This is a genomic window from Polyangium sp. 6x1, from assembly GCF_029946515.1.
In the GTDB taxonomy this organism is placed as follows: Bacteria; Myxococcota_A; Polyangia; order Polyangiales; family Polyangiaceae; genus Polyangium.
The window spans coordinates 115344-171742 of the sequence record NZ_JARZHH010000010.1; the positions used below are offsets into that span (position 1 = coordinate 115344).

50 protein-coding genes (2 of these 50 cut by a window edge) are annotated in these 56399 nt (G+C 69.8%); 30 read left to right on the forward strand and 20 right to left on the reverse strand.

Annotation, left to right across the window (positions count from 1 at the left end):
• The 4 genes from QHF85_RS12885 to QHF85_RS12900 form a co-directional block, all read right to left on the reverse strand.
• On the reverse strand, positions 1-270 hold the 5' portion of the coding sequence (locus QHF85_RS12885) for a serine/threonine-protein kinase (RefSeq protein WP_281327445.1). It extends 1719 nt beyond the left edge of the window; the window shows 270 of its 1989 coding nt (coding positions 1-270); it begins with the start codon at positions 268-270; its stop codon lies beyond the left edge, outside the window.
• 37 nt (positions 271-307) lie between these two features.
• Positions 308-1228, reverse strand: coding sequence for a hypothetical protein (locus tag QHF85_RS12890; protein ID WP_281327446.1), 921 nt, complete (start codon positions 1226-1228; stop codon positions 308-310).
• 96 nt (positions 1229-1324) lie between these two features.
• A complete protein-coding gene (locus tag QHF85_RS12895; RefSeq protein ID WP_281327447.1) occupies positions 1325-2089 on the reverse strand; it encodes a hypothetical protein in 765 nt (254 codons plus the stop codon).
• A 22-nt stretch (positions 2090-2111) separates the two neighbouring features.
• Positions 2112-2417: a YfhL family 4Fe-4S dicluster ferredoxin gene (locus QHF85_RS12900; RefSeq protein WP_281327448.1), complete on the reverse strand. Its 306-nt coding sequence runs from the start codon at positions 2415-2417 to the stop codon at positions 2112-2114.
• A gap of 317 nt (positions 2418-2734) precedes the next feature.
• Between QHF85_RS12900 and QHF85_RS12905 the strand changes: the two genes are divergently transcribed.
• From QHF85_RS12905 to lpdA, 8 genes are all read left to right on the forward strand, one after another.
• The gene (locus QHF85_RS12905; protein ID WP_281327449.1) at positions 2735-3385 is read left to right on the forward strand and encodes a hypothetical protein; all 651 of its coding nucleotides are present in this window, start codon (positions 2735-2737) and stop codon (positions 3383-3385) included.
• A 60-nt stretch (positions 3386-3445) separates the two neighbouring features.
• Positions 3446-4477, forward strand: coding sequence for a HEAT repeat domain-containing protein (locus tag QHF85_RS12910; protein WP_281327450.1), 1032 nt, complete (start codon positions 3446-3448; stop codon positions 4475-4477).
• Positions 4474-5505, forward strand: a complete 1032-nt coding sequence (locus QHF85_RS12915) for a tocopherol cyclase family protein (RefSeq protein WP_281327451.1) — start codon at positions 4474-4476, stop codon at positions 5503-5505. Before QHF85_RS12910 ends, QHF85_RS12915 begins: the two co-directional genes overlap by 4 nt.
• Positions 5502-6116, forward strand: coding sequence for a DUF4149 domain-containing protein (locus QHF85_RS12920; protein WP_281327452.1), 615 nt, complete (start codon positions 5502-5504; stop codon positions 6114-6116). Before QHF85_RS12915 ends, QHF85_RS12920 begins: the two co-directional genes overlap by 4 nt.
• A gap of 135 nt (positions 6117-6251) precedes the next feature.
• A complete protein-coding gene (locus QHF85_RS12925; RefSeq protein WP_281327453.1) occupies positions 6252-7451 on the forward strand; it encodes a hypothetical protein in 1200 nt (399 codons plus the stop codon).
• 103 nt (positions 7452-7554) lie between these two features.
• Positions 7555-8349: a hypothetical protein gene (locus QHF85_RS12930; RefSeq protein WP_281327454.1), complete on the forward strand. Its 795-nt coding sequence runs from the start codon at positions 7555-7557 to the stop codon at positions 8347-8349.
• Between the two features lie 51 nt (positions 8350-8400).
• Positions 8401-9570, forward strand: coding sequence for a thiamine pyrophosphate-dependent dehydrogenase E1 component subunit alpha (locus QHF85_RS12935; protein WP_281327455.1), 1170 nt, complete (start codon positions 8401-8403; stop codon positions 9568-9570).
• A gap of 161 nt (positions 9571-9731) precedes the next feature.
• Positions 9732-11141, forward strand: a complete 1410-nt coding sequence (lpdA, locus tag QHF85_RS12940; RefSeq protein ID WP_281327456.1) for a dihydrolipoyl dehydrogenase — start codon at positions 9732-9734, stop codon at positions 11139-11141.
• Between the two features lie 60 nt (positions 11142-11201).
• Here lpdA and QHF85_RS12945 read toward each other — a convergent pair whose 3' ends face one another.
• Positions 11202-12182: a hypothetical protein gene (locus tag QHF85_RS12945; protein WP_281327457.1), complete on the reverse strand. Its 981-nt coding sequence runs from the start codon at positions 12180-12182 to the stop codon at positions 11202-11204.
• 82 nt (positions 12183-12264) lie between these two features.
• Between QHF85_RS12945 and QHF85_RS12950 the strand changes: the two genes are divergently transcribed.
• Positions 12265-13752 carry a vWA domain-containing protein gene (locus tag QHF85_RS12950; protein WP_281327458.1) on the forward strand — a complete coding sequence of 496 codons (1488 nt, stop codon included), beginning with the start codon at positions 12265-12267 and terminating at the stop codon, positions 13750-13752.
• A 26-nt stretch (positions 13753-13778) separates the two neighbouring features.
• Here the strand turns inward: QHF85_RS12950 and QHF85_RS12955 are convergent, their stop codons facing one another.
• Complete coding sequence (locus tag QHF85_RS12955; protein ID WP_281327459.1) at positions 13779-14228, reverse strand: hypothetical protein; 450 nt, start codon at positions 14226-14228, stop codon at positions 13779-13781.
• Between the two features lie 86 nt (positions 14229-14314).
• Between QHF85_RS12955 and QHF85_RS12960 the strand changes: the two genes are divergently transcribed.
• Positions 14315-15775: a cellulase family glycosylhydrolase gene (locus QHF85_RS12960; protein ID WP_281327460.1), complete on the forward strand. Its 1461-nt coding sequence runs from the start codon at positions 14315-14317 to the stop codon at positions 15773-15775.
• Between the two features lie 92 nt (positions 15776-15867).
• Here QHF85_RS12960 and QHF85_RS12965 read toward each other — a convergent pair whose 3' ends face one another.
• A complete protein-coding gene (locus QHF85_RS12965) occupies positions 15868-18018 on the reverse strand; it encodes a S9 family peptidase (protein ID WP_281327461.1) in 2151 nt (716 codons plus the stop codon).
• A 229-nt stretch (positions 18019-18247) separates the two neighbouring features.
• On the opposite strand from QHF85_RS12965, the gene QHF85_RS12970 reads away from it, so the two are divergent.
• On the forward strand, positions 18248-19795 hold the full coding sequence (locus QHF85_RS12970) for a deoxyribodipyrimidine photolyase (protein WP_281327462.1): 1548 nt from the start codon (positions 18248-18250) through the stop codon (positions 19793-19795).
• Between the two features lie 86 nt (positions 19796-19881).
• Here the strand turns inward: QHF85_RS12970 and QHF85_RS12975 are convergent, their stop codons facing one another.
• The gene (locus tag QHF85_RS12975) at positions 19882-20211 is read right to left on the reverse strand and encodes a KGG domain-containing protein (protein WP_211365420.1); all 330 of its coding nucleotides are present in this window, start codon (positions 20209-20211) and stop codon (positions 19882-19884) included.
• 57 nt (positions 20212-20268) lie between these two features.
• Positions 20269-20496, reverse strand: coding sequence for a KGG domain-containing protein (locus QHF85_RS12980; RefSeq protein WP_281327463.1), 228 nt, complete (start codon positions 20494-20496; stop codon positions 20269-20271).
• Between the two features lie 198 nt (positions 20497-20694).
• Between QHF85_RS12980 and QHF85_RS12985 the strand changes: the two genes are divergently transcribed.
• Together QHF85_RS12985 and QHF85_RS12990 are read left to right on the forward strand one after the other, a co-directional pair.
• A complete protein-coding gene (locus QHF85_RS12985) occupies positions 20695-21411 on the forward strand; it encodes a molybdopterin-dependent oxidoreductase (RefSeq protein WP_281327464.1) in 717 nt (238 codons plus the stop codon).
• The gene (locus QHF85_RS12990) at positions 21404-21991 is read left to right on the forward strand and encodes a PepSY-associated TM helix domain-containing protein (RefSeq protein WP_281327465.1); all 588 of its coding nucleotides are present in this window, start codon (positions 21404-21406) and stop codon (positions 21989-21991) included. The genes QHF85_RS12985 and QHF85_RS12990 overlap by 8 nt, the downstream gene beginning before the upstream one ends.
• Before the next feature lie 15 nt (positions 21992-22006).
• Here QHF85_RS12990 and QHF85_RS12995 read toward each other — a convergent pair whose 3' ends face one another.
• From QHF85_RS12995 to QHF85_RS13005, 3 genes are read right to left on the reverse strand one after another with little or no spacing between them, the layout of a single operon-like run.
• A complete protein-coding gene (locus QHF85_RS12995) occupies positions 22007-22501 on the reverse strand; it encodes a cupin domain-containing protein (RefSeq protein WP_281327466.1) in 495 nt (164 codons plus the stop codon).
• Positions 22498-23304, reverse strand: a complete 807-nt coding sequence (locus QHF85_RS13000) for a patatin-like phospholipase family protein (RefSeq protein WP_281327467.1) — start codon at positions 23302-23304, stop codon at positions 22498-22500. Before QHF85_RS13000 ends, QHF85_RS12995 begins: the two co-directional genes overlap by 4 nt.
• A gap of 26 nt (positions 23305-23330) precedes the next feature.
• Positions 23331-24980 (reverse strand): sigma-54 dependent transcriptional regulator, encoded by a 1650-nt coding sequence (locus QHF85_RS13005; RefSeq protein ID WP_281327468.1) that lies wholly within the window; start codon positions 24978-24980, stop codon positions 23331-23333.
• Positions 24981-25216: 236 nt separating this feature from the next.
• Here QHF85_RS13005 and QHF85_RS13010 point away from each other — a divergent pair, with 236 nt between their 5' ends.
• A complete protein-coding gene (locus QHF85_RS13010; RefSeq protein ID WP_281327469.1) occupies positions 25217-26560 on the forward strand; it encodes an alkaline phosphatase family protein in 1344 nt (447 codons plus the stop codon).
• A 13-nt stretch (positions 26561-26573) separates the two neighbouring features.
• Here the strand turns inward: QHF85_RS13010 and QHF85_RS13015 are convergent, their stop codons facing one another.
• A complete protein-coding gene (locus QHF85_RS13015; RefSeq protein ID WP_281327470.1) occupies positions 26574-28577 on the reverse strand; it encodes a VWA domain-containing protein in 2004 nt (667 codons plus the stop codon).
• 129 nt (positions 28578-28706) lie between these two features.
• On the opposite strand from QHF85_RS13015, the gene QHF85_RS13020 reads away from it, so the two are divergent.
• From QHF85_RS13020 to QHF85_RS13045, 6 genes are all read left to right on the forward strand, one after another.
• Positions 28707-31148, forward strand: coding sequence for an MMPL family transporter (locus tag QHF85_RS13020; RefSeq protein ID WP_281327471.1), 2442 nt, complete (start codon positions 28707-28709; stop codon positions 31146-31148).
• Between the two features lie 45 nt (positions 31149-31193).
• Positions 31194-31952 carry a hypothetical protein gene (locus QHF85_RS13025; RefSeq protein ID WP_281327472.1) on the forward strand — a complete coding sequence of 253 codons (759 nt, stop codon included), beginning with the start codon at positions 31194-31196 and terminating at the stop codon, positions 31950-31952.
• A gap of 139 nt (positions 31953-32091) precedes the next feature.
• Positions 32092-33510, forward strand: a complete 1419-nt coding sequence (locus QHF85_RS13030; protein WP_281327473.1) for a hypothetical protein — start codon at positions 32092-32094, stop codon at positions 33508-33510.
• Complete coding sequence (locus QHF85_RS13035) at positions 33507-34874, forward strand: hypothetical protein (protein ID WP_281327474.1); 1368 nt, start codon at positions 33507-33509, stop codon at positions 34872-34874. Before QHF85_RS13030 ends, QHF85_RS13035 begins: the two co-directional genes overlap by 4 nt.
• A gap of 218 nt (positions 34875-35092) precedes the next feature.
• On the forward strand, positions 35093-35743 hold the full coding sequence (locus QHF85_RS13040; RefSeq protein WP_281327475.1) for a DNA-3-methyladenine glycosylase: 651 nt from the start codon (positions 35093-35095) through the stop codon (positions 35741-35743).
• A gap of 14 nt (positions 35744-35757) precedes the next feature.
• Positions 35758-36195 carry a hypothetical protein gene (locus QHF85_RS13045; RefSeq protein ID WP_281327476.1) on the forward strand — a complete coding sequence of 146 codons (438 nt, stop codon included), beginning with the start codon at positions 35758-35760 and terminating at the stop codon, positions 36193-36195.
• Between the two features lies 1 nt (position 36196).
• Here QHF85_RS13045 and QHF85_RS13050 read toward each other — a convergent pair whose 3' ends face one another.
• From QHF85_RS13050 to QHF85_RS13075, 6 genes are all read right to left on the reverse strand, one after another.
• Positions 36197-38023: an EAL domain-containing protein gene (locus QHF85_RS13050; RefSeq protein ID WP_281327477.1), complete on the reverse strand. Its 1827-nt coding sequence runs from the start codon at positions 38021-38023 to the stop codon at positions 36197-36199.
• An 83-nt stretch (positions 38024-38106) separates the two neighbouring features.
• Positions 38107-40098, reverse strand: a complete 1992-nt coding sequence (locus tag QHF85_RS13055) for a serine/threonine-protein kinase (protein ID WP_281327478.1) — start codon at positions 40096-40098, stop codon at positions 38107-38109.
• Positions 40099-40140: 42 nt separating this feature from the next.
• Entirely contained in the window at positions 40141-40536 is a 396-nt protein-coding gene (locus tag QHF85_RS13060; protein WP_281327479.1) for an MAPEG family protein, read from the reverse strand.
• A 109-nt stretch (positions 40537-40645) separates the two neighbouring features.
• Complete coding sequence (locus QHF85_RS13065; RefSeq protein ID WP_281327480.1) at positions 40646-42727, reverse strand: hypothetical protein; 2082 nt, start codon at positions 42725-42727, stop codon at positions 40646-40648.
• A 171-nt stretch (positions 42728-42898) separates the two neighbouring features.
• Entirely contained in the window at positions 42899-44041 is a 1143-nt protein-coding gene (locus QHF85_RS13070; RefSeq protein WP_281327481.1) for a hypothetical protein, read from the reverse strand.
• A 76-nt stretch (positions 44042-44117) separates the two neighbouring features.
• Positions 44118-44465, reverse strand: a complete 348-nt coding sequence (locus QHF85_RS13075; protein WP_281327482.1) for a hypothetical protein — start codon at positions 44463-44465, stop codon at positions 44118-44120.
• Between the two features lie 119 nt (positions 44466-44584).
• On the opposite strand from QHF85_RS13075, the gene QHF85_RS13080 reads away from it, so the two are divergent.
• Positions 44585-45799 (forward strand): MFS transporter, encoded by a 1215-nt coding sequence (locus QHF85_RS13080; protein ID WP_281327483.1) that lies wholly within the window; start codon positions 44585-44587, stop codon positions 45797-45799.
• A gap of 103 nt (positions 45800-45902) precedes the next feature.
• Positions 45903-47735, forward strand: a complete 1833-nt coding sequence (gene glmS / locus QHF85_RS13085) for a glutamine--fructose-6-phosphate transaminase (isomerizing) (protein WP_348652734.1) — start codon at positions 45903-45905, stop codon at positions 47733-47735.
• Positions 47736-47795: 60 nt separating this feature from the next.
• Here glmS and QHF85_RS13090 read toward each other — a convergent pair whose 3' ends face one another.
• Positions 47796-48203 (reverse strand): DUF2795 domain-containing protein, encoded by a 408-nt coding sequence (locus tag QHF85_RS13090; RefSeq protein ID WP_281327485.1) that lies wholly within the window; start codon positions 48201-48203, stop codon positions 47796-47798.
• A 211-nt stretch (positions 48204-48414) separates the two neighbouring features.
• On the opposite strand from QHF85_RS13090, the gene QHF85_RS13095 reads away from it, so the two are divergent.
• The 8 genes from QHF85_RS13095 to QHF85_RS13130 form a co-directional block, all read left to right on the forward strand.
• Positions 48415-48654, forward strand: coding sequence for a hypothetical protein (locus tag QHF85_RS13095; protein WP_281327486.1), 240 nt, complete (start codon positions 48415-48417; stop codon positions 48652-48654).
• 261 nt (positions 48655-48915) lie between these two features.
• A complete protein-coding gene (locus QHF85_RS13100) occupies positions 48916-50169 on the forward strand; it encodes a serine hydrolase domain-containing protein (protein WP_281327487.1) in 1254 nt (417 codons plus the stop codon).
• Between the two features lie 43 nt (positions 50170-50212).
• Entirely contained in the window at positions 50213-51127 is a 915-nt protein-coding gene (locus QHF85_RS13105) for a hypothetical protein (RefSeq protein ID WP_281327488.1), read from the forward strand.
• A gap of 96 nt (positions 51128-51223) precedes the next feature.
• Positions 51224-52405: an acyl-CoA dehydrogenase family protein gene (locus tag QHF85_RS13110; protein WP_281327489.1), complete on the forward strand. Its 1182-nt coding sequence runs from the start codon at positions 51224-51226 to the stop codon at positions 52403-52405.
• Between the two features lie 12 nt (positions 52406-52417).
• Positions 52418-53557 (forward strand): acyl-CoA dehydrogenase family protein, encoded by a 1140-nt coding sequence (locus QHF85_RS13115; protein WP_281327490.1) that lies wholly within the window; start codon positions 52418-52420, stop codon positions 53555-53557.
• Positions 53558-53820: 263 nt separating this feature from the next.
• Positions 53821-54831, forward strand: a complete 1011-nt coding sequence (locus QHF85_RS13120) for an STAS domain-containing protein (protein ID WP_281327521.1) — start codon at positions 53821-53823, stop codon at positions 54829-54831.
• A 25-nt stretch (positions 54832-54856) separates the two neighbouring features.
• On the forward strand, positions 54857-56071 hold the full coding sequence (locus QHF85_RS13125) for an acyl-CoA dehydrogenase family protein (protein WP_281327491.1): 1215 nt from the start codon (positions 54857-54859) through the stop codon (positions 56069-56071).
• An 11-nt stretch (positions 56072-56082) separates the two neighbouring features.
• Positions 56083-56399, forward strand: the start of a protein-coding gene (locus QHF85_RS13130; protein ID WP_281327492.1) for an acyl-CoA dehydrogenase family protein. The gene runs 829 nt beyond the window's last position; only the first 317 of its 1146 coding nucleotides appear in the window; it begins with the start codon at positions 56083-56085; its stop codon lies off the right edge, out of view.

Consider the following 56399-nt stretch of genomic DNA (forward strand, 5'->3'; position numbering starts at 1 on the left):
CCCGGCGTACCTGCCGAACCCGCGCGATCCGAGGTCCGACGCCGCCGCGAGCGCCACCTCCTTCGGCAGACGCTCCGCGATCCGCGCGATCGCCTCCCGCGCCGTCGCCTCATCGCCCCCGAGCGCGGAGAGCCGCGCCGCCCGCCGCGCGTCCCCTGCGAGCAACGCCTCCCGCGCCGCCCCCACGAAATCACACGCCTCTTCCAGCCTTCGCGAGGCCTCCGCGTGCGTCCGGGAACGCTCTGCCGTCTCGCGCTCGTCGGGGTTCATCGCTCGGTCCCCGCTGGTTTGGCCAGACGAACGTTCGTCAGGGCGACGAAGGCGCGATCGTCGCGCGACCGACGACGGACAGGTCGAACCGCAGCTCACCCGCGTCGATCCCCGCGGCCGCGAAGCCACCCTGGCGCATGCGGTGCACCGAGAGCGCGACCGTCGCGGGGAGCGCGCCCCAGGTCTTCTTGTCGAGCACCGACTGCGGGATCACGCCTTCGCCCGAATCGTTGTAGGCGCAACGAATGCCCGCGCCGCTCGACGCCGTGAGATCCACGTACACGAGGTCGCCCACCGCGGGCGCTTCGCTCGTGTTCCACCGCAAGATCGCCGCCGTCCCTTCCTCGAAGACCACGCCCTCCGCGAGCGCGGTTTCACCGAGACGAACCCGCTCCGGCGCGCTCGGCGCGTCACCCTCGATCGCGAACGGATTCAGCGTCGCCGAGCCCGTGCTCTCGAGCACGTACCGCGCGGGCGCCGGCAGATCGCTCTGCGCATCACGCGACGTGTAAAACACGCCCGAGACGAACGCTCCGAGGTCCGGGAATGCCCGCGTCGCCAGCGGCATGCGCGTCGTGCCGGTTTGGATCGACAGATCGCCGACGTCGAGCAGCTCGATCGTGCCGAGCGCGGAGAGCGCATCGGAGTCCTCGGCCGCGGCGAACGACGTGAGCGCGATACACTCGCCCGCGCCCGGCAGCTCCAGCCACGATCCACCGATCACACGCTCGGCCACCTCGGGATCCGCGCCGGAAGCGAGGCGCATGAACTTCGCCGACACGTTCGTCTGGACGAACTCGCCCTCGGCGACGCTACGTTCGACGAGGACGATTGCCTCGGTCGTGGATCCGGTCGCGCTCGTGATGTCGTCGGCCTCGGCCACGGGGGCCGAGCAACCGCCCACGACAACGCCGAGAGAGGCGAGGAGCGCGGGCAGCGGGACGTTCGAGGAGCGCATGATCCCCAGTCTATGGCGGGTCCACGGCGTGGGCAAGCGCCTCGCCCGAGGTCGCTCCCCTGGCCCTGATTCTCGGCCGAATTTCGCGCGAAATGCTCAGAAGCCGACGATCAGCGCGCCCGCCGGGGTGAGCGAGAACTGATCGAACGAGACGTCCGTGGCGCCCAGGCTGCCCGAGACCGTGTGCCAGTCGCCCCCGACCTCGAGGGCCACGTGCACATGACGGAACCCGAGCCGGAGGCCCGCCACCATGCCGACCCGGACGTGCTCGCCCGCGAGCGTCAAAGGCTTCGCGGGATCCGCGCTGGGGAGGGCGCCGCGCACCCAGGAGATCCCGGCCCGCGGGCCGATCCACCCCGAATAAAGCTCCCCCGTGCTCTTCCAGCCAATCAGCAGCGGCACGTCGAGCCCCCCACCGAGCAGCGAGCCCGCGTCGTTGTTCCCCGCGCTCGGTCGCCCCGACAAGATCAGCTCGCCGCCGAGCCCCAGCGAGAGCGCGACGCTCTTGCTCAACGTGAAGGCGTGCCGTCCGTCCAGACGAACCGCCCGCCCCGAGTAGGTCAGCCCCGCCTCGTTCGAGCCCGCGATGCCGGCGCGTCCGCCCACCCACGGCGCGACGGCAGGCGCGATCGTTCGATCCTGGAGGACCGTCTCGGCCTGCGCCTCGTCCGTTCCAGGCGCGCTCGGGAGCGCGGCGAGGACGGGCTGGCCGGACAAACCCGCGCCCAGCGTGACCTTGCCGGGCGAGAGGACGTGTGCGGGGTGAAGGAGGGGAGCGCCGCCGCCGCAACCAGCCAGGCCCAGCGCGCAAAGCGCAAGGGCGAGCGGCCAGAGCTTGGGGCGGGCCGGGGGCGGATGCACCTCGGGGCGGCGCTCCTCTTGGCTACTTGCGGAAGCGGGAGGGAAAGTCGTTCTTGGCGACCTTCGTCTTGAGCTCGCCGTCGTCCGGGTGCAGGCGGGAGGCCCGAGCGATGAGCGCCTCCTCGGTCTCCACGCGCTTCGGGTCGGGCAAGCAGCACTCCACCGGACAAACCGCCTGGCAGGCCTCGTGGTCGTAGAAGCCGACGCACTCGGTGCAAAGCTCGGGGTCGATCACGTAGATCTCGTCGCCCTCGCTGATCGCCTCGTTGGGGCACTCCGGCTCGCAAGCGCCGCAGTTGATGCAATCTTCGGTGATGAAAGTAGCCATGGGGTTGCTTCGTCCTCCGGGGGTGCGGTCCGGAATTTCCCGGTATCTAAAGGGCGGCGCCCCGGCTGTCAATTCGAGCGTTCCGCACGTTCGAGGAGGGCCGGTCTTTGCGCCGCGCGCCCTCCAGACCATGGGCGGGCAGGGAGCGGCGCCCCCATCCTGCAGTGCCCCGGGCCATCCGTCCAGAGCAAGGCCGCCGCCCGCGATCGAGCGCGCCACGGTCGACCCCGATCGGCCGGTGGATCCGGGCCGCGTCGCGCCGTCTGCGGCGCCCGGTTGCACGCCGGCCCGAGGCCCGTTAGTACGCTTGCCCTGCGATGCCCCGACCCCGCGTGATCACGCTCTTCCTCGCCGCCTTCGTCGCTGCGCTCGCCGGCTGCACGCCGAAGATCGGGGACGACTGCACCAACTCGCTCGATTGTTCGCAGGTGGGCGACCGCCTCTGCGACAGCACCCAGCCCGGCGGGTATTGCACCATCTTCGGGTGCGAGCCCGACAAATGCCCCGAGGGCGACGGGGTCTGCGTCGCGTTCTCGTCGGAGCTCGATCCCGCCTGCGGCGCCGCCGACGACGCGAGCTGGGGCCGCTTCGGGCGGACGTTCTGCATGGCCGGCTGCGAGGACGACAGCGACTGCCGCAGCGGCTACGAATGCGCCCGCCCGTCCGAGCGCGCCGCGAGGGTGATCGACTTCGAGCCGATCGCCGAGCGCATCTGCGTCGTGAAGATCCCGCCGCCGCCGGTCTCGACCGAGGTGCCGCAGATCTGCCTGCCGGCCGAGGCGCCCAAACCGCCGCCGCCCTGGGTCCCCACGGGAGCCGGCGGCGCAGGTGGAGCGGGCGGCGCTGGCGGAGCTGGTGGAGCCGGCGGTGCTGGAGGCGCAGGCGGAGCTGGAGGCGCAGGCGGCGCAGGCGGAGCTGGCGGCGCTGGTGGTGCTGGCGGCGCTGGAGGCGCGGGCGGCGGTCCCTGAGGTCTTTCCGGGCCATCCGCGGGAAGTGATCCGGCACCCGCCGTGCTAGCCTCGCCGCGCATGTTCCGGGCGCCCGCGCTTCCCCGCACCCTCGACGCCGCCCTCCGCGACGTGGGCTCGTCCAAAGCCTCCGTGCGCGAGGACGCCGTGCGTGATCTCGTTCGCCACGCCGAGGACGCACGCAGCCAGGTCGTGCGCGCCCTCGAACGCGCGCTCTCCGACGAAGCCGCGCCCGTCCGCTCGGCAGCCGCGCTCGCGCTGGCCGACGTGGGCGCGAACGAAGCGCTGTCCGCCCTGCTCGTCGCCATCGAGGACGACGACGTCCACGTGCGGCAGATGGCGCTCACCGCGCTCGGCGAGATCGGCGACAGCCGCGCGGCGCAGAGGCTCGCCCGTGCGCTCGAAGATTCCCGCGCGGAGGTGCGGTTCCAGGCCGTCATCGCGTACGCCCGCGTCTGCAAGGATCGCGCGTCCGTCGTGGAGGCTCTCGCCGCTCGCACGCGCGACGCCGATCCGCTCGTTTGCCACATCGCGCTCCGCATGGCCGAGGAGATCGGCAGCGAGGAGGGCGAGCACGTGGTCGACCCGATCCTCGCAGCGCGGGCGCGTGACCTCGTCGCGCACGCGTCCCCCACGGTGCGCGTCGCCGCGGCCGTGGTCCTCGGACGCGCCGGGGATCATGCGGGGGCGAAGGTGCTCGCGTCGGTGGTGAACGGAGCGATCAAGACGGAGGACGCCGAGGACGAGGCCGCCGCGATCGAGATCGCAGGAGAGCTCGGCCTGGAAGAGGCGCGCGTGGGGCTCGAGCGGCGCGCGTTCGGCGGCGCGTTCGTCTTCGGCCGCGACCGTTTTTCCTGGCACGCGCGCGTGGCGCTCGCGAGCATGGGCCACGACCGCGCCACGCGCGAGATCGTCGGCGAGCTCGGCTCGTGGGATCGCAACAAGCGCACGCTCGCGGTCGCCGCCGTGGGTCGCGCGCGCATCCGCGCGGCCCGCACGATCCTCGCGGCCATGGAAGGGGATCCGTCGCGGGCCGACCCGCACGCCGTGAGCGAGGCGCTCCTCGCGCTCGCGGAGGACGAACCGGCATGAACGAACCGAGAGATCCGAACGCCGTCCGCTTCGATCCCGCGGCCGGGGCCGATCACGTCGAGAGCTACTTCCTCAAAGCGAACGACCCCGCGGGCGACCGCGCGATCTGGATCAAGGCCACGATCTTCGCCTCCGCGCGCGAGCCTGGCCGCGCCCTCGCCGAGGGCTGGGCGATCGCCTTCGATCGCCGCGGCGGCCAGAGCAAACACGTCGCCGTCAAGCACGTGCTCCCCTATGCGGACGCGCTCTTCGGCAAGGAGGGCCTCGACGTCGCCTGGAGCCTCCCCGTGGCCGGCGGCTCCAGCGAGGAGCGCATGCGCATCCGGCCGGGCGAGACGCATGGACGCATCGCGCGACGCGAGCACTCGATTCGCTGGGACCTTCGCTTCGAGGGCGAGGCGAGCCCGTTCGTCCCGTTCCCGCACGCCTCGATGTACCGCGGCAAATTCCCTCGATCGAAGACGCTCACGCCGTACCCCGACCTCGTGTTCTCGGGCGAGGTCGAGGTGGACGGCGAGCGCTGGGATCTCTCCGGTTGGCGCGGCATGCAGGGGCACAACTGGGGCCGCGGGCACGCGGATCTCTATGCCTGGTGCCACGTCAACTCGTGGGAAAGCGAAGCAGACCTCGTCGTCGAAGCGCTCTCTGGCCGCGTCCGCGTGGGCCCCGTGCTCACGCCGCTCGTCACGCTCGTTTGCGCGCGTTTCCGCGGCGTGACCTACACCTGGAACGCGCCGCTCGAGATCGCTCGCGCGCACGGCGACGTCGGCCGCAGGCGCTACAGCTTCTCCGCCGAGGGCCGCGCCGCGCGGATCGAGGGCTCGTTCGAGGCGGAGACGGACGACATGGTCGGCCTCTACTACCCGAACCCGGACGGCCCCATGACGTACTGCTTGAACACCAAGCTCGCGCGCGCGCACGTGCGCTTCGAGGCGTCGGGCAGGCCGCCCGTCGTCGTGAAGAGCCGCGCCGCCGCGCTCGAGATCGGCACGCGCGACGCCGACCACGGCGTGAGGATGCACGTATGAACGACACCTTCACCGAGGCCGATCTGGCCCCCGATCCGCAGGAAAAGCGGGACCGAATCCTCGCCGTCGTCGATCGCGTCGCGGCCCTCGTCGCCGTCCTCGCGGGCGGCGTGTACATCGGCGGCGCGGTCGCGCTCGGCGCCGGCGCCGCGCCCATCGTCTTCGGCATGCTCCCTCGGCCGATCGCGGGTGACGTGATGGGCGCGGTCTTCGCGCGCTTCGATCCGATCGCCCTCGGCGCGGCCCTCGCGGCGCTCGCCGCCGAGGTCACGCGCACGCTCGCCACGCATCGCCGCGGCCGCACCCTCCTCTCGCGCTTGCGCCGCTCGTGCACGCTCTTCATGGCCGTCTCCGTGGCCTACGTCGGCCTCTCGCTCACGCCGCGCATCCGTGATCTGCACGCGAAGGGCGTGCAGCGCGACGACACGCCGCAGGGCCAGCTCCTCGAAGCCGTGCACCATCGCGCGGAGCTCTTCGGCAAGATCGGCATGGGGATGGCCTTCGGTCTCGTCGTGCTCACCGTCTTCACCCTTCAGCCGCGGAAGCCGGAGGACGAGGAAGACGACGACGACGCGGTCGCGCCCTTGCCGCCTGGCCCTCGCGACGACTGACGCGCGGCCCTGCGGGCGGGCGGGCGCTGGCCCTCGCGCGGCTCCGCAGGTATGCTTTGGCCTTCCGGAAGGCGAGGTTTGCTGCCCGTCACGCGGGTGGCCTGGTCTTTCTTTTCGTTCGCGTGGAGGCGGCCGATGAAGATGAAGAGCGTTTGGTGGGTCCTCACGACCCTTGGATTGACCGTCGGGCTCGTGGCCAACAACACGGGCTGCGGGAGCGACAACAGCACCGGGGGATCTGGTGGCACCGGCGCCACGGGCGGCGAGGGCGGCTCGGGCGGGATCGGCGCCACGGGTGGGACCACCAGCACGGGCCCCATGGATTCGGGGGAATGGCTCGGCGCGGCGTGCACGACCGACGCCGACTGTGATCCCGGGACCTGCATCGTCGCGGACAAGGACGACGCGGTCTTCCAGGGCGGCCCGCAGAACGGCTACTGCAGCAAGACCTGCAAGACGAGCGGCGATTGTCCGGGCGTCGGCAGCATTTGCTACAAGGGCGCGGACAGCAGCGCGGCCGAGGGACGTTGCCTCGCATCGTGCGAGGTCAACAACCCCACGGGCATGTACATCAACGACCCGCTCGACGAGTTCAAGTGCCACGGGCGCGAGGACGTCGCGTGCATCCGGATCACGGCGGGCGACGTCTGCATCCCGACCTGCGCGAACGACGAGGCGTGTGGCGAGGGCCGCATCTGCGACCTCGCCAACGGCATCTGCGTGAGCACCGTCTCGCCGGGCAAGGACTTCGGGGCCGTTTGTGACCCGAAGGCGGCCACGGACGAGTGCGGCAACGGCGTGTGCATCGGCGGCCTCTCGGACGGCAAGGGCTTCTGTTCCGGCCTCTGCACGCTCGACGGGGATGTCGGTTACGGCGATTGCGGCGGCCTCGGGAACGGCCTCTGCGTCTTCTCGCCGGTCGTGATGGGCTGCACCCCCTCCGCGGGAATGTCCTGCACCGGCCCCGGCGACATCGGGTTCTGCACGAACAGCTGCAAGAGCCACGAGGACTGCATCGCCCCCGATAGCTGGTGCTGGGGCATCATCCAGGGCAACCCGGCCATGGTCGGCTACTGCTTGCCGATGCCCAAGTGCGACGGAGGCCAGGCGGACTGCGGCAATGCGGCGAACGGCCTGACCTGCACCGACACCGTGCACGGCAAGTACTGCGTCGACCTCGAGTATCCGCTGGGCGCGCTCGGCGGCGGCGGCGCCGGTGGTGCTGGCGGCATGGGCGGCGCGGGTGGCGCTGGCGGTGCTGGCGGCGGCATGGGCGGCGCGGGCGGCGCCGGTGGTGCCGGCGGCGGCATGGGCGGCATGGGCGGCATGCCCTGAGCCCTCGCGGACGCTGACGTAGGAGCGCGAAGAGGCCGCGGCGGGCTCGCTGCGGCCTCTTCCTTTTCGAAGCCTCGATGCGGCTCGTGGTATCGTCCCGGGCATGTCGCCGATCCGCTTGGCTTCTCTCGTCGTCGGTTTGCTCTCGGCAGGGCTGCTCCTTGGTTGTCCGGGCACGGAAGCCGAGAACCCGACGAGCGGCTCCGCGGGCACGGGCGGCGTCGGCGGCGAGGGCGGCGCGGGCGGCGCCGGCGGCATGGCGACGTCCTCGTCGGGCACGGGCGGCACGCCCACGTGCACCGATTACAGCGACGTCGAGGAGACGGAGTGCAAATTGCTCGCGCAGGACTGCCAGGGCCCGAACGAGTCCTGCCGGCCGAACGGCGCCGGCACGGGCACGGTCTGCGAGGGCGGCGCGGGCATCAAGGGGGTCGGCGCGACGTGCTCCTCGGCCAGCGGCGAGTGCGGGATCGGCCTCCATTGCGTCTTCGGTTATTGCTCGCCCATTTGCTGCCAGAACGAGCCCGGACCCTTCTGCGGCAGCGCCAAGTGCAACGTCCACAACGACTACGGCAACAAACGGCTCTGGCTCTGCAATTTCGCCAAGTCCTGCACGCTCTTCGACGGCAAGGAGTGCGAGAACGGCTTCCCGTGCCGCCTGACCGTGCTCGAGGACGAGCTCTCGCTCTGCGTCCCCTTGTCGCCCACGCCCGCCCCCGAGGGCGGGGCGTGCAGCGACCTCAACGACTGCGGCGCGAACCAGCGCTGCGTGAGCAACATGTGCCGGTATAGCTGCCTCAACATGGGGTGGCAGGGCCTCGAGCCGGACGCGGGCGGTTGCCCGATGGGCCAGACCTGCAAGCCCGAGACGCCGACGTACGGCGTCTGTAGCCCCTGAGCGAGAGCTTCACCCTCTACAGCCGGGCGGATTCGCGCTAGGTTCGCCCGCATGCACGACCACGACGTTGAGGCGCAAGGGGCAGCGATGGAGGCGGCACCTCGCGCGGACGAGGCCCCGGACCTCGGGCTCCTCCGCGTGCTCCGCGACGACGGCAGCGCCGATCCCGACACCGACCCCGGCCTGTCGCCGCACGTGCTCCTCCGCGCCTACCGCGAGATGAAGCGCGTCCGCCTCATCGACACGCGCATGATGCTCCTGCAGCGCCAGGGCCGCATCCACTTCGCCGGCGAGTGCCGCGGCCAGGAGGCGACGCCGATCGGGACGGGCCTCGTGCTCGAGCGCGACGACTGGGTCTTCCCGGCCCTGCGCGAGAGCGCGATCATGCTCGTGCGAGGCTTCCCGCTGAAGAGCTACATCGCTCAGTACTTCGGCAACGCGGGCGACGTGCTCAAGGGCCGGCAGATGCCCTCGCACATGAGCGGCCGCGCCGTGAACCAGGTCGCGTGGTCGAGCTGCATGGCCACGCAGCTCCCGCACGCCGTCGGCGCCGCCTGGGCCGCGAAGATGCGCAAGGACCGGAGCGTCGTCCTCGGCTTCGTCGGCGACGGCGGCACGAGCGAGCCCGACTTCCACAACGCCTTGAACTTCGCGGGCGTCTTCAAGGTCCCCTGCGTCCTGGTTTGTCAAAACAACCACTGGGCGATCAGCGTCCCCGCGGCGAAGCAGACGGCCTCGACCACGTTCGCGGTGAAGGGCCGCGCGTACGGCGTCCCCTCGGTGCGCGTCGACGGCAACGACGTGCTCGCGGTCTACCGTGTCGTCAGCGACGCTGTCGCGCGCGCGCGGAGCGGCGGCGGGCCCACGTTCATCGAGTCTTTGACCTACCGCATGGGCGCGCACTCTTCGAGCGACGATCCCACGCGGTATCGCGCGCAGGAGGAGGTCGACACGTGGGCGCAGCGCGACCCGATCGTGCGCCTGCGCCGCCACCTCGTCCACCGCGGCTTGATCGACGAGGCGGAGGAAGCCGCGCTCGAGGACGGGCTCATGGCCGAGATCAGCGCGGCGATCCAGGAGGTCGAGGCGCTCGGCCCGCCCGCGCGCGAGACGCTCTTCGAGGACGTCTACGCGGAGCTGCCGTGGCACCTCGCGGAGCAGCGCGCCGAGGTCCTGGCGAACCGCCCCTACGGGGGCTCGCAGGGTGGCTCCGGGCATTAGCTGACGATGGGGGGGTCCGAGAACCCCCCCAAACCCCCCGGATTTGGCGCTGACTCTGGGTGCCCCCTGGCCGGCCGCTTTTTCCGCCCCCACCTTTCGCCCGACATGGTAATCCGCGCCCAAAAGGGGCTGTCGGCCCGCGTTCCACCTTGGAGAATCGGATGAAGACCTACGACGCGATCGTCATCGGCAGCGGCCCCGGCGGCTACGTCTGCGCGATTCGGCTCGGCCAGCTGAAGCAGAAGACGCTGTGCATCGAGAAGGAAGAGGTGGGCGGCGTGTGCCTCAACTGGGGCTGCATCCCGTCGAAGGCGCTCATCAACGCGGCGCACACGTACGAGAAGGCGCACTCGTCGATGGCGACGATGGGCATCAAGCTCGGCTCCGTCGAGCACGACCCGAACGCGATGCAGGACTGGAAGGAAGGCATCGTCAAGCGCCTCACGGGCGGCGTGCGAGGCCTGCTCAAGTCGAACGGCGCCGACCTCATGGCGGGCACGGCGACGCTCGTCTCGCCGAACCGCGTCGAGGTGAAGAAGGCCGACGGCACGGTCGAGACGATCGAGGCGACGAAGGGCATCGTCCTCGCGACGGGCTCGTCGACCATCGAGATCCCGAGCTTCAAGTTCGACGGCAAGCAGATCATCGGCGCGAAGGAGGCCGTGAGCCTGCGCGAGGTCCCGAAGCGGCTGCTCGTCATCGGCGGCGGCGTGATCGGGCTCGAGCTCGGCATGGTCTACCAGGCGTTCGGCGCTGAGCTCGTCGTCGTCGAGGCGATGCCCACGCTGCTCACGGGCGTCGATCAGGACTGCGTGAAGGTCGTCGAGCGCCGCATCCAGAAGCGCGGCGGCAAGATCTTCAAGAACGCCAAGGCCATGGGCTACGAGAAGCAGGCCGACGGCTCGGTCGCCGTGAAGCTCGACGTCGAGGGCAAGCCCGAGACGGTCGTCACGGACGTGGTCCTCGTCGCGGTCGGCATGCGCCCGAACTCGCGCGGGATCGGCCTCGAGAACGTCGGCGTGAACATCGACAAGCGCGGCTTCGTGCCTGCGGACGAGTTCGGCCGGACGAACGTCCCGACGATCTACTCGATCGGCGACCTCTCGGGCCCGCCCATGCTCGCGCACAAGGCCTCGAAGGAGGGCGAGATCATCGCGGAGGTCATCGCGGGCCACAAGGCGGCGAAGGACTGGGCGTGCATCCCGGGCGCGATCTTCACGGATCCGGAGATCGCGACGGCGGGCCTGACGGCCGAGGAGGCGCAGGCGAAGGGCATCGAGGTTTCGGTCGGCAAGTTCCCGTTCGCGGCGCTCGGCAAGGCGATGGCGATGATGGAGACCGACGGCTTCGTGAAGGTCGTGACCGACAAGAAGACGAAGCAGGTGCTCGGCGTGCACATCGTCGGCCCCGAGGCGAGCACGATGATCAGCGAGGGCGCGCTCGCGCTCGAGATGGCCGCGTTCGCCGAGGACATCGCGCTCACGATCCACCCGCACCCGACGCTCGGCGAGGCGTTCATGGAAGCCGCCGCGCACGCGATGGGCGCGGCGGTCCACATCGTGAACCGCTGAGAACGATTCCTTCACGCCCATCCCCTCTCCCGCTCGGGAGAGGGGCCGGGGTGAGGTCGTTCAGCCCGCCTCCGCCCCCTTCCGCTCGAAGCACTCCTCCGGCACCTGCCGCTTCTTCCGCGTGACGCGCGTCGCCTCCACGAAGGCCGCCGTCACCGGATCGTGATACCCGCTCGCCCCGCGTAGATCCGGCACGATCGCCTGGTAGTGCCGCACGATCCTCCCCATCAGGATCTCGCGCATCCACTTGCCCACCATCGACGCGAGCGCGACGAGCAGATCCGTCGCGTCCCCATCCCGCACGAACGCGATCTCCCCGAGCCCCGGGAACATGTACGCGCTCCTCGCGCGCGTCTCCTCCAGCACCACGTGCATCCGCCCGCCGAGCGGCCCGAACGCACTGCCGTACTTCCCGAACCCGCCCACCTTCCCGCAGACCGCCTGCACGTCCTGCCCCGCGTCGCTCCGCATCGACAGGATCAGCCGCTCCATCGCGTGCAGATCCATCTGAAACCGATTCTTCCCCGCCGCGAGCCCCTCGTTCAGCCGCTTCGCGCAGAGCACCTCGCTCCGCACCGCCACGATCGACACCCCCTTCTTCTCCAGCCGATCGAGGTCGCCGTGGATCGTCTTCACGAGCTCCGCGGGCGCCGTGAACGCCTCCGCGTCCGCGCCCCAGCACTGCGCCTCCACGTGGGGCGGACACGCGGCCCGCAGCTCGGCGCGATCCTCGCTGGCGATCGCGTGCGCGAGCTCGTCCGGCGTCCGCGCCGCTGCCGCGCGCCCTCCGCCTCGCTCCACCAGCGCGCGGGCCCAGGCCTCGGCGAGCCCCACGTCCCCGTAGGCCACCATCGCCTTCGAGTCCCCGAGCCGCTCGGCCAGGCCTCCGCGCGGCTTTCGCCCCACGATCGCCGCGCCTTCCTCCGTCACGCGCGCCATCACCGCCGTGACCAGCATCGGCCCGAGCCGGGGCCCGAGGCCGTTTTCGTCCGCGCCGATGCGGAAGCCCATCGCCTTCTCCATCGCGCCGAGCTTTGCCATGAACGGACGCCCGCGTCATCGCGGTCACGACGTGCTCGATCGCCCCTTTCCGGTTCGATTGGCGTATCCTACGGGCACCCTGATGAGCGCAGGCGGGCGAGCGAGCCGGTTCCTGGGTGCCTTCGTGGTGGTCGCCACGGTGGGTTTGTCTGCGTGCGCGCCTCCCGCGCTCACCCGCGACGGCCAGCTCGTCTTCGCGCCTTCCGGCGGCCGCCGCGGCGCCTCCGTCATCACCGCGAACGGCGTCGAGTTCATGGACGCCACGGAGCTGCCCAAGCCTGTCGTTCGCCGCAGCCCGAACGATCCCTGGACCCCGCCCACCGGCTTCCTCGTCCCCAAGGACGGCATCTGGCGCAAGACATCGAGCCCCGTCGCGCTCTCTGGCCGCGGCCTCGCCGTCGTCGTTCGGTCGAGCGACACCCTCGTCCCGAGCTGGGGCGGCGAGGTCCTCCTCCGCATCGACGCCATCGCCCCGGCCGACGCGTTCCCCGCGGCCAAACCCTCCGTCCGCGAGCCGCGACGCCTCGCCATCGTGCTCGACGGCCGCAACCCGAACACCGCGTCGCTCGCTCGCATCGCGCTCGAGGACCTCGGCGATCGCGATCGCGTCGCCATCATCGACGCCTCCGGCCCGCGTGTCGTCGTCCCTCCTTTGCCGGGCTCGCATCGCACCTTGCTCGACGGCGCCGTCACGCGCGTCCTCGAACGCCCGCGCGGTGGCGCTGCGGTCGCGAACACGCGCGACCTCGCGGGCGCCCTCGCCCTCGCGCGAGGGTTCGTCGGGGTGAAGATCGCCGAAGGCGCAACGCTCCCTTCCGCGGGGCAAGTCCTCGTCCTCAGCGATGGCATCGGCGTCGCGCAGGCCGGCCTCCGCCTCGCGAACGAGGTCGCCTCCTTGCGACGCGCGAACGTGCGTGTCTCCGCCGTCGGCACGCCCGATCGCCTCGACGTCGCGCACCTCGCGCCGCTCGGCGACGACGTCTTCGCCGGCGGCGCCTTCGCGGATCGGGAAGACGCGGTCGCTCGGATCGTCCCTCCGCCGGGGGACGTCGTCCTCGAAGACGTCGAGCTCACGGTCCACTCGGTCCCTGCGCCCGTTCGTGTGCTCGAAGTCTCGGGCGGGCTCGCCGCGCTCTCGCTCGATCATGACCGCCTCCTGCTCGGCGACCTCTACGCGGGCGAGGCGCGCACCGAGATCGCGCGGATCGCCATGCCCGTGTGGGTCCCGGGCGAACCTTGCGAGATCACCGTCTCGGCGCGGTACCGCGACGCTGCCACGGGCACCTGGCACACGGCCAGCCGCACCATCGACGCGCGGTACGAAGACGACGTCGAGCGCATCGCCAGCGCGCGGCATGGCGACGTCATCGCGTATGCCTCGGCGCTCGCCATGGTCCGGCGCCTCGGCCGCATTTTCCAGGGCAGCCGCTTCGACGACCTCGGCGGCCTCCGCCCTGTCGTCACCCTCCAGGCCGACTCGCTCGCCGCGCTCTCCCGATCGAGCCACGACCCTGCGCTCGGCACGCAGGCCGAGGTCCTCCGCACGCTCCTCGGCGCGATCGAGGATTGAGCGACGCTACCTCGTCGTAATGGTATTCATTGACAAACGTCGCCCGGGCCATCGGCGACCGTGTAACACTTCTTCCCTTGCGGACAGCCGTCGTTCGGCTCGCCGCGCCGGCATCGCACCACGCACGCGTGGAACATCGGCCCGCGCGGCCCGGCGACCCCGTAATACGACGCGCAACTCTCGCCTGCGCCGCACGTCCTGCCCCCGCACGACCCGCCTGGCTGCGTCGGCGCGGCCGGCTCCGGGTTGCTCGTCGCGCTGACCGTCGGCATCGGCGTCCCCGTCGTGTTCTCCGGCATCGGGATCACCACGGTCGTCGTCGGGGCAGGCTCGTTCGGCGGGACGGCCGTCGTCGAGCCGCTCGGCGCCGTCTCCGCCGGCGCGTTGCCCGTCGTCTGTGGAGAATCGGGCGGCTGCGCGCCGCCATTGCAGGCCGAGAGGAGCAGGACCGCCGCGATCGAGCCGAGGAGACGCATAGGGACCGCGAGCTTAGCAGAGCCGCCCGGCCTCTGCCCATCACGCGCCGTGACAGCGCCCACGCCGTGCCGCTACCATTCGCCTCGTGCAACCTTTTCGCTTCCTCCTCGCCCTCTCGGCCTCACTCCCCCTCGTCGCGTGTGGCTCCACCGACACGCCGGCTCTCCCGGACGCCCCTCGCTGCGAAATTGCGCTCCCGGCGCCCCCGGACCACCGCCTCGCGCCGGACGGCACCGTCCTTCGCGACGCCCTCGGCCGCATTGTCTACCTCCGCGGCGTCAATGCCGGTGGCCGCAGCAAGTTCGCGCCTTTCGTCCCCTTCGATTTCGCCTCCACCGAGGCTTCTTTCCAGGAATCCCTCGATCATTACCTCGATCGTGCCGCCTCCTGGGGTGTCTCCGCGCTCCGCGTCCCTTTCGTCTGGGCCGCGGTCGAGCCTACGCAGGGCATGGACGACGAGACCTTCCTCGCTCGTTACGACGCTCTCCTCGACGGCGCGTGGAAACGCCGCATCTGGACGATCGTCGATTTCCACCAGGACATCTATTCCGACGTCTATTGCGGCGACGGTTTTCCGGCCTGGACCCTCCCGTTCCCCACGCCCGAGCCGCACCACGATTGCGCCGACTGGTTCACGGGTTACTCCAAGGACGAGGACGTCCGCGCGGCCTTCGACAAATTCTGGTCCGACGAGCACGGCGCCCGCACGGCCTTCCGCGCCCTCTGGGAGCGCGTCGCGGCCCGCCACGCGACCCGCCCCGGCGTCCTCGGCTACGAGCCCATGAACGAGCCGCACCAGGGAACGGCGGACCTGAAGACGTGGGAGCAAACCGTCTTGACGCCCTTCTACACCGAAATGGCGGCGCTCCTCCACGCGAAAGACCCGACGGCGCTCGTCTTCTTCGACGCCACGGGCACCGATGGGATCGGCGCTTCCACGTACCTCGACAAACCCGAAGGCGAGGGCCTCGTCTTTGCGCCGCACTGGTACGACTCGGTCGCCCTCTTCGGCGGCACCCCGGCCCCTTCGAATGCGCTCACGTACCTATCGAGGTGGGCCGACAAGGGCCGCGAGTGGAACATGCCTGTCCTCATCGGCGAATCGGGCGTCCCGCGTGAGCTCGAGACCGCGGGCGAGTACGTCACGGCCGTCTACGACGCCATGGACGAAAATGCCCTCCATTTCACCTACTGGGAGTACAGCGATTCGAAGGAGACCTGGAACTTCGAGGACCTCTCCCTCGTCGATTACGAGGGCCAGGAAGCGACCGCGATCACCTCGGTCGTCGCCCGCCCTTATCCCCGCGCCGTCGCCGGCGAGGCGCCCTCGTTCCGTTACGACGCCGCCGCCCGCACGTTTGCCCTCACCTACGACGCGCCCATGGAAAACGGCGTCACCGAGATCTCCGTCCCGGAGCGCAATTATCCCGAGGGCTACCGCGTCGAGCTCTCGAACGGCTGCGTCGACGCCACGCGCCCCGGCCTCCTGCTCGTCCGCCCCGCCGCAGGACAAACCCGCGTCGAAGTCTCGATCGTCCCTCGCTGAAAACACAAAAACCCCCTTTACCGCAGGCAAAACAAAACCCCCTCTCCCGCGGGCGGGAGAGGGGGCTGGGGGTGAGGGTCGTTCAGGAAGAACTACTTCTTCGGCAAAGCCTCCCCGATCCCGTACACCTGCTCCGCGCCCGCCGGCACCTGCAGGCTCGACCCCTTGAAGTCATCCCCCACCGGCTCGACCGGCCCGCCCAGGCATTGCGCCAGGAACGTCTCGGCCACTGCATTGAAGCTCATCCGGTTCTCCGGCCGCGCGAACCCGTGCCCCTCGTCCGGGTAGAGCACGTACGTCACCGGGATGTTCTTCGCCTGCATCGCCTTCACGATCTGATCGCTCTCGGCCTGCTTCACGCGCGGATCGTTCGCGCCCTGCCCGATGAGCAGCGGCTTCTTGATCCTGTCCACGTGCGACAGCGGGCTCCGGTCCTCCAGGAGCTTCGAGCCCTCGGCCGTCCCGGGATCGCCCATTCGCTTGTGGAACGTCGCCACCAGCGGCGCCCAGTACGGCGGGATCGTCGCGAGCAGCGTCTTCAGGTTCGACGGCCCCACGATATCGACGCCGCAGGCGAACTGGTCCGGCGTGAACGTCAGCCCCACGAGCGTCGCGTATCCGCCGTAGCTCCCGCCCATGATCGCCACCTTCGCGCCGTCCGCGACCTTCCCGTCCACGGCCCATTTCACCGCGTCGATCAGGTCGTCGTGCATCTTGCCGGCCCACTCGTTGTTCCCGGCGTTCAGGAACTTCTTCCCGAACCCGGTCGAGCCGCGGAAGTTCACCGACAGCACCGCATACCCGCGGTTCGCGAGCCACTGGTGCATCGGGTTCAGCCCCCAGATGTCTCGCGCCCACGGCCCGCCGTGCACCAGAAGCACCATCGGCAGCGGCTTGTCCGGACGACCGTCCACCTCGGGATCCGACGCCTTCGGCAGCGTCAAATAGCTCACGAGGTCGAGCCCGTCGCGCGACTTGATCACCACGGGGTGCATCTTCGCGAGCGGCTTGCCTTCGAGCGCCTTCAGATTCGTGAACAGGAATTCCGTCTTCTTCTTGTCGCGATCGTACCGGTAGAACTTCACCGGCCCGTCCGAGGGCACGATCGCCACGAGCCAGCGCTTGTCGTCGAGCGTCCGGCTGAGCACGCGCAGCTCCCCGTCGCCGAGCTTGCCGAGCAGGTCGAGGTCCGGCTGGATCGACTTGTCGATCGTCTGCCACGTCGGCTTGTCGAACACGGCCGCCGCCGCCTGCAGCTTGCCCGTCTTCGGGTGGCTGATGAAGCGCTGCACGTCCGCCTTCGCGTCCTCGAGCAGCAGCTTCGCCTTCTTCGTCGCGAAATCGAGCTCGAAGAGCGCCGCCGTGTTCCGGCCGCGGCTATCGAGCAGGTAAAGCGACTTGCCCGACCCGTCGAAGCCCACGGGGTTCGTCGTCTCGGCGTCCTCGAAGGGCACCGTCAGGAACGGCTCGGGCTCCTTGCCCTTCTCCTTCGGCTTCGCGTTCGGGTCGACGAACACGTCGCCGCCGTCGGGGGCCTTGCGCATCGCCAGCCGGACCTTGAAATCATCGTCCGTCTCGAAGCCCGCGTAGTTCGCCTCGTTCTTGAAGACGAGCTTCTTCTCGCCGGTCTTGATGTCGATCCGGTAGAGGTCGTGCACCTTCTTGTCGCGGTCGTTCAGCCCGACCAGCACCTCGCCGGGGATCTTCTGCGACGTCCCCGAGATGCGCGCCGCGATCCCGTCGATCGGCGTGAGATCCTTCGTCTCGCCCTTCTTCAAATCGACGGCGTAGAGGTGCCAGTTCTCGTCGCCGCCCTTGTCCTGCGCGTAGAGGATGTGGTCGTTCGTGTAGGCCCAGAAGTATTGCCGGATGCCGCGCACCTTGTCGCTCGTCACCGGCTTGGCCTTCGACGGGTCCTCCGCGGGGCCGACCCACACGTTCATCACGCCGTCCACGGGCGCGAGGAACGAGATCTGCTTGCCGTCGTGGCTGAGCTGCGGCCCCGTGCGGTCGGGGTTGCCGAAGAGCACGTCGCGCGGGATGAGCGACGCATCGACCCGCGGCGCGGCCGGGCCCTTCACGGCCGCCGTGGCGGCCGGCGGCGGCGTCGCGTCGGCCGTGCGCGCGGGCGGCGGGGGCGGCGGCGTCACGGGCGCCGGAAACTCCGTGGTTTCGGCGCAAGCGGCGACGCCGACGAGCAGCGACAGGACGAATGACAGGCCGATCTTCTTCGCGAGTGCCATCGGGCAAACCTCCCTCATGCGTACCCGGAGGTGGACGCTCCCCACCGGTTCGTGTGACCGACGCCTTCATACTCCAAGAGCCGGTCGGGCGTCCCGAGCCTCTTGCCGAAAAAAATGTGTCCTCGACATGTGGACTGTGTCACCGTTTGGCGATTTTGCGTGCCTCTTCCGACCTCGCCCCTTGCCGGTCGGTGCGCGTGGCTTAGGGGAACCACGCCGGGACATGGCCATGACGAACCCCGACCCTGACACGCTCCTCCGCGCGACCCGCGTCCCCTCGGACCGCGTGCGCCTGGCGAACGACCACGATCTCCGCCCCGAGGGAGCCTTCGTCCTCTACTGGATGACGGCGGCGCGGCGCACCCATTTCAACTTCGGCCTCGAACGTGCTGCGGAATGGGCGCGCGCCCTCGGCCGCCCCCTCGTCGTCCTCGAAGCCCTGCGCGCCGGGTATCTCCACGCGAGCGACAGGCTCCACGCGTTCGTCCTCCGCGGCATGGCCGACAATGCCCGCCGCCTCGCCGAGGCCGGCGTCACGCATCACGCCTACGTCGAGCCTCGCGCCGGCGCGGGCAAAGGCCTCGTCGCCGCGCTCTCGGCCCGCGCGTGCGTCGTCGTCACCGACGATTTCCCCACGTTCTTCCTGCCGCGCATGATCGCCGCCGCGGCGAAGCAAATCCCCGTCCGCTTCGAGCAGGTCGATTCCAACGGCCTCCTGCCGATCTACGCCCCCGACCGCGCCTTCCCCACGGCCTTCTCGTTCCGGGCGTATCTCCAGAAAAACCTCCTCCCGCACCTCCGCCGCCGCCCGCTCCCCGATCCTCTCGCCGAGGGCCTCCCGGCCGCCTCGAAAGGCCTCCTCCCGCAAGACCTCCTCGCGCGCTGGCCCGCCGCCTCGCCCGATCTGCTCGCCGCCTCGCCCGCGGCGCTCGCGGCGCTCCCGATCGACCACTCGGTCCCCGTCGTCACGCGCATTCCGGGCGGCTCCGAGGCCGGCCGCGCCGCGCTCGCGCGGTTCCTCCGGACGAACCTCATCCGCTACGAAACCGAGCGCAACGACCCCGACGCCCGCGCGACGAGCGGCCTCTCGCCGTATCTTCATTTCGGCCACGTCGCGACACACGAAATCTTCGCCGAGCTCGAGCGGCTCGAAGGATGGAACGAAAAAAAGGTCAAACCCGCGCGTGGCCGGCGCGAGGGCTTCTGGGGCATGAGCGCGCCCGTCGAGTCCTTCCTCGACGAGCTCGTCACCTGGCGCGAGATCGGCCTGAACCTCTGCGCCCTCCGCCCGGACGACGCGCAGCGCTTCGAATCGCTCCCGGACTGGGCCCAGAAGACCCTCGCCGATCACGAAACCGATCCTCGCCCGGCCCTCTTCACCCTCGCCGAGCTCGAGGCCGCGCGCACGACCGATCCCCTCTGGAACGCGGCGCAACGCGAGCTCCTCCGCGACGGCCGCATCCACAATTACCTGCGCATGCTCTGGGGCAAACGTGTCCTCGAATGGTCCCGCACCCCGCGCGAGGCCCTGGCCGCGCTGATCCACCTCAACGACAAGTACGCGCTCGACGGCCGCGACCCGAACTCCTATTCGGGCATCCTCTGGACCTTCGGCCGCTACGACCGCCCCTGGGGCCCCGAACGGCCGATCTACGGCACGGTCCGCTACATGAGCTCGGCGAACACGCAGAAGAAGCTCGACCTCGAGCGCTACCTCGTCGAGTTCGGCGGCCCGGACGACGCCGCTCGTCGGGACAAACGTTACGGCCGCAAATGAGTTGAGGACCGGGCGGAAGTTCCTTTATCCACCCGGCCCTCGCTGGCATTCATGTTTCGACGCGCCGCAGCGCGACGCGCGAAGGACTACTTCTTCTCGCCTCCGCCTTCTCCTTCGGATTGCTTTCCCTCCTCGATCAGCTCCTTCACGCGCTGACCGCCCTTGTGTCCAATCTCGGAGTAGAACTCGGGGCCGTACTTGTCGCGAACGGTCTCGCCGCCCTTTTGCCCGCCCTTGTGTCCGATCTCGGAGTAGAACTCGGGGCCGTACTTCTCGCGCACGGTCTCGCCGCCCTTGCGCCCGATCTCGGCGTAACCTTCGGAGCCGAGCTCTTCCTTGCGGGCCTCACCGCCCAGCCGTCCGGCCTCCTCGACGGTCATCTGACCCTTACCGGATTGCTCTTTTTTCTCCGCCATGGTCGTCTCCTGTTCTTTTGGCAATCGCGCGGCGAGCCCGCGCTCGTCGCTCCTGGCTCAGCGTTTCTGGCCTTGGCCTTGGCCGCCGCCCTCGCCGCCCTCGCTCTGCTTGCCTTCCTCGATGAGCTCGCGGACGCGCTGGCCGCCCTTGTGGCCGATTTCCGAGTAGAACTCGGGTCCGTACTTGTCCCGCGTGTGTTCGCCGCCGATGTGCCCGCCCTTCCGGCCAGCCTCTTCGACGGTCATCTGACCTTTGCCGGGTTCGTCTTTGCGCTGCTCTGCCATGTAGTTCCCTCCCAGCTCCTGCCGAACATTCTCCGGCAGACCGAGGTGTCAATGGGGGGGTTCCCCGGAGGAGGGCTCCTCCCGCGCTGCGGGCCCGCCATCGACGTGCGAGAGATCGAGATCGGACCCGCCGTTGAAACCGCCTCGACGCTCGGGCGTAGAACGCTACGATGAGCACGTTCGAACGAGGAGGCTCCCGTGCCGAAGTCCAAGGATGATTTCTCCGAGCTCGACAACGTCATCCGCCGCCGCGCCTTCCTGCGCGCCGCCGCGGCCGGCACAACGTTCCTCGCGCTCGGCGGCGGCACCTATGTCCTCGCCGCCACGGACGATCCGCGGGCCAAGCAGCTCCGCCCCGATGGCCGCCTGCGCCTCCCGCCCGGCCAGCGCATCCTCGACGCGCTCAAGCCCATGGGCGGCGACCCGGGCGACCCGAGCCCGTCGGCCTTCAAGCTGCGCGTCCACGGCGACGTCGACAGCCCGTTCGAGCTCGACTTCGCGGGCCTGCTCGCCCTGCCGCAGACCGAGCAGACGTGCGACGTGCACTGCGTCACGGGCTGGAGCGTGCTCGGCGCTCGATTTACGGGCGTGAAGGTCGCCGAGCTCGCCAAGATGGCGAAGGTGCGCGACACCGTCCGCCACGTGATCTTCGAGGCGGCGAACGGATACACGGCGAACGTCCGGCTCGCCGAGGCGACCGCGCCGAACGTGCTCATCGCGCACAAGCACGAAGGCAATCCGCTCACGCGCCCACACGGCCCGCCGGCCCGCGCGCTTGTGCCCGACCTTTATTTCTGGAAGAGCGCAAAATGGGTGACGGGCGTCCGGTTCATCCGGACCGACCGGCCCGGCTACTGGGAGACGCGCGGCTATCACAACCATGCCGACCCCTGGGCCGAGGAGCGATATGGCTGAGGGCACGCCCGAGCCCCGGCGGCGGCTTTCGCTCCGAGGCCTCCTCCGCACGGTCCATCGAGACGCGGGCAACCTCGCGGTCGGCCTCACCCTCGTGTATGCCGCGTCCGGCCTCGCGGTGAACCACATCGCGGACTGGGACCCGAATTTCAAGAGCCACCAGGCCACGCACGAGCTCGGCGGACCTCTCGAAGGCGACGATCAGGCCGTCGCCGAGCGGGTCCTGCAAAAGCTCGACGTGAAGGGCAAGGCGAGCGACGTCTATCGCGCCGCGCCAAACCAGCTCGAAATCACGCTCGACCGGCGCACGCTCCACGTCGACACGCAGACCGGCAAGGTGCTCGACGAGGGCGAGGAGCCGCGGTTTTTCCTGCGGCTCGCGAACTGGCTGCACCTGAACCGCGGCAAGAAGGCCTGGACGTACGTGGCCGACGGCTACGCGTTCCTGCTCCTTCTGCTCGCGTTCTCGGGGATGTTCATGCTCCCCGGCCGGAAGGGTTTGCTCGGCCGGGGCGGCATCTTCGTGCTCGTCGGCGCGGCCGTGCCGATCGCCTACGTCGTGCTTTCGGGCGGCCCCTGATCGGGCCGCCCCTCTTCATTTCAGCTTTTCGAGCCCGGGGAACGCCTCGGCCGCCTTCGTCTCGAAGATCGAGACCTGCTCGCCCGAGCGCACCATCGTCTTTCCGAGCCGCGGGAACTCGGCGATCTCCGTCGGCTTCTTCTCGCCGCACGACAGGTACACGAGGTCCTCCTCGAACGGGTTCTTGAGGTGGTGGGCGAGCGACGGCGCGGGAAAACCCATGAAATCGCCCGGGCCCACCTCGAATTGCTCGTCGCCGATCTCGGCGATGCCCCGGCCGCTCAGGATGAAGAGGAACTCCTCCTCGCCGTAATGGCGATGATAGATGAACGACTCCTTCCCCGCCGGGATCCGGATCAGATTGACGCCGATCCGCTCGAGCCCCGTCGCCATCCCAAGGAGGTGCCCGTGGATCAGCGAATTCGGGTTGAACGGATGCGACATCGACGCCTCGGGTCCGCGATCGCGGGCCCGGATGAGACACGGTTTTTTCGTGGATTCGTCGCTCATGCCAAACCTCCCTGCACGCGGATCTCGGGGCCCTGCGCGGGCCGGGAGAGCGCGTCTTTCATGGCTCGCGCCGCGATGTCGAACGCCCGCGCGCCCTCGGGCAGCCGGAACGGGCCCACGCGCGGCAAACCGTCGATGACGAGCGCATGCATCCCGGCGCGCTCGGGCACCTTCAGCGAAGGGCTATCGACTTTCCGCCACGGCGAGCGCGACGCGAGGTGATGATAAAAAAGCCGCTCGCCCGAGGGCATCCCGGCAAGCCCGTGCCGGTCGAGGATCCCGCCGTCGAGCAGCGGCCGCCCCTCGTGCCAGACCGGATGAAACAGGCCCGGCACCGTGCACGAGGCCTGGATCGCCGGCGCGAGCGGCCCCTCCGCGAGCACGCGTGTCCCGCGGGAGAACACGTCGTACACGCTCACCGCGAGCGGCACGCGACACCGATCGAACGAGCGCACCGGCAGCAGCGCTTCGAGCCGCGCGCGGAAGAGTTTGCCCGCGAGCAGCCCCGGTCCGAGCCGCACGTCCCAGAAATCCTCGCGCCGGAGCCGCAGAAGCTCGTCGCGGATCGTCACCGCGCTCGCGCCCGCCGCCCAGATCCCGCCCACGAGCGCGCCCGCGCTGGAGCCCGCGACGCGCGCTGGCGTGAGCCCTTCGTCTTCGAGCACGGTCATCACCCCTGCGTGCGCGAAGAACCCGAAGAAGCCCGATGACAGGCCCATGGAAAAAGGACCTTCGCGGAGCCACTCCTGCAGCGTGGGCGTGGGACGAACGGAGGCGTGGGCGGCGGCCGAGGCGGACGACATGGGCGCCGCGCATCCTAGCCCCAGCCTCAGGTTTGTCGATCGGGCGATCCGCCGATCTTGAGCTCGCGCATGCGCCGTTGCAGCGCCACCTTCGACACGCCGAGGTGCTTCGCCATCTGCTCCACGGTCCCCTCACATTCGAGGGAGCTGCGCATGATCTCCTCCCGATCGAGATCACTCGCGCGCCGCACCTTGTGCTGGGCGACGAGCCCGTAGATCGAGGTCCGCGGAATCCCCAGCCGCTCGGCCGTCGCCTTCAGGTCGAAGTTGCACGCGCGCATCGCATCGAGCAGCTCCTCCTCGGTCACGTCGCTCGGCTTGCGGTTGCGGCGCGGCGAAATCGGCTCCTTCGAGACCGGGCCCGCCGCCTCCGCTGCGGTGTTCCAGACGCTCCCGCCCGGGCTCGGGCCACCTCCGCTCGCGGGCGCCGGGGTCGTCGACATCAGCGCCGCGAGCGCCGGACCCGGATCGAGCGGGCCCGTGTCGGGGCTCCCGAGCACGAGCTGACGGACGACATTGCGGAGCTGCCGCACGTTTCCGGGCCAATCGTGGCGGACGAGCGCGGCGATGAACGCCGTGGGCAACCCCATCTTGCTCGCCGTGAGCTGGTCCGCCCTCCCGAAGCGTTCGAGCTCTGCATGGAGGAAATGCACGAGCAGCCGCCCGATATCATCGCGCCTTTGGCGCAGGGGCGGAATCACGAGCTCGTAGCTCGCCAGCCGATGCAGGAGCGGCCCGCGGAAGGCCCCCGTTTGCACCTTGACTTCGAGGTCGGCGTCGGTCGCGGCGACGATACGCGCCTCCGTCTCCCCGATGCGCGAGGCCCCGAGCGTCTGCACCTCGCCCACGTCGAGGGTCCGGAGCAGGTGCGCCTGCACGTCGAGCGGCATCTCGCCCACTTCATCGAGAAACAACGTGCCGTTCTTGACTGCGCCGAAGTACCCCAAATGGCTGCGGACCGCGCCCGTGAACGCGCCCCGGTCGGACCCGAACAGCTCCGAGGCGGCGAGCGCGGGTGGGATGGCGCCCATGTTCACCGCCACGAAAGGCCGACCCCGTCGCGCCCCCGTGTAATGAAGGGCACGCGCGACGAGCTCTTTACCCGTGCCGGTTTCTCCGCGGACGAGCACGGGCACGTCGAGGCTCGCGAGCTGCCGGATCTCGCGGCGCACGCGCTCGATTCCCAGGCTCGCACCCACGAGGCCGAGGTCGTCGTCCGACTCCTGGCGCAGCTCGTCCAGGTGCAAGAGGAGCACGATGCGGTTCGCGAGCTCCAGCACGATCCCGGCCTTCAAATCGCTCGCCGAGAGATCGCGGCAGCCTTCGAGCGGGTTTCCGTTCACGACGACGCGCGCGGGGCTGCCTTGCGTATCGATGCGAATGCATTCGTTTTCGAGCCGGAGCAGGCGAATGGGTGTGCGGCTCACGTGCGCGTCGCCGAGCGGCTCGCGCTTGCTCGAACCCGGGCTCGAAAAGTCGGGCTCGAGCCGCGACAGAAGCACGTCGGTGCCTCCGTAACGTAACGGCAGGAGCGCTCGATCGCCGACCCGGCCCAGCGTCGGATGCCAGACAATCGTCAGCGCCGGTACGTGGGAGATCCCAAACCCAGCCTCGGGGCCGTGTGTCGGTGGGTTGAGCCCATCGAGCGTCGACAGCTCCGCGTCTTGTGAGGGCACGTACCATTGATACCATGAAAAGGGGGTGTCGCACAAGCCTGCGCGCGTCCGACATGTCGACCGACACGTCCGCCGACACGTCGGCGATACGTCCGGCGTGGGCCGTGATCCGAGGAGCATGCCCCCGGTATGTCGAGCCCCTGTGCAAGCTCACGACCCTCGCGACATATTTTTGGCATGCCGCGTGCAATCTCGATTCTCAAATATCGGCGAGCAACCAGTTGGGGAGGTCAGCCGTGCGCGACAAACTGGGGGACATCGACACCCTCGTTGTCATGATGATGCAGAGCAGGTCGTTTGACCATGTCCTCGGCCACTTGAGCCTCGACGGCGGTCCTTACGAGGGGCGGCTCGACGGGCTCGTGGGCACACCGATCGACGGCAAGCTCCTCGATGCGCGGTACGAGAACACCTGCGAGGGGCGTGTTCACCAGCCGCAGGAGATCCGTGACGGCGCAATGGCCGGGGAGCTACCGGAGGATAGCCAGTCCGTCCAGATCTCGCTCGGCCGCAGGATGTCCACCGGCGAGCGGGGCATGGATGGTTTCGTGCGGGCGTATGCGCTCTCCGCGCAGCGCGCGTCGCGGACCTTGCCGATGGGATTTCTCAGGTCCTCGGGCGCGCCCGTCACGAGTTTCCTCGCGAAGAGTTATGCCGTCTGCGACCGCTGGTTCGCTCCGCTGCCCACGGGTATGGCGCCGAACCGGCTCATGGCGACGTGCGGTTATTCGCTCCTCACGGACACCACGTCCCGCCTTCTGCCCTGGCACGAGACGGTCTTCGACTGGATGAAGCGGCGTGGCGTCCGATATCGTGTGTACCACGACGGTTTGTCCTTTTTCACCCTCGGCTCGTGGATGCATGGCGAGGTCACGAGCGATCGGTTCCGTCCGGCGGCTCGGCTCGCGGACGACGTTCGAAGCGAAACCGACGCCACGTTCCCCCAGGTCATTTACATCGAGCCCTCTTATTTCGACGCGCCTTTCCACCTCGGCCGGCCGCCGAACGACAACCGCCCGCCCCTGCCGATGGCGCCCGGCGAGCGATTCTTGCTCCAGGTCTACGAGGCCCTCACGTCGAACCCCGAGCGCTTCGGCCGCACGCTCTTCATCGTCACGTACGCCTCGCACGGCGGCCTGTACGATCACGTCTCGCCGCCGGCCATCCGTGACGGGAAGTTCAACACGACGGGCGTGCGTGTCCCCGCGATCGTCGTCTCGCCGCACGTCGAGCGGGGCACGGTCCACAGCGGCCTGCTCGACCACACCTCGATCTTGCAGCTCATTGCCGAGAAATTCGGCGACGGCGCGTATTCCGAGGCCGTCACGCGGAGGGCCGCGCAGGGGATCGGCAGCGTCTCCGCGGTCCTGAACCGGGGCGCGGCGCGGGCGTCGCTCCCCGTCCCGCCAAGCCCGCCCGAGCGGCCGGGCCGCAAATGCAAGCGCTCGCTCACGCCGCGAACCGAGGGCGCGCTGGCCTTCGACCTCGCCGCGCGCGCCCTCTGCGACCACGCCCCGGCGCGCGTCGCGAGCGCCTACCCGGAACTCTGGCAGGCGATGTGGAACGCCGAGCTGCAATGAAACGGTAGGCCGGTCAAAGCGCGATCGTATAGCCCTGCCAAACCGCGTCGAACGCTCCCGGCAGCTCGATCTCCCACGCTGCTTCTTCCAGGCACGTGACGAGCTTCGAGCCCGCCTTCTCCCCGTCGATCGTCGCCCGCACCGAGACGAGCTCCTGGAGCGTCGATTCGAGCCCGACCGTCGCCTTTTTCCCCGCGCCGCCGCACGCCGAAAGCCCTCGCTCGAGCTCGCCCTTCAGGAACGCCTGCTTGTCGAACATCGAGATCTTGGGCGGCTTCGCGCGATGCCCGCCGAAGAGCCGCCCGTAGCCCGAGCCAAACCCCTGGCCGCTGCCCGAGAACTCCTCGATTCCCTCCGTCGAAGGACGCACGCCCGGCTCGATCGCGAGATAACTCGTCACGGGCGACACGGCGCGTCCCATCATCGCGAGCGGCATCATGTCCGCCTCTTCGATCGAAAAAAGGAGGCTCGAACCAAACACGAGCCCGGCCCACCTTCGATTCTCGGCCTCGTCCGACACGAGCACCCGACGCACGGGCGACGCCCAGAGTTCGCCCGTCACCTCCACGAACGGAACCTGCTTCTCGGACAAACGCAAATCCTCGAACGACGCGCCCTCCGTCAGCACCTCGGGAGCCCCGATGTCCTCCCGGGCGATGCCCGGCGCGTGCACCGCGAAATGGTCGATCCGCATCGGACGCGCGAGCTCCTCGTACACCTTGCGGGGCTCCTCGCTCTCGTCGACGATATTGATCGCGGTTTGCCAGACGAGCCCGCCCGTGGGCCGCGTCAACGTCGCCCAGGGGTGCGCGTCGTCGCGCGTGAGCGAGGTCGAGAACCAGTCACGGACCACACCGACGTGCAAGAGCGCGCCGCTCTTCGTGAGCTGCCCGCGGAGCCGCTCCGGCGTGAGCTCCTGCCGCGTGCGCGTGTCCGTCAAGGCGAGGATCCGCTTCGGCGTGGTCTCCGGCAATGCCGCGAGCAGCGCGTCCGCGCGGGAGAGCGCCTCGTCGATGTGGCTGCCGTTTCGCTGGACAATCTTCGAACCGTCGAGCCCGGCGAGCGCCTCGCGTACCGAGACGAACCCATTTTTCGGCGCGTGCACGGCGCGGTCGAACGTGATCACCGCCGCGCGGGCATTCGGGAAATGGGAGAGATACGCCCGCGTCATGGCGATCTCCGCCTCGACCTCATTCGAATCGAGCGATCGGGACGTGTCGAGCAGCACCACCACGTGCGCGCCGCGGGGCACGCGGGAGAGCGCGGGCGCCGCGTCGATGTGGAAACGGACGACGTTCTTCTGCTTGCCGAACGATACGGAAGCGAGCGCGCCTTCGATGGGTTTTTCGCTCGCGGGCGCGACCGAGAGGTCCATCGCGTCCTTCAGGCGGATCTGCGCCGGCGCTCTTTGACGCGTCTCGTCGACGAAGAGCGCCTCGCCCGCGACCATGGGCGACACCGTGGCCGCCGCGGGGAGCTGCTCCGTGCCCATGGCCGAGAGATCGAGGTGGTGACGGCCTTCGCGGTATTGCGTGGGCAGCCGCAGCGTGTATTCGATGGTCTTGTCCTCGCCGGGCGGGCAGGGGAAGACCTGCAGCGCGAGCAGGTCCTGGCTCCGCCACGAGAGCAAGGCCGGATCTTTCGGATAATACCCGCCGACGCCCGTCAACTCCCGATACCGCGCCGCGGCCTTCTCCGCTTCGAGCAATTCGCCGTCGTACCAGTGGGGTTTGCCGTCGAGCGTCGCCAGCGTGCGCAGCCCGACGGCCACGGCGCCGGACGGCATGTCGATGTAAAACGTCGCCTGATCGTGGCGCGGACCGCCATTGTGGACCGTGCGCCGCACGATCAGATCCGCGTGTCCGTGGCCGATGCGGATGTCGATCACGTGGGCCTTTTCGACGAGTTTGTCGGAACGCAACGAGCGCACGGTGTCGGCGGACGCGGCGCTCGTGGAGAGGAGGATCGAGGCGAGGATGGAAGCGGCGCGCGTGTACGAAACGAAGGAGGTCCGCATGGCGATGGACCCGACATCGATGGGCCCGCATCGTTCCCGATTTTTTTGAATTCTTCATCGAGCGGATCGATCTCGCCCCGGCGTACGTACGGCTTGCCGGGCGAGGGCGACCGGCGTATCGAAGCGCCGATGTCTGCTCCCGAGTCGACGGACCGCGCGGCGCCCGAAAAAAAGGGGCCGAGGCGCGCCGTCACGCTCGCCCTCGTCGGGATGACGTTGCTCGCGCTCTTCGCGGTCACGTTCCGGCTCCGGCTCGACCCGAACGTAGCGTCGCTGCTGCCCGATCAGGGCGAGGCCGCGGCGCTCCGGCGCTACGTGCGTGGCTTTGGAGGTGGTGACCTCGCCGTGGTCCTCGTCGAGGGGCCCGATCCAGAAATGAACGCCAAGGTCGCGGCCGACGTCGCGACCGAGCTCGGAAAGCGCCCGAGCGTGGCCCGCGCCGCCGATCGGATCGACACCTCGCGCGCCCTCGATCCCATGCTCCTGTTTCGCCACGCCGATCCCCGGGCGATGGAGCGTCTCCGCGGCGCGCTCACGCCCGAGGGCATGCGCGCGCGGCTCGCGGAGAGCCGGGCCATGTTGCTCGCACCGGGCAGCGGCGCCGTCGCGGAGATGCTCGCGGCCGACCCGCTCCGGCTCGGCCAGCTCGCCTATGAGGGCGCGGACATCGGCTCCGGCGTGCGCACGCAGGCGGACGGCGCGTTCGCCACCGACGACGGCAAGGCGCACCTCGTGCTCGCCGAGCCGCGCGGACAGGCCTTGCGGGGCGAGGACGCGCGCCGCTTCGTCGAGGACACCGAGGCCGTCCTCGCGCCGATCCGCGCGGCCCACCCCGAGATGCGGCTCGGCCTCACGGGTGGTCACGCCATCGCGGCGGCGACCGAGTCCATGCTGACGCGGGACCTCTCGATCTCGAGCACCCTCGCCATGGTGCTCGCGTCGCTCGTCTTCGCCTTGATCTTCCGACGCGTGCGAGCCCTCGTCGCCGTGATGCCGCCGCTCCTGCTCGGCACGGTGTGGACCGCGGCCGTGGCGGCGGCGCTCCCGCGAGGTTTGTCGGGGATCGCGGTCGCGTTCATGTCGGTCGTCGTGGGCGTGGGGGTCGACACGGGCGTGCACGTCTATGCGGCGCTGCTCGAAGCGCGGCGGGCGGGGCTCGCGCCTCGCGAGGCGGCGCGCGCGGCGCGGGCGAAGACGGCGCGCGGCGTGCTGTTCGCAGCCGGCACGGCGGCCGCGGCGTTCGGCGCGCTCGCGTTTTCGAGCATCGAAGCGATGCAGCAGCTCGGCCTGCTTTGCGCCGCGGGCGAGCTCCTCACGGCGGTGGCGATCGTGCTCGTCACGCCGGAGGTCGGCGCGTTCCTCGAACGAAACCCGCCGCCTCCGCCGGCGCCCGTGCGCTGGACCGACGCGTTCGCCTGGCTCTCGGGCACGCGCAGGCGCGCGGCGATCCTGGCCTTCGTCGCGCTCCTGCCCGTGGCAGCCGTTTGCCTGGGCGCGGCGCCGGGGTTGTCGGACTCGATCATCGCCGTGCGTCCGAAGGAGCTCGAACCGCTGAAGGTGCAGCAGGCGGTGTTCGATGCGTTCGGGGGCAAGCGCGGGCAATGGGTCGTGCTCGTCGCCGATCGGGACCTCGAGCGCGCGCGGGCGCGAGGGGATCGGCTCGCGGAGACGCTCTCGACGATGAAGGACGACGTCGAGGCGGTCGACGCGCTCACGGCGCTCGCGCCGGCGAAGGAGACGCAGGAGGCGCGCTTCGCGGCGCGGGACGCGCAAGATCTATCGGCGAAGGCGAGCGAGCTCGAAAAGGCGCTCGTGGAGACGGGGTTTGCCCCGGCGCGCTTTTCCGGCGCGCTCGACGCGATGCGCGCGCCCTCGCGCGACCTCGTGCAGATCGAGGACCTCCGCAAAGGCACGTCGTCGATCCTCCTGTCGCGCTACCTCGGCATGGACGACGGCGATCACCTCGTGGCGCTCTACGTGCGCCCGCGCGAGGTGCCCGGCGCGACGGCGCGGGTCGAGGAGGCGCTCCGGCGGACCGATCCGCAGGCGATGCTGACGGGGTATGCGCGCCTCGAAATCGTGCTGCGGCAGAGCCTCGCGCGAGATCTCCCGAAAATCGCGGGCGTCGCCGCGGTGCTCGTGGTGGCGGCGCTCGCGATGTCGCTCCGGCGCGCGCGCGACGTGGTCATCGCGGCGGTCGTCGTCCTCTGCGAGATCGCGGCGGTGCTCTTGCTCGTGCGGATTCTCGGCATTCCGCTGCATGCCTACGACGCGCTCGTCTTGCCTGTGCTGCTCGGCATCACCGTCGACGAGGGCATGTTCTTGCTTTATCGGGCCCGTCAAGCCGGACCCCCCGGCGTCGAACACGACGTGATTCGCGAGACCCTGCGGGACGAGGGCCCTCCCGTCGCGGCCACGGCGCTCACGACGGCCACGGGCTTCGCGGCGCTCGCGCTTTGCCGCTTCGACGGCCTCCGGGACCTCGGCCTCGTGGGCGCGCTCGGCAGCGTGGCGGGTCTCGTGGTCGCGCTCGTCGTCGTGCCCGCGGGGCTTCGGCTCTTCCGGGCGTGAGGTCTTCTCAGGCTGCCCGCGGGGCGGTATTCATGGTCCCCTGCCATGTCGCAACCCTCCAAGCTCATTGCGGATCGCGTCGCCATCAGCCGCACCGTGCTCGCCTCGTTGAACGAGCACACCCCCGAGATCGCGAAGGAGCTCGAAGCCGCGCTGTTCCCGGAGGGCCCGCCCCGCGACGTCACCGCGGCCGGATTCCTCCACGCGCTGCGCGACCTGCTCGCGCGCTCGACCGAGGCGATGTTCGCGGCCGACCTCGCCCACACGCGCGAGCTCGCGGACGACGACGCTCCGCGCGCGCTCGCCGAGGAGCGCCACGAAGTCTTGAAGGCCCTGCTCCTCTCGCTCCGCACCACGCTCGCGAGCACCTACGGCGTGCCCGTCGCCGCTGCGTACGGCATCCCCTCGCAGATCCCCGACGACCCCGAGGTCCTCCTCCGCGTGGCGAGCGCCATCGAGCGCCTCCTCCGGGATCGCCCGCTCGTCGAGCCGCCGAAGATCAAGAGCCTCGCCATTGCGCCGCTCGCCGTCGCCGAGGACCTCGGGTTCGCCATCGCGGACCTCCGGCGCGCGCTCGTGGACGTCGACCGCGAGAAACGCGAGGCCATCCTCTCGCAGAGCACGAAGAACCTGGCGATGGCCCGGTGGCTCTCCACCTACCACGGCGTCGCCGAGGCGGCGTGTGGCCTCTACGCGCTCGCGGGGCACGCCGCGCTCGCCGAGGGGATCCGGCCGACGGCGCGCAGGCTCGCGGGTTTGCCCGAGGAGGAAGACGCCGCGCCCTCGACCGAACGATCGCGCTGATCGGCCAGTAGCCACGCGCCCCCCGGTCGCCTATTCTGATCGCGTGGCCGCCCTGCCGCTACGCACCGAGGGGACGCGCCCGCGTGAGCTCGGGGGATTTGCTCCGCGCGGGAGGCTTTCGCATGTGGCGTTCGTCGCGATGACGACCCTCGCCCTGTTCGTCCCGCGAAACGGCGACGCCCAGCCGAAGAAGCCCCCGGCGCCCCCCACGCCTGCGCCGACGAACCCCGCCCCGACGAACCCTCCGCCGGCCCCCGCCGCGCCGCGCCCGCCGCGCGCCTCGGTCGCCCGCGTGGCGGAGTCGCTCGCCGCGGAGCTCGCGCCCGCCGCGCTTCTCCTGCCCGCGCGCGTGGTCGCCGCGCCGCTCGTCTCCGACACGCCGTCGCCGCGAGGCGCGGAGCTCACGGCCCGCATTGCCTCGCTCCTCGCGGGTCGCCTCGGCGCGGGCAGCTCCGCGCACCCGACGCCGCTCCCGCTCGCGGACGCACGCACAGCAGCGCGCGGCGAGCGCTCGCTCGTGCACCTCCTCGTGGAGATCCGCGGCGGAAAGCTCCGCGTCACGGCGGACGTCTTTCCTGTCCCGCGCTCTGTCTGGGCGCGCATTCGTGATCCCGAGCCGGGCCCCTTCGCGCACGCGTTCGCCGAGGCGCCGCTCGACGCCGAGATCCGCGGCTTCCTCGATCCCGTGCCGCTCGCGAAGGCGAACGTCACGCGGGGCCAGAACTTCGAGTCCGACGTCGTGGCCCTCGCGTGCGGCGACCTCGACGGCGACGGCGCGCTGGAGATCGTGAGCACGAGCCGCCGCCGCGTGACGACGTTGCGGCTCCGCGACGGCAAGGTTTTTCCGCTGCGCTCGCGCTCCTGGTCGGACCTCTCGCCGCTGCACCCGTCCCCGCTGCGCGAGCCGATCGGCCTCGCGGGCCTCGTCGAGAAAAAGGACGAAACGGGCAGCGTGGCGTGGTTCGCCGACGTCGGCGTGACGGATCGCGCGAAGGCGCTCCGCCTCGACGCCGAGCTTGCGGTCGTCGCGCCGCTCGCGGGTTTGCCCGTCTCGTCGAGCGACGCGAGCGGCTGCGCGCGCATCACGTCGGGGTGGCTCACGGGCCCGCTCGTGCCGTGTTTGCCCGGAGAAACCCCGATCGCGCCGGCCGTGGCGGGCAACTTCGACGTGCTCGCCGCGGCCTCGCTCGTGACGCCGCGGGGCCAGCGTTTCACCGTGCTCGCGGCGCGGAGCGAGCGGGGCGTGGTCGAGGTGCGCGACGACGCGGGGCACGTCGAGACGATCGCGGGCGCGGGCGCGCAGCTCGCGGTGGGCGACCTCGATCAGGACGGCGATCCGGAGATCCTGAGCGGGCTCGACGTGGCGAATGCGCTCGAGGACGCGGTCGTCGTGCGCACGTGGGCGCGCGCGGCGGCGGGCGAGGCGGGGCGACCGCGCGAGATCCTGCGCCTGCCGGCCGCGGCGGGCGTGCGCGCGCTCGCGGTGTGCCCGCCCGACGGCCCGGGGCGCGCGCCGTTCGTGGTCGCGACCGCGGACGAGATCTGGGTGGTGCGATGAGCGAAATGTTCGGCGGGGACAATCGTTTGTCCAGGCGCACGTTCCTCGGCGCCTCCGTGGCGAGTGCGCTCGTGGCCGCCGCGCCTCCCGCCGCCGCGCTCGGCCGCACCCCGCACGGCGGCCGTTTCTCGCTGCACCTGCCGTGGCCGACGCGCTCGATCGACCCGCACGACCTGCGCGACCCGGCGGCGGCGCTCTTCGGATCGGCGATCGCCGATCCGCTCTACACCCTCGACGCCGCGGGCCATCCGACCCCGGCGCTCGCGCAATCGCTCCCTTCGAAGGAGGCGCTCGGCACGGTCGTGCGCCTGCGCGAGGGCCTGCGCACGGCGCGCAAGGAGACGCTCGGCGCGGCGGACGTGATCTTTTCGATCGAGCGCGCCCGGGGCCGAGGCGCGGCGGGGCTGCTCGCGGAGGTCCCGAAGCCCACGCCTTACCCGAAGGATCCGCTGGCGGTGGTGTTTGGCGCGACCGACCCGCACAAGCTCGCCCGCGCGCTCGCTTCTCCGCTCGTCTCGGTGGTTCCGCAGAAATTCGATCCGAGCGCGCCGGACGGGACGGGCGCGTTCCGCGCGGAATGCGGCGAGCGTGGGCTCGTCCTGTCGAAAAACCCTTTCGCGGCGCGAGGCGCGGCGTTTCTCGATGGAATCGAGGTCGCGCGCGCGGACGATCTGGCGACGTCGTTACGACGATTCGAAGCGGAGCGGGACGACGTGGGCTGGCTCGGGCTCGGCCTGCACGGCGAACGAAAAGGCGCTGTCCGGTTCGACCTCGGCCGCGCCGCGTGGATCGTCTTGCAGATGGGCTCGCAGGCGGGCAGCTACGGCGCGCCTTCGGTCGCGCAGAGGCTCGTGGACGCGGTTCCGCCGGAGCGTTTGTCGCACCTCGGGCTCGGGCCATTGCCGCAGGCGTTTGGGGATCCGGGCTGGGGAGGGCCGCCTTCGGAATTGCTCGTCGACGAAGCCTCTGCGCACCTCGTCGAGGTGGCGCGGACGCTCGCGCCGATCTTGTCGAGGCCGGGGCACGAGGTGACGGTGTCGACGATTTCGCGCGTGGAGCTCGGCCGGCGCCGGGCGCGGGGGCAGGTGTCGCTTTCGATCGATGTCGTGCGACCGTCGCAGCCGGGCCCGCTCGGCGCATTGCTGTCGCTCGCGACCGCGGATGATCCGGCGCGGGCGAAGGAGCTCGCGATGAAGCCGCCGAAGCTCGCGCCGAATGCGTCGGCGCGGGCGCTGACGCATAGCTTGCGGGTCGGGGTGCTCGGGGAGGTTCGTGTGTCGGGAGGGCTCATGCCGGAGCTCGTGCTCGCGAGGGGCGGGGATGGGTGGGATCTGGGGGCGAGTTTTCGGAGGCGGGCCAAATGAGGCACGAATCTTCAGCTCGACACGAGTTGGCCGAACCCCGGCGTTTTTCCCGGAACGAGGTTTGGAGAGCGGAATCGTGCCGATCGCTGGCACCGACGCGCTCCTCGTGAAGAATGCGGACATGCTGGCGCTTTCAGCCGACGGACCCATCGACCTCGGCGGTTTGTCGCTCACGCGACCACGACAAACGACAGGTTCCTCGGTAAGATGACCGCTCCATGACCACGACCGCTCCCGATCCTCACGCCGAGGCCCTCCGCTTCCTCTCCGCCGCGGATCCCCGCCTCGCCGACCTCATCCAGACCGTCGGCCCTTGTCGCCTCGGCGCCGCCGCCCAGACGAGCGGGCCTTTTCATACGCCCGGATACTTCGAGGCCATCGTCGAGTCGATCGTCAGCCAGCAGCTCTCCGTGAAGGCGTCCGATACCATCTTCGGTCGTGTCCTCGCGATCGGCGGTGGAAAGCTACTCCCGCCCGCCGAGCTCCTCCGCATCGAGGAACAGGCGCTCCGGGCCTGTGGTTTGTCCGGGTCCAAGGTCAAGTTCATCCGAGACCTCTGCGAAAAACTCCTCGACGGCACGCTCGTGCTCGACGAGCTGCCCGCGCTCGACGACGAGGCCGTGATCGAGCGGCTCCGGCGCGTCAAAGGCATCGGGCGCTGGACCGCGGAGATGTTCTTGATCTTCCGCCTCGGCCGGCCCGACGTGTTGCCCGTCGCGGACCTCGGCATCCAGAAGGGCATGATGAAGCTCCACGGCCTCCGGAAGGATCCGACGCCGGAGCGAATGGTCAAGCTCGCCCGGCCCTGGAGGCCTTATCGATCGATTGCTTGCTGGTACCTCTGGAGGCTTCACGAAACCAAAAAATGACGGAGAGACGAACCATGGCTTTTCTTGCGAAGATTCCTTTGCGTGGTCTCCTGGCCATGACGGCCGGCCTGCTCCTGTTCGTGGCCTGCAGTGACGAGGGCGGGAGCACTTCCGACGGCGGCGGAGGCACGGGCGGCTCGCTCGCAGGCGCGAAGAAGCGCTGTGGGCAGGACGTAGGCTGTCAAGCCGGCGAGACGTGCAAGCTCTCGTTCATCGAATGGGGCTACGAGTGCTCCTGCGAGAATGGCAAGCTCGTCTGCGACGCCTGGGCCAGCGCCGCCGGCCCGCCCGCCGCGCCGCCGACCGATCCCGGGATCGAATGCGTCGAATCGTATTGCCAGGACAACGACCTCGCCTCGTCGTGCTCCTTCGCGAGCGCCACGTGCAACTACGAGGTCATGTGCAATTTGGGGTCGGGTATGACCGAGTCGGTCACGGGCGAGTGCCCATAGATCACTTCCCGTTCGGGAGCACCAGCGTCGAAAGCACGTCGCCGATCGGCTTGGGCTTTCCGTAAAGCCAGCCCTGGGCATAATGAATGCCCATGTTCGAGAGCATGTCCGCCATCGGCTGCGTCTCGACCGATTCGGCCACCGTCTCGATCCCCAGCATTCCGCCGATGCGCTGCACGCTCTCGACGATCGCCCGGTGGAGCGGGCTGTCCAGCATGCTCCGCACGAACATGCCGTCGATCTTGACGTAATCGACCGGCAGGCTCTCCAGGTACCCGTAGGACGCGTGCCCGCTGCCGAAATCGTCGATCGCGAACCGGCAGCCCATCGCCCCGAGCTCCTGCATCATCCAGAGCACCTCCTGCAGGTTCGCGAAGGCCGCCGTCTCCGTGATCTCGAAGCAGATCTTCGTCGCCGGCACCTTGTACTTGCCGAGCTGCTCGACGAGGAAATCGAGCAGCCCCTCGCGAAGGAGCGAGAGCGCCGAGAGGTTGATCGCGCACGTGTGCAGGTTCTTCAGCTGCTCCTTCGGCAGCGCGCCGAGTGTCGCCAGCGTCCTCTGCACGACGTACCGGTCGATCTCGTCCATCATGCGGCTGTCCTCGGCCGCCTGAATGATCCCGACCGGCGACTCGAGCTGGCCCTCGTCGCCGACGACACGCACGAGGACCTCGAAATGCAGGCCCCGACGCTTCGTCGGCGGCAGCGCATGGATCTCTTGCGCGAAGAGGCGCAGCCGGCCGTCCGCGAGGTGGCGCTGGATGCTCGCGACCCACTGCATGGCGCGTCGGCTCCGCGCCATGTCCTGGTCGTCGTTCATGTAGATCTGCAAGCGCCCGCGGCCGCTGTCCTTCGCGAGCCGGCAGGCCTGATCCGCCGCCCCGAGCACCTCGGCCGCGCGGTGGAACTCGCCGCCGAACGGCACGAGGCCCATGCTCGCCTCGACGGGGAACGTCTTCTTCTGCCAGCCGAAGCGGAACTCGTGCAACGTGCGCTGGAGCCTGCGCACGACCTGCTCGGCTTCGAGCGTGTCGCGTCCGTGGAGCATCACCACGAACTCGTCGCCGCCGATCCGGCCCGCCGCGTCCTGCGGGCCCATGATCTCGTGCAGGCGCGTCGCGACCCACTGGAGCAGGTCGTCGCCCGCGTCGTGGCCGCACGTCGTGTTGACGAGGCGGAAGCGGTCGAGGTCGAAGTACACGAGCGCGTGCCGCACGCCGCGCTCGCGGCTCAGCGCGAGCGCCTGCTCGATGCGCTCGGCGAAGGCGTGCCGGTTGAGCAGGCCCGTCAGCGCGTCGTAACGCGCTTGCCGCGCGATCTGGAGCGAGAGGAGCTGCTCGACGTTCGCGTCGCGGAACACCACGAGTTTGCCCGCGCGCTCGGGCGCGCCCTCGCCCTCGCCCGTGGCGATGCCCGTCGTGTGGCGGATCGCCACGATCTGCCCGTCTTTCCGCTCGAGGAGGGCCGTGTGCCCGAGCAGCCCCGCGGGGAGCTGGCCGCTCACCGGGCCCTCGGACGGGAACGGCGTGGGCGGCGAGACGGGCCGCACGCGGAAGACCTCGTCGAGCGGCGCGCCGCGCTTCTCCTCGAAGCTCTCGCCCGTCAGCCGCTCCGCGGTCGCGTTCATGCGCACGAGGCGCCCGTCGGCGTCGGCTTCCATGAGCGCCACGCCGAGCTCCGACAGGCTCGCGTCGAGCCCGAAGAGCGGCGCCTTCGGCAGCCACGAGCGGGTGCGCCACTCGCGCGTGTCGCGGCGCTCCTCGTCGTCCTCTTCGAGGTCTGCCTCGATCTCCTCGGGCAGATCGTTTTTCGTATCTGAGCTCGTCACGTTGGCCAATACTACCTATAGCGAAAGCCGAGCGTTTCGTCGCCCGCCAAATTCCGAGCGTGGCAGGCCCGCCGTGGCCGGCGTCATTGCTTCACTTCGAACTCGACCTTGGTCACCTTGAACTCGGGCGCGCGTAGCTCCTTGGATCGCGTGGAGCCCGTGGGCATGCGACAGAAGATGCGTTGCTTGCCCGCCTCCACGACGGCGTCGACCGGCGTCACACCGTAGTACACGCCATTGACGGTGACCTTGCAGGTACCTCCCTTGGAGCGGATCAGGAGTCGCCCGTGGCCCTTCGGGATCGGCTTCCAGCCCGACGGGCGCGGCGCCTGCGTCGCGCTCGGCGCGGCCGCGGGCTCGTCCGCGAGAATCTCGATCGGGCTTTCGTCCGGGACTGCCGCCGCCATCTCGTCCGGCGTGAGCGCCGTGCCCGCCGCCGTGGCCGCCCCCGCCGAATCCGGCGACGTCGTCTCGGGCGGAGTCGTGGCGGCTTCCGGATCGGGCGAGCGTCGCGACGCGATGAGCACGATCGCGAGCAAGAGTCCCACGACGAGCACGCCGATCACGGCCGCCTGCACCTGCCGGGTTCGTCGGGACGCACCCGGGTCGAGGGGGCTCGGGGCCGGCGCAGAGGCGCCCGGCGGCGGCGGGAAGGGCGCGGCCGCGGGCGGCAACGGGGACGGGGCAGGGGCCGGCGCGGCCGAGGCGTCCGCAGGCGGCTGCGGCGTGGCCGTGGGCGGGAACGTCGGCATCGAGACGGGCGGCGCGGTGGGGCCTCCCGGCACGAGCTGCGGGGGTGCGTCCGGACCAACCGTCGCCGTGGGCGGCGTGAAGGGCGGCGCGACCGCGGGCGGCGTCGTCGTGGGGCCGAAGCCTTGCGGCGCGGGCAAACCCCGCGAGGAGGGCGGCGGTGCGGCGACAAACGGGGTCGCTGACAAACCGGGCGAGGAGGGCGGGCCCGCGGGCCCGAACTGCGGCGCGGGCAAACCCGGCGAGGACGACGGCGCAGCGGGCCCGAACTGCGGCGCGGGCAAACCGGGCGAGGACGAGGGTGCAGCGGGCACCGCTGGGGGGTGTGGGGGGCGCAGTGCAGCCGCAGGCTGCGCGAGCCCCCCACCAAGGGGAGGTGCAACCGGCAGCGGCGTGCCCACGGCGTTCACGCTGGGGAGCGAGGCCCGCGGGGCCTCCTGCGGGCTCGGGGCCGCGGGCGCCGCCGGCATGCCGCGGCCGCTCGCGACCGACTGGAACGCCTCCGCGAGCTCGCGCATCGACTGGAACCGATCGTCCGGGTTCCGCGCGAGCGCCCGCTGGAAGAACGCGTCGATCGCGGGCGGCAGCTCGGATGCGAGCGTCGTCGCCGGCGGCAGGCGCGCGGAGAAGACCTGCACCATCACCTCGGCGAGCGTGTCGCCGGGGAAGGGGATCTTGCCCGTCAGCGCGCGGTAGAGCACGACGCCGACGGACCAGAGATCGCTGCGCACGTCGGTCTTCTTCGAGCTCCGGAGCTGCTCGGGGCTCATGTAATGCGGCGAGCCCATGAGCTCGCTGGTCTTCGTGGCCTCGCCGAGGGACATGTCCGTCTCCTTGGCGATGCCGAAGTCGAGGATCTTCACGACCTCGACCTCGTCGTCGTCGTCCCGCGCGAGGAAGACGTTGCCGGGCTTGAGGTCCCGGTGGACGATGCCGGCCTCGTGCGCCTTGCGCAGGCCCCGGCTCATCTGCTGCACGATCGGCGTGAGCGCCGAGACCGAGAGCCGGCCGTGCGTGAGGATGCGGTCCTCCAGGCTCTCGCCGCGGAGCAGCTCCATCACGAGGTAGGGCGTGTCGTCCTCGATGCCGTAGTCCTGGACCGCGACGACGTTCGGGTGGCGCAGGTGCGCCGCCGAGCGGGCCTCACGCTCGAAGCGCGCGCGGGCGGCCTGGGACGCGGTCGACTCGTTCGAGATGAACTTGATCGCGACGTCGGTCTGGAGCGTGACGTGTCGCCCGACCCAGACCGAGCCCATGCCTCCGGATGCGAGGGGCCGCTCCAGGCGGTATCGACCCGCGATCACGGTCCCCGGCGCAAGCAACATCGAACTCTCCGGCCCTCCTCGACGCGGTGGACCCGGAGCCTATCACAGGAGGTTCTGGATCACGCCGTAGATCGATCCGATGAGCAGGCCCACATAGGCGAGCATCGCGAGCCCGAAACCAGGCCCACGCTTCTCTGCGGCCTGGTAGTAGCCCCACGCGTAGAGGATCCGGCCGAGGACCCAGACGCCGCCGAGCCCCGCCGCGAGCTTCGGGCTCGTGAACAGGGCGCAGAGCCACAGGGCCGCGAAAAACGGAGTGATCTGCTCGACCGTGTTCTGCTGCACCCGCAGGACGCGCTCGAAATCGGGGTTCCCGGAGGTCTGGGGGACCGGGACTTTGTATTTCGCGCGGGCGCGCCCGACGTTGAGCGTGAACACGAAATACGCCACGAGCGCGGCGATCGTCGTCAATGCGGGCAGGGCGAGGTCTTTGGACATGAAAAGGACAGGCTCCCCGGCGCTCGTTCGGCCGGAGGCACCTTGTACCGCGGCGCGGGCCCCGGGGGGAAGCCCCGCGCGGGTCCGCGCCGCGTGCGCGCGAGCGAGATCACGGATTGAAGGCGGCGCCGATCTTCTCCCAGACGGCCGGCGCGACGCCGACCTCGAGGTGGCCGAACGCGACGCCCTCCTGCTTCGAGCGCGCGGCCTTCGCGTCCGCCGGCCAGCCCTGCGTGAGCTGATCCCGCGCGGCGATGCTGACGTCGAAGAGCACGCCGTCGCCCTTCGGATCGCAGGTCGGGCACTCCATGCCGTCGATCTCGAAGATCGTGCCGGGCGCGCCGGGCTTCTGGCCGTGCACCACGTAGAGGAAATCGAGGGCGGGGCTCAGGCCGTGGCCCTTCAATCGCTCGATGAAGTTGCCGCCCATTTCCATGACCGCGTCGATGCCGATGCCGTCCATCAGCGTGTACGTCGCGTAGCCGAGCGAATAATCCTCGGCGTGCGTCACGTCGTAGTAGCCGTGCTTCGCCTTGCAGGGCGAGGTCTTGGGATCGTAGGAGGTGGCGCGGCAGGTGATGTGCGCGTCGTCGTCCTCGATCCATCCGGCGGGGACGCCCGCCGGGTTGTAGGCGAGCTTGTACGTGTTCACCCAGGCGCGCCACTTCGATTCGTCGGTGTCGAGCTCGGACCAATCGTACGAGACCGGATCGTCTTGCCGGTTCGGCAGCGGATAGAACTTGCGCAGGTCGTAGGCCGTCTGGAGCTGCCCGAGGTAGGCCGAGACGTACGCGCCGGACTCGTCCATCGAGCCCCACATCGCGTGGTTGTACTGATCGAAATCGAAGTCCGCGCCGCTCACGCCCTCGGCCACGTTCAGGGCTTCGAGGCTCTTGTCGGAGACGGGTTTGCCCTCGGCGTCGAGGCCGGTGATGTTCGAGGTGTAGATGCGGGTCCAGAAATCGGGCCACATCGCGCCGCGGTTCTCGCAGGCCGAGTAGGCGTACGGGTTCGGGAAGATCGAGTTCGGCCCGGCGGCGTACCCGAACGTCACGCATTGCACTGCGCTCATCCATCCCCAGGTCACCGGGCCCTGGCCGATCGGCGCGGCGTCGGGCGTGCTGTAGATGATGAGGTTGTTGAACGGATGCCGGAAGTTCAGGTCGATGCCGAGGTGCGGGCCGGAGAGCGCGACGTACGTGCGCACGTCGTTGTGGAAGGGGGGCACGTTCTTCGCGGTGTCCGCGGCGACGCGCTCGAAATGCTTTGTGCCCCAATCCTTCCAGCTCGAAACATTCGAGAGGTAGAGGTCGGCCGCGAGGACGCCCTTGCTCCAGGCCACGACGTCGACCTTGGGCTGACCCACGAGCGCGGAGACGCGGCGGATCACGTTCGCCAGGTTCGTCGCCTGGTTGAAGTTGTCGCCGTGGAACGTGCCGAACGTGAGCGCGTACGTGCAATGCCCGCGCTCCTCGAGCCATTGCACGAAGCCGGTCTTCTGCGCCGTGTCCGGGTAGGCGTTGCCCGCGCCGTCGTCGCCGCCGGGCAGGAGCCAGACGTTGCCGTTCTGCATGGCGCCGTGCACGAGCAAGACGGGCGGCTTCGTCGTGTCACAGGAGAGCGACGCCGTCTTCGGGCCGTGGTGCAAAAGGACGAACCGCGCCTCGGGGCGCATCGGCCCCTTCTTGCCGCAGGCCGGCGCGCCCGATTTGCCGACCTCGCCGGCGCACGCGTCCTTGTAATGGATGTTGAAGCCGTCGACGAGCTCTTGGTTCAGCGCGCCGAAATACGTCTTCAGCTTGTACGTGTCGTCCTCGAACGTGTCCTCCCAGCGGAGCTTCTGCGTGCGGACGTTGTAGCCCTCCGTGCGGTAGCGCTGGAGGCCCTCGACGAGCTCGATTTTGCCCCAGGACCAGGACGGCGGGGTGATCTCGCCGACGACGCGGTAATCGTCCGCATATTCGCCGGCCACGGGCGGATCGAAATAGGCGTCGTACGCCGGATCGAACGGGTCCGCGGGTGGATACGGCCTGTTTGCGCCTTCGCCGCCGAAGCCGCCGCCGCCGGGGCCATTTCCGCCCGAGGCTCCCTGGCCGCCCTGGCCGCCCGTCGCCTCGGGATCCGGTGTCGGCCCGCAGGCCGCCGCCAGAAGCAAGAAAAGCACGCCCACGGAAACCTCACGCAACGCCATGGCAAACCTCCACCGAAATCGTATCGAGCGTAGGCGCGCGGGCACGGGAAGGCAAGCGTCGTCTGCGGCGGTGCAACACACACCGGAGACACGAGATCAAGGTTACGATGCGGGAGCGGTGAGGGAAATTGCTGCGGTGCAGCAGGGGGCCGGGCGAGGTACGCGGCGGCTTTACTCGGTCTTGCCGAGGGGGATACGCACGAGGCCGGGGATGCCGCCCTTGTTGTACGTGGTGTGCGCCGAGTTCGTGATGTAGAGGTAACGGCCCTTGCTCGTCACGCCAATCGCAATGGCGGAGGGCTCGTACAGCGCGGTCTCGGCAAGGACCTGATTGCCGCCAATGAAGCCGATGCGCATGATCTTGTCGAGGCGCCGGGACGCGACCGTCAAGCTGACGGTCGCGGGATCCTCGACGACGGACTCGGCGCCGCCGAGCAATCCGCAGTCCGGGCCCGCGACGTTGTCCGGGAGGATGCTACCCTGCTGGCCGTCGAACGTGCCCTCGAAGATGATCGCGCGGTCGCCGTTCGTCGCGTAGAACGAGTTGCCCGAGAAAAACACGCTCGTGATGCCGTACGGAATGCCCTCGCCATACGCGCACGCCGACATCTGGTCGCCCGAGTAGACCTGGCCGACGCCCGGATCGGAGGTGCTCCCGTCCGGCCCGACGATATAGAGGCGCGCCGCGGTCGGGACGGAGACGAACGCGGATCCCGAGGAATGGAACGCGATGTGTCGCGGATAGCTCATCGACGGGTCCGAGCTCCAGAGCTCGGCCGTGCCGCCGCCCGGGGGGAACCTGTAGATGCCCGGCATGGCCTGCCCCGGGTCGTCACTCTTCACCGCGACGTACACGCGCTTGTTCGCGTCGATGCCGACGCCCTGCGGGAACACGACCCCGATCGGCCCCGGAATCGTGCCGTAATCGCTCACGGCGCCGGTCTCGAGGTCGACCTTCACGACCTTCGGGTTCACGGAGTAACTCACGTACGCCGTGGTCCCGTCGATCGCGATGCCCTCCGGCAGCTCGCCGTTCGCAGGGTTGAACTTCGCGACCTCCTCGGGCACCACGGGATAAACGATTTCGAGAGCAGAGCCGCCGTCGCCGCCCGTGCCGCCGTTGCCACCCGCACCGCCGGAGCCGCCCGCCGCGCCGGAGCCGCCGTCGCCGGAGCCGCCGTCGCCGCCGGTCGGGTTGTTGTTCGAGCCGTCCGCGCAGGCCACGGCGAGCGAGGCGAGCGCGATGCCGAGGCACGAGAGAACCACGCGCCCGAACGAGCGCTCGATCGATTGCCGATCGTCCTTCGATTTCATGAAAAGACCCTCCAGACCGGAGGAGGCTACCAGCCGGCCAGGTCGGGCCGCAAGACGACTGTCGCGCGCGAGCGGATCAGGCGAGGTCGAGCTTGCCGTGATCGTCGCAATGCCCGCCGTGCGGGTGATGCAGGTGCCCGCCGACGAGGTAATCGACGTGGTCTCCGTGCGGGACGCCCTCGTGTCCACACGCCGGGCCGTGCGTGTGGCCCTTCTGGTGCCCGCCGCAGGCGTGCGAGGGCGTGCATTGGTCGCGGTTCGCCTGGTCGACCGCAATGACGTGCTCGTCCGTGTGATCGCCGTGTGTGTGGTGCAGGTGTCCGTCGTGCAGGTAATCGGTATGACCCTGGTGCCGGATCGCCGTGTGCCCGCAGCCGTCGCCATGCTGGTGGTCGTGGCTGCCGTGCGTGGGGTGGTCGTGCATCGTTGTCCTCCTTCATACTGCTTGGCGCTGACACGCGGACGACGGTACCCCCGCGTTCGCCGGGGCCCCATCTCGGGAATTTCCGGCGGGCGGCCGTGCGCGACCCTTTTCGTCCGGCGATGGCCGTTGCGGTAGCTCGATCGGTCGCGCAGAGTGCGCGCCTGCCCGTGCCCGGCGTCGTCGCGCTCCGCCTTTACTACCTCGCGAGCTTCGCGGTGCTCGGCGTGTATTTGCCATTTTTCCCGCCGTGGCTCGCGGCGCGCGGCATCGAGGGCGTGTCCTTCGGCCTGCTCACGGCCACGTTCCCGGCGATGAGCATGATCGGCCCGCCCGTGTTCGGGCTCGTGGCCGACGCGCTCGGCCTCCGTGGCCACCTCTTGCGCGTCGCGTGCGCAGGGGCGTTCGCCGGGTTCGCCGGCGTCGCGGCGCTCGCGGGGGGCGGAGGTGGTAGCTTCGCCGCGCTGCTCCTGCCGGTCGTCGTCTTCGCGTTTTTCCGCTCCCCCATGTCGATGCTGGCCGACGTCGTCGCCCTCGAAGCCGCCCGCGAGGGGCACGTGCCCTACGGCGCGACGCGGCTCTTCGGCTCGATGGGGTTTCTCGTCGCCGCGGTCCTCGCCGGCGGGCTCGAGCCGACCTCCGCCGTGCAGATTCCGCTCGCCATTGCCGCGCTCCTCCTCGTCACGCTCGGCGTCACCTTCGCGCTCCCTTCCCGCGTGCCCGCCCCCGCGAGGCCCTCGGTCGCGCAGATCCGCGCGCTGCTCGCGAGCGCCGACGTGCGCCTCTTCCTCGCCTCCGCGTTCTTCGCGCAGGCCGCCTTCGCTTGTTATGACCAGTGCTTCTCGCTCCACCTGCTCGCGCGGGGCGCCTCGCCGCGTATCATCGGCGCGACCTGGGCCGTCGGCGTCTTGGCCGAGGTCGTGCTCATGGCCAACGCGGGCGCCCTCGCCGCGCGCGTCCGCGCCCCCGTGCTCCTCGCGGTCGCGTACGGTGTCGCCGCGCTCCGATGGATCCTCATCGCGTTCGTTCCGGGCTTCCTTCCGCTCCTCGTGCTCCAGCCCCTCCACGGGATTGCCTTCGGCCTCGCGTGGGTCTCGGCTCTCGCCTACGTGAAAGATCGTGCGCCGAGGCACCTCCTCGGGACGGCGCAGGGCGTGTTCGTGGCCACGGTCTCGGCGGGCTCCGTCACCGGCATGCTGGGCTGGATCCACGTCTATCGCCGCGGCGGCGGGGCCGTCGCGTTCGGGTGCGCCGCGCTCGTATCCGCGATCGCTTGCGGGATCGCGATCGCCTTCGCGCGCCGCACGCGTGCGGGGCGGAACGAGGCCGTTCTCTGACCCGCCAACGCGCGGCGGAAGTCGAACTTTTTTCGCTCGGAGCCACGGCTCGGGTTACACCTCGGCAGCGGCGCCCGTGCCGCTGCACGAAGCGAGGCATCCGATGTGCGGGATCGTGGGATACGTCGGGACGCGGCATGCGGCCCCCATCATCGTCGACGGGTTGAGGAAGCTCGAGTACCGGGGGTACGACTCGGCCGGCGTCGCCATCCATGACGGTCGTTCCATCGAGATCGTGCGGACGCTGGGCAAGCTCGCGCGGCTCGGCGAGGCGCTGGACAAGCGTCCCCTCGCGGGCTCGACGGGCATCGGGCACACGCGATGGGCGACGCACGGACGCCCGAGCGAAGCGAACGCGCACCCGCACTCGGCCGGCCCGGTCGCCGTCGTGCACAACGGCATCATCGAGAACCACGTGGCCGTGCGGCAGGACCTCGAAGCCGAGGGCGTGAAGTTCCTGTCGGACACGGACACGGAGATCGTCGCGCACCTGATCGACCGGGAGCTCTCGCGGGGGAAGAAGCCGCTTTTCTCGGCGGTGCAGGCGGCGCTCCGGCACGTGGTGGGCGCCTACGCGATCGCGGTGGTCTCGCGCGACGAGCCGGACGTGGTGGTCGTGGCGCGGCATGGCTCGCCGCTCGTCGTGGGGCTCGGCGAGGGCGAGATGCTCTGCGGCAGCGACATCCCGGCGCTGCTCGCGCACACGCGGTCGATGATCTTCCTCGAGGACGGGGACGTGGCGGAGCTGCGCGCCTCGGGCGTGCGTTGCGAGACCGTCAGCGGCGAGGTCGTGACGCGGAAGGCGAAGCACATCGACTGGAGCCCGGTGCAGGCGGAGCGTGGCGGCTACAAGCATTTCATGCGCAAGGAGATCCACGAGCAGCCGGAGGTCGTGGAGGCGACGCTGCGCGGCCGGATCGACCTCGCCGAGGGCGACGTGTACGCCGCCGAGATGGGCGTACCGCCGGAGGTGGCCAAGGAAATCCGGCGCGTGTACTTCGTGGCGTGCGGGACGAGCCACCATGCGGCGATCGCTGGCCGGTACTGGATGGAGCAGCTCGCGAAGGTGCCCACGGTCGTGGAGCTCGCGAGCGAGGTTCGTTACCGCGAGCCGCTGTTCTACCCGGACGATCTGGTGATCGCGGTGAGCCAGTCGGGCGAGACGGCCGATACGCTGGCGGCCGTGAAGGCGGCGAAGGCGGGCGGCGCGCGCGTCCTCGCGGTGGCGAACGTGCTCGACAGCGCGATCCCGCGAATGGCCGACGGCGCGCTCTACACGCACGCGGGCCCCGAGATCGGCGTGGCCTCGACGAAATGCTTCACGACGCAGCTCGCGGCGCTCCTCCTGCTCGCGGTGTACATGGGCCGGCGGCGCGGCACGCTGCCGCAGGAGCGCGCGCAGCGGGTGCTGCAGGCGCTCTGGGAGATCCCGAGCGCACAGCGCGAGATTCTTGGCGACGCCGATTACGTGCACGCCATTGCGAAGAAGCTCGTGCACGCGAAGGACGTGCTCTTCCTCGGCCGCGGGCTCGGCTTCCCGATTGCGCTCGAAGGGGCGCTCAAGCTGAAAGAGATCTCCTACGCGCACGCCGAGGGCTACGCGGCCGGCGAGATGAAGCACGGCCCGATCGCGCTGATCGACGAGCAGCTCCCGGTCGTCGCGGTATGCCCGCGCGACGCGCAATACGAGAAGATGCTCTCGAACTTGCAGGAGGTCCGGGCCCGCGAGGGTCAGGTCATCGCCATTGCGACGAAGGGCGACGAGCCGATGCTGGAGCTCGCGCAGCACATCGTGTGGATCCCGAAGGCGCCGGACGAGGTGCTGCCGCTCCTCACGGTGCTGCCGCTTCAGCTCATTGCGTATTTCGTGGCGAACCTGAAGGGCAACGACGTCGACCAGCCGCGCAACCTCGCGAAGACGGTCACGGTCGAATGAGGAACCCTCACCGGAGCCCCTCTCCACCGCGTGGAGAGGGGCCTCCGCCGAGCCCGACGCTCAAGCCGCTTTCTCGTCTTTGTCGCTGCCGCTGAGCCCCTCCTCCTTGAGGGCTGGGCTCACCGCCTGGACGATGTTCGCCATCGAGGGGAACTCCTCGTCCTCGAGGTCCTCGATGATCTGGCGCAGCTTGACGGGCTGCCCCTTGCGATATTCGATCTCCTGATTGCCCGCCCGCGCGAGCAGGTCTTGCTTCGTCACGGGGAACTCCAGGCCGGCGAGCGCCTGCGTGATCGCGCCGATGCCGAACGCCGTCCCTTCGGGCGGCCCGGGCTTGTCGTATGCCTGTCCGCGGACCTCCTTCCGATCGCGGAGATCTCGCTGGTGTTGAACCTCTTTGCCGCCGAGGTGCCCTGCCTCCTGGACGGTCATCGTGCCCTTGCTCTCGTCCTTGTTTTTTTCGGCCATGGTCTGTCTCCTCGCGTGGCGTTCGGCCAGCCGTATGCGGCGCGGCTCGGCCTCGCCGCTTTCGTTGGGCACGGCGGGACTCGCGTCGAGGGTTTGGCGGAGTGATCCATTGAGGATGCGCTCGGCGCGCCGCATCGAAACGGCCGGGCCTGGTCCTCGCCCCTCTTGCGGTCCGCGCCGAGGCGGGCATGAGACCTGCGGGAGGAACCTCATGGCGCAGACGTGGAAACCCGATCGAGACGAGCGAACGGCCCCGCCCGAAAAGCCGAGCGGATGCACGCCGGCGGACGAGCCCGAGCACGGCCGTCCGCCGGTCGCCTGGGAAGGAGAGACCCGGGTGCTCGAACCAAAAACGGTCGCCGACGAGCTCGTGGACGAGGCGTCCGAGGAGTCCTTCCCTGCCAGCGATCCGCCTGCCTGGACACCGACGAAATCCGTGGGCAAGAAGTGAGCGACCCTGCCGCTCGGGCGCTCGGGGGCCTGCCCGTGCGCGCTGGGCTCGGCCCCCCAAACCCCGGTCGCAAAACGGCCTACCCCCTCGACGAGGAACTTGCTGCCCGCTTGAAGGTCGGCAAAATGTTGCGCTTGCGCGCTCACGCCACGCGTGTGCCCGCGTGACGCTTCCCTCCCTCGCCGACGAAGAAACACCCTTCTTATGGGCCAAGTCACGTCCCCCATCGATCGCCGCCAACTTCTCCAAGGGCTCGGGGCCATGTTCCTCGCCTCGGCCTGCTGCCCGACGACGCCCGCGTCGCGCAGCGTGGAAACGAAGGTCGCGCCGAGGCCGCTCGTGCCCTCGACGGGGCCGCTCGTGCCGGACACGCCCGAAAACGTGGGCATGTCCTTCGAGCGGCTCGAGGACGTCTTTGCGCGCCTCGAGCGCCGCGTGAACGACGAGGCCTTCCCGGGATTCGCGGCTCTGGTGGCACGACGCGGCAAGATCGTCGCACAGCACGCCTACGGCAAAAAAGTCCGCGGGGGCGGTGAGCCCGTCACGCTCGACACCATCTTCGACCTCGAATCCATGACGAAGGTCGTGTCAACGGCCATTTCCGCGCTCGTCCTCGTCGACCGGGGCAAGCTCCGCCTGGACGACCCGGTCGTCAAATACCTGGCGGATTTCAAGGGCGCTGGAAAAGAGCGAGTGACGGTGCGGGACATGCTCCGGTATACGTCGGGGCTGCCGCTCGACAACCATTTCTTCGACGAAAAGCCGAACGAGATATGGCGGAAGATGGCGGCCACGCCGCTCGAATACCCCCCCGGGACGAAGGTCGAATACAGCGACCTCACGTATCGCCTGCTCGGCAAGGTCGTGGAGGCGGCCTCGGGCGCGACGCTCGACGTGTTCGCCCGTGACAACGTGTGGAAGCCGCTCGGAATGGTCGACACGATGTACAATCCCCCGGCCGCGCTGCTCCCGCGCATCGCGGCGACGGGCCCCACGCAGCGGCGCACGGCGATCGTGCGGGGCGCGGTCCAGGACGATCAGGATTTCGCGCTCGGCGGCGTCGTCGGCTGCGACGGCGCGTTTTCCACGGTGAAGGACGTGGCCACGTTCTGCCAGATGGTGCTCGGCGGCGGCACGTACGCCGGAACGCGCATCTTCGCGCCGGAGCTCGCCGCCGAGATGGTCGCGAATCAGACGCCGTTCGTCGACGCGGACAAGACGGACACGTCGCCGCTCATGAACCTCGTCGCCACGCCGAAGGGTTATGGCTGGGAGCTCTTCACGCCGCGATTCTCGAATGGCGGGACGCGCCTGTCGCCGGGATCGTATGGCAAGGTGGGCGGCGCGGGCACGTTCATGTGGGTCGATCCGTCGCGGCAGCTCTTCGCCATCTTGCTGACGAACCACGGCCTGCCCGTGCCTTTCGACGAGCGCGGCTGGGATCGGCTCCTCGACGAGACGAGCTGCGTGGAGTTTTTCGACGGCGTCATCGGATCCGTGACCGACGACGCGTGACGAGCGCCTTCCGAGCGCTCGCGCATTGCGCTAGCATGGCGCGATGCGCGCCTCCCTTTCCTTCGCGATTTCGTTTGCCCTGTGGACATTCGCGTGCAGCTCGCCTCCGGTCGATACGTTCACCGGCGGCAGCGGCGCCGGCGCGGGCCCGATCCTCACGGGCGCAGGCGCGGGGAGCGGGAGCGGAATGGGAGGCGATAGCGGCGGCGGCGAAGGCGGCAGCGGCGTCGGGAGCGGGAGCGGCAGCGGCGGCGGCATGATCGTCGACCAGGACGGCGACGGCCTCGACGATGCCTACGAGGCTTCCCTCGCCGAGAGTCATCTCCCGTTTCTCTCCCTCGATCCCGAGGACGGTTGCCCGCGCGGCGGCATCGTGTATCGCGTCCGCCCGCACCCCGACGACGCCACGCGCATCCACATCGTCTATGACCACCTGTACGAGCGCGATTGCGGCCTGACCGCGCACGCCGGCGACAACGAAGCGTTTGGCGTGACGATCGACCCGACCGTCCCGCCGCCCGCGGGCATCCTCGCGATGCGCGCCGTCGGCCACCAGGCGACCCTTTGCGAGAAGACGACCGAGTGCGGCTCCTGCGGGGATTTGCCCGCCTGCGCGACGGCCATGAAAAACGGCGCGCTTTTCCCCGTCGTGTTCTCCAGCAAGGACAAGCACGCCGGGTATGTCGAGAAAGACACCTGCAATCCGTTCCTCGCTTGCCTCGACACTTGCACGCTCGCGCCTACGAGCGCGACGCCGCCGATGGTCAACGCGGGCGAGCCCGACGCGCCGCTCGTCACGAACCTCACGACGCAAGGATTCATCCACGCCGCGAACGGCTGGACCGAGCAGGAGCTCTTCGACGTGAACCCGTGGGAGCCCGAAAAGGACTTCGGCGGCGCGGGCAACGTGGCGGGGGACCTCGTCGACCCCGCGTTCGTGCCGCCGGCGTGCCCGTGAGGCGCTTTTCGACGCGCGGGGGCTTCGCTCGCCGCGCCCCTGAACCCCCTTCCCTCCGACGCCCGTTCGCACTATGGACGGAAGCCGGAGAGCCTGATGGACCTGTCCTTCACCCCCGAACAGATCGCCTTCCGCGAGGAGGTCCGCGCGTGGATCCGGGAGGCCATGCCCCCGCAGATCCGCGACAAAGCGGCCGCCGACGCGCATTTCGAGCATGACGAGATCATGGCGTGGCACCGGATCCTCCACGCGAAGGGCTGGGTCGCGCCCCATTGGCCCGCGGAATGGGGCGGCGCCGGGCTCGACGTCACGCGCCGCTTCATCCTGACCGAGGAGCTCGAGCTCGCCGGCGCGCCGGCGCTCTCGCCGTTCGGCCTCATGATGGTCGGCCCGCTCATTCTCCAGTTCGGCACCGACGCCCAGCGAAAGCGCTTCTTGCCGAAGATCCTCGCGGGCGAGGAGGTCTGGTGCCAGGGCTACTCCGAGCCGAACGCCGGCAGCGACCTCGCCTCGCTCAAGCTCTCGGCCGAGCCCGACGGCAAGGGCAATTACGTGCTCAATGGGCAGAAGACCTGGACGACGTACGCGCAGTATGCCGACTGGATCTTCGTGCTCGCGCGGACCGACAAGACCGCGAAGAAGCAATCGGGCATCAGCTTTTTCCTCGTCGACATGAAGACGCCCGGCGTCACGGCGCGGCCCACGCTCACGATCGCCGGTACGCCCGCGTTTTGCGATACGTTCTTCGAGAACGTCACGGTTCCCGCGGAAAACCTCGTCGGCCCGCTGCACGGCGGCTGGACGCTGGCGAAGGCGCTGCTCGGCCACGAGCGCACGTACATCGCGGCCGTGGGTTTGTCGACGCGCACCTTGCGACGCGTGAAGCGCATCGCGGCGGGGACGAAGGAGCGGGGCGTGCCCCTCCTCGACGTGCCGGCGTGGCGCGCGCGGATCGCGCGCATGGAGATCGAGCTCTGGGCGCTCAAGATGGCGAATTACCGGGCGATCGCCTCGGCCGAGCTCGGCCACGCCCCGGGGCCCGAGTCGAGCATCTTGAAGATCCGCGGCAGCGAGATCATGCAGCAGATGTACGAGCTCGCGATGGACGTGATGGGGCACGATTCGCTCTCCTGGCACAACGAGCCGGGCACGGTCCCCGCGATCGAGGACGCGGTCCCCCCGCAGTTCAATTACGCGCGCGCCGCCAGCATTTACGGTGGCAGCAACGAGATCCAGAAGAACGTCATCGCCAAAGCCATCCTCGGCCTGCCGAGCTGACGGGGACTCGCCATGAATTTCGACCTCACGCCGGACCAGAAGCTGCTCGAAAGCACCGCGGCCTCCTTCGTCAAGAAGGAATCCCCCGTCTCGCGATTCCGTGCCCTCCGGGAAGACCCGGTCGGCTGGAGCAAATCCCTCTGGAAGACGATGGCCGAGCTTGGATGGATCGGCCTCGCCTTCCCCGAATCCGCGGGCGGCCTCGGCGGCTCGTTCGTGGATGTTGCGATCCTGCTCGAACAATTCGGCGCGGGCCTTTTGCCCGAGCCCTACGTCCCGTCCGTGCTCGCCGCGGGCACGGCCATTCTGCGCGCGGGCAGCGCCGAGCAACACGAGGCCTACCTCGCGCCGCTCATCGCCGGGGACACGAGCCTCGCCCTCGCCTGGGCCGAGCGCGGCGGTCGTTATGATCCGACCTGGGTCGAGACGACGGCCACGAAAAAGGGCGACGAATACGTGCTCCAGGGCGAGAAGATTTTCGTCCAGAATGGCCACGCCGCGGACGTGATCGTCGTCTCGGCCCGCACCGCGGGCACGCCGGGCGATACCGACGGCATCTCGCTCTTCGTCCTGCCGCGGGACACCGAGGGCCTGCGGATCACGCCCGTGAACACGATGGACGGGCACAAGGCCGCGATGATCACGCTCGCCGGCGCGGTCGTCCCGGGCGCGAATCGGCTCGGGCCCGAGGGCGCGGCGGCGCCCGTGCTCGACGAGATCATGGATCTCGGCGCGGCGGCGGCGTGCGCGGAGGGGCTCGGCGTCATGCGCGCCTCGCTCGCGATGACCGTCGACTACCTGAAGACGCGCGAGCAATTCGGCGTGAAGATCGGCACGTTCCAGGCCTTGCAGCACCGCGCCGTCGACATGTTCATCCGCGCCGAGCTCGCGAAGGGCACCTCGATCCTCGCGAGCGTCAAGGTCTCCGATCCCGACCCGGCCGAGCGCCGCTTCGCCGTCAGCGCGGCCAAGGTCGAGCTCGCGATTTGCGGGCGTTACGTCTCGCAGCAATCCATCCAGCTTCACGGCGGAATCGGCATCACGGACGAGCATGATATCGGCTTGTATTTCAAGCGCATGCACGTCCTGAACGCCCTCTTCGGCGACGAGGAGCACCACCTCGCCCGATTCGCAGCGCAGCCCGCGTTCTGACGTCCCTCCGCCCGCGCCCCGGCGCGCGTCGAGCACACCCCTTTCACCGAATTCAGGAATGGCCCGAGATACGCGCGTGTTCAGGACGCGTATCGTGGCGCATTCACCGGGGGGTGATCATGACGGACGTTCTTTTCTCGGGGGGCCAAGTCCCTGATCTACAGAACCGTGCTTCCATTGTCGCCTGCGACGTCGGCGGCGTGTCCTTGTCCTTCGATATGCAGAAAGGGATGGTGTCATGTGGCGGCCATCCATCTGTGATCATGTGGACCGGGACGACCGTCGCCGGCCTCATGCTCGGCCTTTCCCGCATGGTGGGCGTCGAGCGATTCAACCTCGCGCTCCAGAGTGGCGGGCGTGACAGCGTCGACGGAGACTGGGGACACATCTCCACGTTCCCCACGTTCGAGGAGGGGTTTGCCTCCCTCGCGCTCATCGCGGCGGCGGCGGGCTGGGGGCTCTGGGAGGTCGTCTCGCTCGATCGCGACACCGAGGTAGGCCGATTCCGCTGCAAGAACGGCTGGGAGGCCACGTACCAGCGCACGCTCTCGGTGTGCTGGGGCTCGGGCATGATGGGCGGCAAATTCGCCGGGTTCTGCGCGCGCCTCTTCGGCAAGAATTGCTGGGCGCAGCAGGTCCTGTTCCAGGCCCGGGGCGACGAGGCCGACGAGTTCATCGTGCGCCCGTCGGATCGCACCGTGGAGGGGGATCTCGAGCGGCTCCTCGCCGCGGACGCGGCCACACGGGCGGATCTCGCGGTCGCGCTCGAGCGGTTGCGCCAGGAGGTCGAGGAGCGCCGCGCGACCGAGGACGCGCTCCGCCGCACCGAAAAAGAGAATGCTTTCCTGATCGACCAGCAAGCGAGGACGATCGCGGCGCTCTCGACCCCGATCATGCAGGTATGGGAGGGCATCTTGACGTTGCCCATCGTCGGTCAGGTGAGCGGGGCGCGCGCGACGACCATCATGCAGGCGCTCCTCCAGGAGATCGTCCAGCGCGGCGCGCATTATGCGATCCTCGATCTGACGGGCGTCGACGCGCTCGACGCCGAGACGGCCGACCACCTCCTGCGCATCGTGCGCGCCGCGGAGCTGCTCGGGGCGCGCGCGATCGTCAGCGGCATCCAGCCCAAGGTCGCGCAGACCATCGTGCAGCTCGGCGTCGATCTCGCGGGGCTCACGACGGTCGCGGACCTCGAAGAGGGCCTGAAGACCGCGCTCCGTTCGATGGGCGTGCGCGCGCCCGCGCCGGGCCTGTCCCCTTCGCAGCGGTAAAACCTCGTGGTAACATGCGTTTCGCATGGACCCGACCCGAGACACCGCCGAGACGCGTGACCTGCGCGAGCGGGCGCGCGCGTTTTTTCATGACAACCGCCCCTCCGATCCGGGCTTCAAGCTCCCGCAGACGTTCCTGGAGGTCGAGTCCGAGGAGCAATTCCTCTGGCTCAGGGCCTGGCAAAAGCAGGTCTATGGCGCGGGGCTTCTCGGCGTCGAGTGGCCCGTGGCGTATGGCGGAAAGGGAATGCCGTCCGGGTCGCAGCGCGTCGTGGCCGAGGAGATGGCGCGCGCCGGCGTCCCGTTCCTCGTGAACCGCATCGGCCTCGACTGGGCGGGCCCGACGATCCTCGCCGTCGGCACGGAGGAGCAGAAGCAAAGGTACCTGCGGAACATCCTCTCCTGCGACGAGGTGTGGTGCCAGGGCTTCAGCGAGCCCGGCGCCGGCAGCGACCTCGCGAGTCTGCGGACGAGCGCCGTCCGGAGCGGCGACCATTACGTCGTCAATGGCCACAAGGTCTGGACGACGCAGGCGCTCTGGGCCGATTTCATGATCCTGCTCGCGCGCACGGACCCGAGCGCGCCGAAGCACGCGGGGATCAGCTATTTCTTGTTCCCGATGAAATCGAAGGGCGTTTCGGTGCGGCCGCTCGTGAAGATGACGGGCGAGGGCGGCTTCAACCAGGTGCTCTTCGAGGACGTCGAGGTCCCGGCCTCGTGTTTGCTCGCCGGGGAAGGGGACGGATGGCGCCTCGCGGTCATGACGCTCGCATTCGAGCGCGGCGCGTCCGAGGGGAGCGCGACCGGCGGGTCGCTCGCGGCGGGCGGCGAGGTCGCGCGGCTCGTCGCGCTGGCGAAAAAGGTATCGCGTGACGGAAGGCCGGCGAGCGAGGACGCCGTGATGCGGGATCGTATCGCGGAGCTCGCCATCGAGGAGGAGGCGCTCCTCGCGTCGGCGCTTCGGGCGCGGGTCCCCGGGCTCGTCGAGGAGCGCCCGCTCGCGCTGCCGTTCCTGGGCAAACTCGTGGCGACCGAGTTCGGGCAGAAGGCCGCGGCGGTCGGGCAGGAGCTCGAAGGGCCGCTCGCGCAATATGCGTTCGGCGCCGAGCGCGCGGCGGACGGGGGCCATTTCCAGCGGGCCTACATGAATAGCTTCGGCTTCACCATCGGCGGCGGGACGAGCGAGATTCAACGCAACCTGGTGGGCGAGCGGATCCTCGGCCTGCCGAAGAGCACCTGAGGAGAGGGACCATGCAAAGCAATGCTCGGATCCCCGACGATTTCGGTTATGGCGAGGAGCAGGCGCTCCTCCGGCGCGAGGCGAAGAAGCTGCTCGAGAGCTCCTGCAAGACGGAGGACGTGCGGCGGTGGATGGAGACGCCCGCGGGCTTCGACGAGGGGCTGTGGGCGCGGGCGGCCGAGGCAGGATGGCTCGGCCTCGTGGTGCCCGCGGCGCACGGCGGCAGCGAGATGTCGATGACGAGCCTCGCGGTCCTGATGGAAGAAATGGGCCGCGTGCTCCTCCCGCTCCCGTTTTTCGGGACACTCTTCGCGACGCTCGTCCTCCG

What these genes read in the sequence shown, in the direction of transcription:
- QHF85_RS13055 (WP_281327478.1), bottom strand. Translation starts at nt 40,098, where the DNA reads ATGTTGCTTGCGCCGGGGACCGTGATCGCGGGTCGATACCGCCTGGAG.
- QHF85_RS13090 (WP_281327485.1), bottom strand. Translation starts at nt 48,203, where the DNA reads ATGGCCGAAAAAAACAAGGACGAGAGCAAGGGCACGATGACCGTCCAG.
- QHF85_RS12945 (WP_281327457.1), bottom strand. Translation starts at nt 12,182, where the DNA reads ATGGCAAAGCTCGGCGCGATGGAGAAGGCGATGGGCTTCCGCATCGGC.
- QHF85_RS13000 (WP_281327467.1), bottom strand. Translation starts at nt 23,304, where the DNA reads ATGTCGTCCGCCTCGGCCGCCGCCCACGCCTCCGTTCGTCCCACGCCC.
- QHF85_RS13100 (WP_281327487.1), top strand. Translation starts at nt 48,916, where the DNA reads ATGTTCCTCGCCTCGGCCTGCTGCCCGACGACGCCCGCGTCGCGCAGC.
- QHF85_RS12925 (WP_281327453.1), top strand. Translation starts at nt 6,252, where the DNA reads ATGAAGATGAAGAGCGTTTGGTGGGTCCTCACGACCCTTGGATTGACC.
- QHF85_RS12900 (WP_281327448.1), bottom strand. Translation starts at nt 2,417, where the DNA reads ATGGCTACTTTCATCACCGAAGATTGCATCAACTGCGGCGCTTGCGAG.
- QHF85_RS12935 (WP_281327455.1), top strand. Translation starts at nt 8,401, where the DNA reads ATGCACGACCACGACGTTGAGGCGCAAGGGGCAGCGATGGAGGCGGCA.
- QHF85_RS12955 (WP_281327459.1), bottom strand. Translation starts at nt 14,228, where the DNA reads ATGCGTCTCCTCGGCTCGATCGCGGCGGTCCTGCTCCTCTCGGCCTGC.
- QHF85_RS13065 (WP_281327480.1), bottom strand. Translation starts at nt 42,727, where the DNA reads ATGGCGTTGCGTGAGGTTTCCGTGGGCGTGCTTTTCTTGCTTCTGGCG.
- QHF85_RS13125 (WP_281327491.1), top strand. Translation starts at nt 54,857, where the DNA reads ATGGACCCGACCCGAGACACCGCCGAGACGCGTGACCTGCGCGAGCGG.
- QHF85_RS13045 (WP_281327476.1), top strand. Translation starts at nt 35,758, where the DNA reads ATGGCTTTTCTTGCGAAGATTCCTTTGCGTGGTCTCCTGGCCATGACG.
- QHF85_RS12930 (WP_281327454.1), top strand. Translation starts at nt 7,555, where the DNA reads ATGTCGCCGATCCGCTTGGCTTCTCTCGTCGTCGGTTTGCTCTCGGCA.
- QHF85_RS13105 (WP_281327488.1), top strand. Translation starts at nt 50,213, where the DNA reads ATGCGCGCCTCCCTTTCCTTCGCGATTTCGTTTGCCCTGTGGACATTC.
- QHF85_RS12920 (WP_281327452.1), top strand. Translation starts at nt 5,502, where the DNA reads ATGAACGACACCTTCACCGAGGCCGATCTGGCCCCCGATCCGCAGGAA.
- QHF85_RS13025 (WP_281327472.1), top strand. Translation starts at nt 31,194, where the DNA reads ATGTCGCAACCCTCCAAGCTCATTGCGGATCGCGTCGCCATCAGCCGC.
- QHF85_RS13070 (WP_281327481.1), bottom strand. Translation starts at nt 44,041, where the DNA reads ATGAAATCGAAGGACGATCGGCAATCGATCGAGCGCTCGTTCGGGCGC.
- QHF85_RS13035 (WP_281327474.1), top strand. Translation starts at nt 33,507, where the DNA reads ATGAGCGAAATGTTCGGCGGGGACAATCGTTTGTCCAGGCGCACGTTC.
- QHF85_RS12995 (WP_281327466.1), bottom strand. Translation starts at nt 22,501, where the DNA reads ATGAGCGACGAATCCACGAAAAAACCGTGTCTCATCCGGGCCCGCGAT.
- QHF85_RS12905 (WP_281327449.1), top strand. Translation starts at nt 2,735, where the DNA reads ATGCCCCGACCCCGCGTGATCACGCTCTTCCTCGCCGCCTTCGTCGCT.
- QHF85_RS13095 (WP_281327486.1), top strand. Translation starts at nt 48,415, where the DNA reads ATGGCGCAGACGTGGAAACCCGATCGAGACGAGCGAACGGCCCCGCCC.
- QHF85_RS13020 (WP_281327471.1), top strand. Translation starts at nt 28,707, where the DNA reads ATGTCTGCTCCCGAGTCGACGGACCGCGCGGCGCCCGAAAAAAAGGGG.
- QHF85_RS12910 (WP_281327450.1), top strand. Translation starts at nt 3,446, where the DNA reads ATGTTCCGGGCGCCCGCGCTTCCCCGCACCCTCGACGCCGCCCTCCGC.
- QHF85_RS12990 (WP_281327465.1), top strand. Translation starts at nt 21,404, where the DNA reads ATGGCTGAGGGCACGCCCGAGCCCCGGCGGCGGCTTTCGCTCCGAGGC.
- QHF85_RS13030 (WP_281327473.1), top strand. Translation starts at nt 32,092, where the DNA reads ATGACGACCCTCGCCCTGTTCGTCCCGCGAAACGGCGACGCCCAGCCG.
- QHF85_RS13060 (WP_281327479.1), bottom strand. Translation starts at nt 40,536, where the DNA reads ATGTCCAAAGACCTCGCCCTGCCCGCATTGACGACGATCGCCGCGCTC.
- QHF85_RS12890 (WP_281327446.1), bottom strand. Translation starts at nt 1,228, where the DNA reads ATGCGCTCCTCGAACGTCCCGCTGCCCGCGCTCCTCGCCTCTCTCGGC.
- QHF85_RS13080 (WP_281327483.1), top strand. Translation starts at nt 44,585, where the DNA reads ATGGCCGTTGCGGTAGCTCGATCGGTCGCGCAGAGTGCGCGCCTGCCC.
- glmS (WP_348652734.1), top strand. Translation starts at nt 45,903, where the DNA reads ATGTGCGGGATCGTGGGATACGTCGGGACGCGGCATGCGGCCCCCATC.
- QHF85_RS13115 (WP_281327490.1), top strand. Translation starts at nt 52,418, where the DNA reads ATGAATTTCGACCTCACGCCGGACCAGAAGCTGCTCGAAAGCACCGCG.
- QHF85_RS12965 (WP_281327461.1), bottom strand. Translation starts at nt 18,018, where the DNA reads ATGGCACTCGCGAAGAAGATCGGCCTGTCATTCGTCCTGTCGCTGCTC.
- QHF85_RS13120 (WP_281327521.1), top strand. Translation starts at nt 53,821, where the DNA reads ATGTGGACCGGGACGACCGTCGCCGGCCTCATGCTCGGCCTTTCCCGC.
- lpdA (WP_281327456.1), top strand. Translation starts at nt 9,732, where the DNA reads ATGAAGACCTACGACGCGATCGTCATCGGCAGCGGCCCCGGCGGCTAC.
- QHF85_RS13110 (WP_281327489.1), top strand. Translation starts at nt 51,224, where the DNA reads ATGGACCTGTCCTTCACCCCCGAACAGATCGCCTTCCGCGAGGAGGTC.
- QHF85_RS12970 (WP_281327462.1), top strand. Translation starts at nt 18,248, where the DNA reads ATGACGAACCCCGACCCTGACACGCTCCTCCGCGCGACCCGCGTCCCC.
- QHF85_RS12915 (WP_281327451.1), top strand. Translation starts at nt 4,474, where the DNA reads ATGAACGAACCGAGAGATCCGAACGCCGTCCGCTTCGATCCCGCGGCC.
- QHF85_RS13075 (WP_281327482.1), bottom strand. Translation starts at nt 44,465, where the DNA reads ATGCACGACCACCCCACGCACGGCAGCCACGACCACCAGCATGGCGAC.
- QHF85_RS12975 (WP_211365420.1), bottom strand. Translation starts at nt 20,211, where the DNA reads ATGGCGGAGAAAAAAGAGCAATCCGGTAAGGGTCAGATGACCGTCGAG.
- QHF85_RS13040 (WP_281327475.1), top strand. Translation starts at nt 35,093, where the DNA reads ATGACCACGACCGCTCCCGATCCTCACGCCGAGGCCCTCCGCTTCCTC.
- QHF85_RS12950 (WP_281327458.1), top strand. Translation starts at nt 12,265, where the DNA reads ATGAGCGCAGGCGGGCGAGCGAGCCGGTTCCTGGGTGCCTTCGTGGTG.
- QHF85_RS13015 (WP_281327470.1), bottom strand. Translation starts at nt 28,577, where the DNA reads ATGCGGACCTCCTTCGTTTCGTACACGCGCGCCGCTTCCATCCTCGCC.
- QHF85_RS12980 (WP_281327463.1), bottom strand. Translation starts at nt 20,496, where the DNA reads ATGGCAGAGCAGCGCAAAGACGAACCCGGCAAAGGTCAGATGACCGTC.